This window comes from Mycobacterium sp. IS-1556, from assembly GCF_001499985.1.
Lineage (GTDB): Bacteria > Actinomycetota > Actinomycetes > Mycobacteriales > Mycobacteriaceae > Mycobacterium.
Map to the genome: position 1 here is coordinate 113598 of NZ_LQIM01000003.1, position 55978 is coordinate 169575.

General features: G+C 66.6%; 58 protein-coding genes and 1 pseudogene (2 of these 59 only partly in view). 26 read left to right on the forward strand and 33 right to left on the reverse strand.

Going from position 1 to position 55978, the window contains the following annotated elements; genetic code table 11:
• Positions 1-57, forward strand: partial view of a hypothetical protein gene (locus tag AU187_RS04500; RefSeq protein ID WP_059166264.1) — the 3' portion only. It extends 354 nt beyond the left edge of the window; only the last 57 of its 411 coding nucleotides appear in the window; the start codon falls outside the window, past its left edge; its stop codon occupies positions 55-57.
• Positions 58-61: 4 nt separating this feature from the next.
• On the opposite strand, the gene AU187_RS04505 is transcribed toward AU187_RS04500, so the two are convergent.
• Together AU187_RS04505 and AU187_RS04510 are read right to left on the reverse strand one after the other, a co-directional pair.
• Complete coding sequence (locus AU187_RS04505; RefSeq protein WP_059098577.1) at positions 62-496, reverse strand: SRPBCC family protein; 435 nt, start codon at positions 494-496, stop codon at positions 62-64.
• 94 nt (positions 497-590) lie between these two features.
• Positions 591-1436 carry a 1-acyl-sn-glycerol-3-phosphate acyltransferase gene (locus tag AU187_RS04510; RefSeq protein WP_059166265.1) on the reverse strand — a complete coding sequence of 282 codons (846 nt, stop codon included), beginning with the start codon at positions 1434-1436 and terminating at the stop codon, positions 591-593.
• Positions 1437-1530: 94 nt separating this feature from the next.
• Between AU187_RS04510 and AU187_RS04515 the strand changes: the two genes are divergently transcribed.
• The 5 genes and pseudogenes from AU187_RS04515 to AU187_RS04535 form a co-directional block, all read left to right on the forward strand.
• The gene (locus AU187_RS04515) at positions 1531-2430 is read left to right on the forward strand and encodes a metal-dependent hydrolase (RefSeq protein WP_059166266.1); all 900 of its coding nucleotides are present in this window, start codon (positions 1531-1533) and stop codon (positions 2428-2430) included.
• Positions 2430-3563 (forward strand): PDR/VanB family oxidoreductase, encoded by a 1134-nt coding sequence (locus AU187_RS04520; protein ID WP_059166267.1) that lies wholly within the window; start codon positions 2430-2432, stop codon positions 3561-3563. The genes AU187_RS04515 and AU187_RS04520 overlap by 1 nt, the downstream gene beginning before the upstream one ends.
• 23 nt (positions 3564-3586) lie before the next feature.
• A complete protein-coding gene (locus AU187_RS04525; RefSeq protein ID WP_059166268.1) occupies positions 3587-5026 on the forward strand; it encodes a serine/threonine-protein kinase in 1440 nt (479 codons plus the stop codon).
• On the forward strand, positions 5023-5898 hold the full coding sequence (locus AU187_RS04530) for an LLM class F420-dependent oxidoreductase (RefSeq protein ID WP_059166269.1): 876 nt from the start codon (positions 5023-5025) through the stop codon (positions 5896-5898). Before AU187_RS04525 ends, AU187_RS04530 begins: the two co-directional genes overlap by 4 nt.
• Positions 5898-6296 (forward strand): annotated as a pseudogene (locus tag AU187_RS04535) (nuclear transport factor 2 family protein); the annotation flags it as partial. The gene AU187_RS04530 and the pseudogene AU187_RS04535, both read left to right, overlap by 1 nt.
• Before the next feature lie 22 nt (positions 6297-6318).
• On the opposite strand, the gene AU187_RS24865 reads toward AU187_RS04535, so the two are convergent.
• The 3 genes from AU187_RS24865 to AU187_RS04545 are packed head-to-tail and all read right to left on the reverse strand — an operon-like array spanning position 6319 to position 8395.
• Positions 6319-6810: an NUDIX hydrolase gene (locus AU187_RS24865; protein ID WP_082691747.1), complete on the reverse strand. Its 492-nt coding sequence runs from the start codon at positions 6808-6810 to the stop codon at positions 6319-6321.
• A gap of 49 nt (positions 6811-6859) precedes the next feature.
• A complete protein-coding gene (locus AU187_RS04540) occupies positions 6860-7051 on the reverse strand; it encodes a hypothetical protein (RefSeq protein ID WP_059166271.1) in 192 nt (63 codons plus the stop codon).
• Between the two features lie 33 nt (positions 7052-7084).
• Entirely contained in the window at positions 7085-8395 is a 1311-nt protein-coding gene (locus tag AU187_RS04545) for an NAD(P)/FAD-dependent oxidoreductase (protein WP_059166272.1), read from the reverse strand.
• A gap of 45 nt (positions 8396-8440) precedes the next feature.
• Between AU187_RS04545 and AU187_RS04550 the strand changes: the two genes are divergently transcribed.
• Together AU187_RS04550 and AU187_RS04555 are read left to right on the forward strand one after the other, a co-directional pair.
• Complete coding sequence (locus AU187_RS04550; protein WP_059098586.1) at positions 8441-9226, forward strand: hypothetical protein; 786 nt, start codon at positions 8441-8443, stop codon at positions 9224-9226.
• A 9-nt stretch (positions 9227-9235) separates the two neighbouring features.
• Complete coding sequence (locus tag AU187_RS04555; protein WP_059098587.1) at positions 9236-10006, forward strand: SGNH/GDSL hydrolase family protein; 771 nt, start codon at positions 9236-9238, stop codon at positions 10004-10006.
• On the opposite strand, the gene AU187_RS04560 is transcribed toward AU187_RS04555, so the two are convergent.
• The 4 genes from AU187_RS04560 to AU187_RS04575 all read right to left on the reverse strand — a co-directional run bounded on the left by AU187_RS04560 (position 10003) and on the right by AU187_RS04575 (position 12090).
• Entirely contained in the window at positions 10003-10368 is a 366-nt protein-coding gene (locus AU187_RS04560; RefSeq protein WP_059098588.1) for a DUF732 domain-containing protein, read from the reverse strand. The two genes, AU187_RS04555 and AU187_RS04560, sit on opposite strands and share 4 nt — an antisense overlap.
• Before the next feature lie 24 nt (positions 10369-10392).
• The gene (locus tag AU187_RS04565; protein WP_082691748.1) at positions 10393-10977 is read right to left on the reverse strand and encodes a hypothetical protein; all 585 of its coding nucleotides are present in this window, start codon (positions 10975-10977) and stop codon (positions 10393-10395) included.
• A gap of 90 nt (positions 10978-11067) precedes the next feature.
• Positions 11068-11250, reverse strand: coding sequence for a hypothetical protein (locus AU187_RS04570; protein ID WP_059166273.1), 183 nt, complete (start codon positions 11248-11250; stop codon positions 11068-11070).
• Positions 11251-11283: 33 nt separating this feature from the next.
• Positions 11284-12090, reverse strand: a complete 807-nt coding sequence (locus AU187_RS04575) for a nuclear transport factor 2 family protein (protein WP_059098590.1) — start codon at positions 12088-12090, stop codon at positions 11284-11286.
• 106 nt (positions 12091-12196) lie between these two features.
• On the opposite strand from AU187_RS04575, the gene AU187_RS04580 reads away from it, so the two are divergent.
• Positions 12197-12604, forward strand: a complete 408-nt coding sequence (locus tag AU187_RS04580; RefSeq protein ID WP_059098591.1) for an Rv0313 family protein — start codon at positions 12197-12199, stop codon at positions 12602-12604.
• Here the strand turns inward: AU187_RS04580 and AU187_RS04585 are convergent.
• Both AU187_RS04585 and AU187_RS04590 read right to left on the reverse strand, forming a co-directional pair.
• Positions 12601-13047 (reverse strand): SRPBCC family protein, encoded by a 447-nt coding sequence (locus tag AU187_RS04585; RefSeq protein ID WP_059166305.1) that lies wholly within the window; start codon positions 13045-13047, stop codon positions 12601-12603. The genes AU187_RS04580 and AU187_RS04585 overlap by 4 nt on opposite strands.
• 31 nt (positions 13048-13078) lie before the next feature.
• Positions 13079-14074: an esterase family protein gene (locus AU187_RS04590; protein WP_059166274.1), complete on the reverse strand. Its 996-nt coding sequence runs from the start codon at positions 14072-14074 to the stop codon at positions 13079-13081.
• Positions 14075-14210: 136 nt separating this feature from the next.
• Between AU187_RS04590 and AU187_RS04595 the strand changes: the two genes are divergently transcribed.
• Complete coding sequence (locus AU187_RS04595; RefSeq protein ID WP_059166275.1) at positions 14211-15347, forward strand: aromatic ring-hydroxylating oxygenase subunit alpha; 1137 nt, start codon at positions 14211-14213, stop codon at positions 15345-15347.
• A gap of 4 nt (positions 15348-15351) precedes the next feature.
• On the opposite strand, the gene AU187_RS04600 is transcribed toward AU187_RS04595, so the two are convergent.
• Positions 15352-16668 (reverse strand): lipocalin-like domain-containing protein, encoded by a 1317-nt coding sequence (locus tag AU187_RS04600; protein ID WP_059166276.1) that lies wholly within the window; start codon positions 16666-16668, stop codon positions 15352-15354.
• Between the two features lie 93 nt (positions 16669-16761).
• On the opposite strand from AU187_RS04600, the gene AU187_RS04605 reads away from it, so the two are divergent.
• Positions 16762-18216 (forward strand): aldehyde dehydrogenase, encoded by a 1455-nt coding sequence (locus AU187_RS04605; protein WP_059166277.1) that lies wholly within the window; start codon positions 16762-16764, stop codon positions 18214-18216.
• On the opposite strand, the gene AU187_RS04610 is transcribed toward AU187_RS04605, so the two are convergent.
• Genes AU187_RS04610 through AU187_RS04630 form a run of 5 tightly spaced genes read right to left on the reverse strand, consistent with a single transcriptional unit; the run spans position 18213 to position 22284 of the window.
• Entirely contained in the window at positions 18213-18629 is a 417-nt protein-coding gene (locus AU187_RS04610) for a MaoC/PaaZ C-terminal domain-containing protein (RefSeq protein WP_059166278.1), read from the reverse strand. The two genes, AU187_RS04605 and AU187_RS04610, sit on opposite strands and share 4 nt — an antisense overlap.
• Positions 18626-19099 (reverse strand): FAS1-like dehydratase domain-containing protein, encoded by a 474-nt coding sequence (locus AU187_RS04615; protein ID WP_059166306.1) that lies wholly within the window; start codon positions 19097-19099, stop codon positions 18626-18628. Before AU187_RS04615 ends, AU187_RS04610 begins: the two co-directional genes overlap by 4 nt.
• Positions 19100-19152: 53 nt before the next feature.
• Positions 19153-19566 carry a nuclear transport factor 2 family protein gene (locus AU187_RS04620; protein ID WP_059166279.1) on the reverse strand — a complete coding sequence of 138 codons (414 nt, stop codon included), beginning with the start codon at positions 19564-19566 and terminating at the stop codon, positions 19153-19155.
• Positions 19567-19576: 10 nt separating this feature from the next.
• On the reverse strand, positions 19577-21154 hold the full coding sequence (locus AU187_RS04625) for an AMP-binding protein (protein WP_156442322.1): 1578 nt from the start codon (positions 21152-21154) through the stop codon (positions 19577-19579).
• Positions 21155-21168: 14 nt separating this feature from the next.
• A complete protein-coding gene (locus AU187_RS04630; RefSeq protein WP_059166281.1) occupies positions 21169-22284 on the reverse strand; it encodes a Rieske 2Fe-2S domain-containing protein in 1116 nt (371 codons plus the stop codon).
• A gap of 134 nt (positions 22285-22418) precedes the next feature.
• On the opposite strand from AU187_RS04630, the gene AU187_RS04635 reads away from it, so the two are divergent.
• A complete protein-coding gene (locus AU187_RS04635) occupies positions 22419-23657 on the forward strand; it encodes a cytochrome P450 (RefSeq protein ID WP_059166282.1) in 1239 nt (412 codons plus the stop codon).
• Position 23658: 1 nt separating this feature from the next.
• Here the strand turns inward: AU187_RS04635 and AU187_RS04640 are convergent, their stop codons facing one another.
• Positions 23659-25959, reverse strand: a complete 2301-nt coding sequence (locus tag AU187_RS04640; protein WP_059166283.1) for a CaiB/BaiF CoA-transferase family protein — start codon at positions 25957-25959, stop codon at positions 23659-23661.
• A gap of 118 nt (positions 25960-26077) precedes the next feature.
• Between AU187_RS04640 and AU187_RS04645 the strand changes: the two genes are divergently transcribed.
• On the forward strand, positions 26078-26887 hold the full coding sequence (locus AU187_RS04645) for a FadR/GntR family transcriptional regulator (RefSeq protein ID WP_059098602.1): 810 nt from the start codon (positions 26078-26080) through the stop codon (positions 26885-26887).
• A gap of 10 nt (positions 26888-26897) precedes the next feature.
• Positions 26898-27611 (forward strand): SDR family oxidoreductase, encoded by a 714-nt coding sequence (locus AU187_RS04650; protein WP_059166284.1) that lies wholly within the window; start codon positions 26898-26900, stop codon positions 27609-27611.
• Here the strand turns inward: AU187_RS04650 and AU187_RS04655 are convergent.
• Genes AU187_RS04655 through AU187_RS04665 form a run of 3 tightly spaced genes read right to left on the reverse strand, consistent with a single transcriptional unit; the run spans position 27604 to position 30166 of the window.
• Positions 27604-28740, reverse strand: coding sequence for an amidohydrolase family protein (locus tag AU187_RS04655; RefSeq protein WP_059166285.1), 1137 nt, complete (start codon positions 28738-28740; stop codon positions 27604-27606). The two genes, AU187_RS04650 and AU187_RS04655, sit on opposite strands and share 8 nt — an antisense overlap.
• A complete protein-coding gene (locus AU187_RS04660) occupies positions 28737-29813 on the reverse strand; it encodes an amidohydrolase family protein (protein ID WP_059166286.1) in 1077 nt (358 codons plus the stop codon). The genes AU187_RS04655 and AU187_RS04660 overlap by 4 nt, the downstream gene beginning before the upstream one ends.
• Entirely contained in the window at positions 29810-30166 is a 357-nt protein-coding gene (locus AU187_RS04665) for a Rieske (2Fe-2S) protein (RefSeq protein WP_059098606.1), read from the reverse strand. The genes AU187_RS04660 and AU187_RS04665 overlap by 4 nt, the downstream gene beginning before the upstream one ends.
• A gap of 86 nt (positions 30167-30252) precedes the next feature.
• On the opposite strand from AU187_RS04665, the gene AU187_RS04670 reads away from it, so the two are divergent.
• Complete coding sequence (locus AU187_RS04670) at positions 30253-31458, forward strand: cytochrome P450 (RefSeq protein ID WP_059166287.1); 1206 nt, start codon at positions 30253-30255, stop codon at positions 31456-31458.
• Complete coding sequence (locus tag AU187_RS04675; protein ID WP_059166288.1) at positions 31455-32612, forward strand: Zn-dependent alcohol dehydrogenase; 1158 nt, start codon at positions 31455-31457, stop codon at positions 32610-32612. The genes AU187_RS04670 and AU187_RS04675 overlap by 4 nt, the downstream gene beginning before the upstream one ends.
• Before the next feature lie 74 nt (positions 32613-32686).
• Here the strand turns inward: AU187_RS04675 and AU187_RS04680 are convergent, their stop codons facing one another.
• Genes AU187_RS04680 through AU187_RS04710 form a run of 7 tightly spaced genes read right to left on the reverse strand, consistent with a single transcriptional unit; the run spans position 32687 to position 38486 of the window.
• A complete protein-coding gene (locus tag AU187_RS04680; protein ID WP_059166289.1) occupies positions 32687-34195 on the reverse strand; it encodes an acyl-CoA synthetase in 1509 nt (502 codons plus the stop codon).
• Positions 34196-35059 carry an enoyl-CoA hydratase/isomerase family protein gene (locus tag AU187_RS04685; RefSeq protein ID WP_059165773.1) on the reverse strand — a complete coding sequence of 288 codons (864 nt, stop codon included), beginning with the start codon at positions 35057-35059 and terminating at the stop codon, positions 34196-34198.
• 13 nt (positions 35060-35072) lie between these two features.
• Positions 35073-35309, reverse strand: a complete 237-nt coding sequence (locus tag AU187_RS04690; protein ID WP_059166307.1) for a lipoyl domain-containing protein — start codon at positions 35307-35309, stop codon at positions 35073-35075.
• A complete protein-coding gene (locus AU187_RS04695) occupies positions 35302-36300 on the reverse strand; it encodes an alpha-ketoacid dehydrogenase subunit beta (protein WP_059166308.1) in 999 nt (332 codons plus the stop codon). Before AU187_RS04695 ends, AU187_RS04690 begins: the two co-directional genes overlap by 8 nt.
• An 11-nt stretch (positions 36301-36311) precedes the next feature.
• Entirely contained in the window at positions 36312-37292 is a 981-nt protein-coding gene (locus AU187_RS04700) for a thiamine pyrophosphate-dependent dehydrogenase E1 component subunit alpha (protein ID WP_059166290.1), read from the reverse strand.
• Positions 37289-37615: a hypothetical protein gene (locus AU187_RS04705; RefSeq protein WP_286131861.1), complete on the reverse strand. Its 327-nt coding sequence runs from the start codon at positions 37613-37615 to the stop codon at positions 37289-37291. The genes AU187_RS04700 and AU187_RS04705 overlap by 4 nt, the downstream gene beginning before the upstream one ends.
• Before the next feature lie 7 nt (positions 37616-37622).
• Positions 37623-38486 (reverse strand): mycofactocin-coupled SDR family oxidoreductase, encoded by an 864-nt coding sequence (locus AU187_RS04710; protein ID WP_059166291.1) that lies wholly within the window; start codon positions 38484-38486, stop codon positions 37623-37625.
• A gap of 93 nt (positions 38487-38579) precedes the next feature.
• On the opposite strand from AU187_RS04710, the gene AU187_RS04715 reads away from it, so the two are divergent.
• Genes AU187_RS04715 through AU187_RS04730 form a run of 4 tightly spaced genes read left to right on the forward strand, consistent with a single transcriptional unit; the run spans position 38580 to position 42917 of the window.
• Positions 38580-39734: an acyl-CoA dehydrogenase family protein gene (locus tag AU187_RS04715; RefSeq protein ID WP_059166292.1), complete on the forward strand. Its 1155-nt coding sequence runs from the start codon at positions 38580-38582 to the stop codon at positions 39732-39734.
• A gap of 16 nt (positions 39735-39750) precedes the next feature.
• Positions 39751-40854, forward strand: coding sequence for an acyl-CoA dehydrogenase family protein (locus tag AU187_RS04720; protein WP_059166293.1), 1104 nt, complete (start codon positions 39751-39753; stop codon positions 40852-40854).
• Positions 40851-42071: a CaiB/BaiF CoA transferase family protein gene (locus AU187_RS04725; protein ID WP_059166294.1), complete on the forward strand. Its 1221-nt coding sequence runs from the start codon at positions 40851-40853 to the stop codon at positions 42069-42071. Before AU187_RS04720 ends, AU187_RS04725 begins: the two co-directional genes overlap by 4 nt.
• A 9-nt stretch (positions 42072-42080) precedes the next feature.
• On the forward strand, positions 42081-42917 hold the full coding sequence (locus AU187_RS04730) for an enoyl-CoA hydratase/isomerase family protein (protein WP_059166295.1): 837 nt from the start codon (positions 42081-42083) through the stop codon (positions 42915-42917).
• On the opposite strand, the gene AU187_RS04735 is transcribed toward AU187_RS04730, so the two are convergent.
• The 5 genes from AU187_RS04735 to AU187_RS04755 form a co-directional block, all read right to left on the reverse strand.
• On the reverse strand, positions 42918-44579 hold the full coding sequence (locus tag AU187_RS04735) for an FAD-binding protein (RefSeq protein WP_059166296.1): 1662 nt from the start codon (positions 44577-44579) through the stop codon (positions 42918-42920).
• A complete protein-coding gene (locus tag AU187_RS04740; protein WP_059166297.1) occupies positions 44573-45925 on the reverse strand; it encodes an aromatic ring-hydroxylating oxygenase subunit alpha in 1353 nt (450 codons plus the stop codon). The genes AU187_RS04735 and AU187_RS04740 overlap by 7 nt, the downstream gene beginning before the upstream one ends.
• Positions 45926-46011: 86 nt before the next feature.
• Positions 46012-46248, reverse strand: a complete 237-nt coding sequence (locus tag AU187_RS04745; RefSeq protein WP_059166298.1) for a hypothetical protein — start codon at positions 46246-46248, stop codon at positions 46012-46014.
• 50 nt (positions 46249-46298) lie between these two features.
• Positions 46299-47504 (reverse strand): cytochrome P450, encoded by a 1206-nt coding sequence (locus tag AU187_RS04750; protein ID WP_059166299.1) that lies wholly within the window; start codon positions 47502-47504, stop codon positions 46299-46301.
• An 8-nt stretch (positions 47505-47512) separates the two neighbouring features.
• The gene (locus AU187_RS04755; protein WP_059166300.1) at positions 47513-48349 is read right to left on the reverse strand and encodes a mycofactocin-coupled SDR family oxidoreductase; all 837 of its coding nucleotides are present in this window, start codon (positions 48347-48349) and stop codon (positions 47513-47515) included.
• A gap of 54 nt (positions 48350-48403) precedes the next feature.
• Here AU187_RS04755 and AU187_RS04760 point away from each other — a divergent pair, with 54 nt between their 5' ends.
• The 6 genes from AU187_RS04760 to AU187_RS04785 all read left to right on the forward strand — a co-directional run.
• Positions 48404-49000 carry a TetR/AcrR family transcriptional regulator gene (locus AU187_RS04760; RefSeq protein ID WP_082683780.1) on the forward strand — a complete coding sequence of 199 codons (597 nt, stop codon included), beginning with the start codon at positions 48404-48406 and terminating at the stop codon, positions 48998-49000.
• A gap of 160 nt (positions 49001-49160) precedes the next feature.
• Complete coding sequence (locus AU187_RS04765) at positions 49161-49589, forward strand: MmpS family transport accessory protein (RefSeq protein WP_059098623.1); 429 nt, start codon at positions 49161-49163, stop codon at positions 49587-49589.
• Positions 49586-52492, forward strand: a complete 2907-nt coding sequence (locus AU187_RS04770; protein WP_059098624.1) for an MMPL/RND family transporter — start codon at positions 49586-49588, stop codon at positions 52490-52492. The genes AU187_RS04765 and AU187_RS04770 overlap by 4 nt, the downstream gene beginning before the upstream one ends.
• Positions 52489-52836, forward strand: coding sequence for a DUF732 domain-containing protein (locus tag AU187_RS04775; protein WP_059098625.1), 348 nt, complete (start codon positions 52489-52491; stop codon positions 52834-52836). The genes AU187_RS04770 and AU187_RS04775 overlap by 4 nt, the downstream gene beginning before the upstream one ends.
• Positions 52837-52880: 44 nt before the next feature.
• Entirely contained in the window at positions 52881-53273 is a 393-nt protein-coding gene (locus tag AU187_RS04780; protein ID WP_082683791.1) for a DUF5078 domain-containing protein, read from the forward strand.
• Between the two features lie 113 nt (positions 53274-53386).
• Positions 53387-55978, forward strand: the 5' portion of a protein-coding gene (locus tag AU187_RS04785) for an MMPL/RND family transporter (RefSeq protein ID WP_059098626.1). 276 nt of this gene lie beyond the right edge of the window; only the first 2592 of its 2868 coding nucleotides appear in the window; its start codon is at positions 53387-53389; its stop codon lies off the right edge, out of view.

Here is a 55978-nt window from a genome sequence, read left to right on the forward strand (position 1 = left end):
ACCCCGGTGGTACCGATCCAGGGCGCACCCGGCGCGGGTGCGCCGCCGCCAGCCTGACGCCTCAGGCCTCTACCATCTGCCGCAAGCTGGCCAACGTCTTACTCATATTGCGGCCGACCTGCCGCGCGGCAACCCGGTCCGCGATCAGTCCCAGTAGGTTCCCCGCCGACTCGTAGGACAGCCGGAAGATGACCTTCGTCCGGCCGTCCTCGGTCTCACGCAACCGGAACCGGCCGCGCTGCGACACCCCGGTGATCCCGATCCACGACAATTCGCGCGGCGGGTCGAACTCGACGACCTCGACGGTGCCGCCGATGGGCACCGAGCCCACCTTCCAGTGCACGGTGTAGCGGGCGCCGCGTCCGGCGGGATCGTCGGTCAGCGTCTCCCACCGCTCCAGGCTCGACATGAATTCCGGGTAGCAGCCGGGGTCGCTGACCACCTTCCACACCCGGTCCCGGTCGGCGTCGATGACGCACCGCCGCTGCACCCTCATCGAGCGGGCTCACTTTCGTGCGAACGTCGATTGCCCGCACGCATTTCCGGCGTACCGCTTGACTCGAGCCCACACTCGGCGACCGGAGGACGCATCAGCCCAACACCGGGAAGCGTCGTCGGGCCGCCAGCCGATCCACCCCGGCCTGCAGGCTGGTCAGCACCCTCTTGTCAATCACATCGTCGTCACTGGCCGCGATGTCGTCGGCCTCGATCGGATCCTGCACCTCGATGGCGATCTTGGTCGGCAGGGGCAGCCTCGGCACCATGTCGCTGACGGTCAGGCCCCACGGCGGCGCGACGAGGATCGGCACGCTCTTGAGGCGCGCGGTCTTGTCGACCATCAGCAGCTTGGCCAGCCACTGCCCGCGGTCGAGGAACAGCGCCGCTTCCTGGCCCCCGACGCTGGCCACCGGCACGATCGGCACACCGGCCTCGCGAGCGAGCTTCACGTACCCCTTGCGGCCGCCGAAGTCGACCTCGTGGCGCTTCCACGACGGCCGGAACACCTCGTAATCGCCGCCGGGATACACCAGCAGGGCCCCGCCCGACTTCAGCGCCAGCGTGGCGTTGTCGTGGTTGGCGGCGACGGTGCCGAACTTGCGCAGCGAGCCCAGCCCCGGCATCGACACAACCAGGTTGTGGGCGAGCTGATAGAACGGTCGCTCGACACCGAAATACGAGCAGAACGCCAGCGTGAAGACGAAGGTGTCTGGGGGCAGGTTGCCGCCGCTGTGGTTGCCCACCAGCAGCACCGGCCCGTCGGCGGGTATGCGGTCCAAGCCGCGGACGTCGGCGCGGAAGTACAGCGACGCCAACAACCACAGACCCGGGAGCTGCTCCCGGATGTAGTCGGCGTCGCGTTGATCCAGATCGGCTTTCGGAACCCGGGCCGCCACTTGCTGCTTGGCCCACTCGAGAACACTCTCGATCCCCGCCATGAACGAACATATTGACAGCGCGAGCGAACCTGAAACCTGCGTTCCCAGTTACCTCTTTTAGACTGCGTACACAGGGCTTCGACAGGAGGCTGACATGCTGCGACCGCACCGCTTCGCCCGGGAGATCGATCCGGGGCCAGTCCAGATTCAAGCCCGCAAGGTGCATTTCGACCTATCGGACATCCCGCTGGAGTGGATCCCGGGTCATCCGGTTGCCTCCACCATGATCAACCTTTTCAACGTGGTGCTGCCGGCCGCCGAGCACTGGTTCGTCCGCACGTACAACGAAGCGCTGCCGCTGGTGCGCGATCCCAAGCTCGCCGACGACATCCGAGGCTTCATCGGCCAGGAAGCGACGCACGCCGCCGCCCACGACGACGTAATCCGAGAGTTCCTCGTCGGCAACGGCGTAGACCCCGCGCCGGTGCTCGACCTCGTCGAGTACATGTTCGAAAAAGTCTTGGCGCCAACACAATCCGATGATCCCGACCGGCGACTGAACGACCTGTGTGAGCGGCTGTGGCTGATCGCGGCGATCGAGCACTACACCGCGGTGCTCGGCGATTTCGCGCTCAACTCGTCCTGGGACGACCATGACGCCCACCCGACGTTGGTCGACCTGTTCCGCTGGCACGGCAGCGAGGAAGTCGAGCACCGCTGCGTCGCCCACGACGTCGCGGTCTATTTCCACAACAGCTATCCCGACCGGATCCGGGCCATGATGCTTGCGGCGACGGCGATGTTCGCGTTCTTCCAGCGCGGCACCTGGTATCTGCTCAAATCCGATCCGAACAACGACATCGGTTGGTGGACGATGCAGCGAATGCGGATGCGCGACTCCGAACTCGGTCTGCTGCCCAAGTTCCGGACCCTGTTCGGCGTCAACACGCTGGCCTACTTCCGACCCGGCTACTCACCCGAAGAGATGGGCTCGACCGCCCGGGCCGTGGCCTACCTGGCCACCTCACCCGCCGCGCGCGCCGCGCACCTTTGATGGGTCTGCGGGAACGCTACCGGCAACTGCCGGCCAACCCCCTGCGGCAGGGTCGCCGCAGCCTGATGGTGGGGTTCGCCGACGCGGTGATCTCCGGAATGGCCACGGTGGCAGCCGCCACCCGGCGGGTCACGCCGCCGCCCGAACTGGATCGGACGCGTGTGCTGCGGGTCTGCGACCGGCGGGTGGTGGCGCGCGACGAGAACGTGGTCGCGTTGACGTTGACCGCCGCCGACGGCGGACCGCTACCGCGGTGGCGTCCCGGCTCGCACATCGACATCACCCTGCCCAGCGGTCTGGTGCGCCAGTACTCGCTGTGCGGCGACCCCGCGCGCCGCGACGCCTACCGCATCGCGGTGCGGCGCATCCCCGACGGAGGCGGCGGGTCGATCGAGGTGCACGACGCGCTGCGGCCCGGGACGACCGTCACCTCGCACGGACCCCGTAACGCGTTCCCGCTCACCGTCCCCGGCTACGGTTCCCCTACCCAGCGGCTGCTGTTCGTGGCGGGCGGTATCGGGATCACCCCGATCCTGCCGATGCTCGGCCTGGCGCAGCGCCTCGGCGTCGACTGGTCGATGGTGTACACCGGCCGCAGTCGCGACAGCCTCCCGTTCGTCGACGAGGTCGCGGCCTTCGGCGACTCTAGTGACTCCTGCTCCTCGCGTGCGCGGGTCCGCATCCGCACCGACGACGTCAGCGGCCTGCCCACCGCCGACGATTTGCTCGGCGACTGCCCACCCGGCACCGCGGTCTACGCCTGCGGGCCGGCGCCGATGTTGACCGCGATCCGCGGGCGGCTGGCCGGCCGCGACGACGTCGAACTGCACTTCGAGCGGTTCGCCGCCCCGCCGGTCGTCGACGGCAAGGCGTTCTCGGTGACTGTGGCCTCGAGCGGCGAGTCCGTCGACGTCGGCGCCGACGAGACCCTGCTCACCGCGTTGCGCCGGTCGGGGCTGGCTGCGCCGTATTCGTGTCAGCAGGGTTTCTGTGGCACCTGTCGAACCCGCGTGCTCGCGGGCGCCGTCGACCACCGCGACGTGCTGCTCACCGATCCCGAACGCGACGACGGGCTGATGTTGATCTGCATCTCGCGCGCGGCCGAGGGTGGCCATCTGACGCTCGATCTGTAGCTGCGTCTCGTACTATTTCGCCCATGCCGTTGGCCGATGGTGCGACGTTCGCCGGATACACCATCGTGCGACTACTCGGTGCCGGTGGCATGGGCGAGGTCTATCTGGCCCAGCATCCGCGCCTGCCTCGCCGCGACGCGCTCAAGGTGCTTCCCACCTCGGTGTCGGCCGACGACGAGTACCGCCGGCGCTTCCAGCGCGAGGCCGACATCGCTGCGACGCTGTGGCATCCGCACATCGTCGGCGTGCACGACCGCGGTGAATCGGACGGCCAGATCTGGATCTCGATGGACTACGTCGACGGCACCGATGCGGCGCGCCTGCTGCAGGAGCGGTACCCCGATGGAATGCCGCCGCGGGAAGTCGTCTCGATCATCAGTGCCATCGCCGACGCCCTCGACTACGCCCACCAGGGCGGACTGTTGCACCGCGACGTCAAGCCGGCGAATATCCTGCTCGCCCACCCCGACTCCGGGGGCGAACGAATCCTGTTGGCCGACTTCGGGATCGCGCGCTGGGAGAACGACATCAGCGGGCTGACCGCGACGAACATGACCGTGGGCACCGTCTCCTACGCCGCGCCCGAGCAGCTGATGGGCGAGAAACTGGACGGCCGGGCCGACCAGTATGCGTTGGCCGCCACCGCATTTCATCTGCTGACCGGATCGCCGCCGTTTCACCACTCCAACCCGGCGGTCGTCATCAGCCAGCACCTCTCGTCGGCCCCACCGGCGATCGGCGCCGACCGCCCCGACCTCGCGGGCCTGGATCCCGTGCTGGCCAAGGCCCTGGCCAAGGACCCCAAGGACCGCTTCACGCGCTGCGCGGATTTCGCGAGGGCGCTCGGCCACCACCTGGGCGCCGCCCCGCCGGACGCCGACGCCACCCGGCTCGCCGGAGCGGCCACCCGGCCCAAGCGGTCCAAACGGCCCGACCGGCCGCTGCGGCGGGCGAGCGTGATCGTGCCGGCGATCCTCGCCGTGCTGCTGGTCGTGGCGATCGCGGTTGCGGCCTTCGAGTACGGTCGCGCCGACGAAGAGGAAGCCGCGCGCGCCGGCCTCGCCCCGACCACCACGGCAAAGCCCACTCCGACGGCGCCCACTCCGACGGCGCCCGCTCCCACGACTCCCCAGACCACCACGGCTCCTCCGACCACCACGGCGACGCCGGCCGCTGCACCGGGCGCCGTGATCGGTGCCGACTGCTCGCCCGTCGGGAGCACCGGAACCACAGCGGACGGCTCGACGGCGTACTGCTCGACGCTGCAGACCACCGGCGCCTCGATCTGGTCGCTGACCGAAGGCGACATCCCGAGCCCGACGGTGACCAATGAGCCGACCGACGAACCCCTGCCGGCCGCCGAGGAATCGCCCGTGCGGGTGTGCATGCAGCAGACCGGTCAGACCCGGCGCGAATGCCGCAGGGACATCCGCGAAAGCAACGGCCTGCCCCCGCTGCCATGAAATACGCCGTCATCGCGCCCGTCGCCGCGGGAGTCACTGCCGACCCCGCGTTCATGGCCGCCTTCGCCAAGCACCTGGAGCAGTGCGGGTTCGAGTCGATCGTCGTCGTCGAGCACACCGTGCTCATGTCGCAGTACGACAGCGTCTACCCCTACGACGCGTCCGGTCGCGTCGAGTTGCCTGCCGACTGTGCGGTTCCGGACCCGCTTGAGCTGCTGGCCTTCCTGGCCGGGCAGACCCGTGGGCTGGGCCTCGCCACAGGCGTGCTCGTGCTGCCCAACCACCACCCCGTGGTGCTGGCCAAACGGGTTGCCACGGTCGACGCGCTCTCCGGTGGACGGCTGCGGCTGTGTGTGGGGATGGGCTGGCTCAAAGAGGAGATCGAGGCCTGCGGGACCGACTTCGCCAGCCGGGGCCGACGCGCCGACGAGCAGCTGGCGGTGCTGCGGCTGCTGTGGCAGGACCGCTCCGAGGGAGCCGACTTCCACGGTGAGTTCTTCGATTTCGACCACGCGATGTGCTATCCGAAACCGCTCGCGCACATACCGATTCACATCGGCGGGCACAGCAGGGCAGCGGCTCGGCGGGCCGGCCGGCTCGGCGACGGGTTCCAGCCGCTCGGTGTCGGTGGCGCCGAACTGGCCGAGCTCGTCTCGCTGATGCGCGATGAGGCCGTGCGCTGTGGGCGCGACCCCGGTGCGCTCGAACTCTCGCTCGGCCACCTGGTCACCAAGATCGACGGCGAGCGGGCGGCCAAACTCTCCGAGCGCGGCGCGGACCGCCTGATCCTGGCGATGCCGCCGACGGCCGACATCGACGAAGCGCGCGACATGCTGTCGGAGTGCGCGCAGCGATTGGGGCTTGTCTCATGATGCTGAGCACCGCCGACCGGTTGGCACTGGCCGATCTGGTGCACATCTACGCCTCTGCTGTCGACGACCGCCGATTCGACGATGTCGTCGAGCTGTTCACCGACAACGCCGAACTGCGCCTGCCGGACCCGCCGCGGACGCTGGAGCCGGTGCGCCGCCACCACGGCCGCGACGGTGTGCGAGCGGCCATGGCGTCGCTGGCATCCGTCTCCAACGTGGCCCGGACCGAGCATGCGATCGTCGGAGAGGTGTACGCCAAGGGCGACGAACCCGACTACGCCCTGGGCCGGATCACCTGCATCGCCCACCACTGGACGCTCCGCGGCGAGCACGTCTCCGATCTGGTGTGGCATCTGCGCTACGACGACGAATACCTGCGCACGCGGGCCGGCTGGCGCATCCACGGCCGCGCGTTGACGATCAACGCGATCGAGACCCGAGACGTTCGTCGTCTTCGATTGCCGCCAGCAGAAACTCCAGCAGCGGCCGCTGACCCTTCAACAGCTTCGACCGAGCCTCAGCCACGGAAAACCAAGCTACCCGGTCGATTTCGGGAAATTCCCTGATTCTGCCCGACCCCTTCGGCCATTCCAGCGTGAACGTGTTGGAGAAGGTGCCGGCCAGGTCGAGGTCGCCGCGCACGGCGAACGCCGTGATCACCTTTCCGCTCGGCTGCTTGACGGGCGGGAAGTCGATTCGCGGGCCGGACGGCGGCTGCTTGCCGAGTTCCTCTTCGAATTCGCGGCACGCGACGGTCCAGGGGTCTTCGCCCTGGGTGTACTCGCCTTTGGGGATCGACCAGGCGCCGTCGTCCTTGCGTGCCCAGAACGGCCCACCCGGATGGCCGATGAGTACCTCGACCGTGCCGTCGCCGACCCGGTACAGCAGCAGTCCGGCGCTCAGCTTCGGCACACGTCACCCTCCGGTTGAAAGCAGCACTTCGCCCGCTTCACAACGCGCGTCAGTATTTGCGGTCGCCCTCGCTGCTGTCGAAGAAGTCCCAGTCCCCGTCGTCGGTCTTGACCTCCATGCGCCAGCCGAGTTCGGGGTCGGCCTTCTGGTCGACGAACCAGGCGTGGGCGTTGTCGGCGCTCTCGATGTCCTTGGTGTCGACGACCTCGCCCTTGGGGTTCAGCACGCGATACGTAGCCATGCCGACACAGTTCCCCGGTTCACCGGGTTTGAATCACTCGGCTTTCGGCATGGGTATGCCCTCGCTGGCCGAGAACCGGGCGTCTTCCCGCGACGACAGTCCGAACGACACCACGGAGCGGTCCCAGAACAGGTCGGTCAGATATGCCAGTGTCACCGCCCAGCGGTTGACGCCGCGCGGGATGGCATACACGTGGTAGGCCCGTGTGACGAGCTTGGCGGGGAAGCCGGACAACTGGATGTTGAGCGGGTTGGCCACCGCGGAGTGCGGGCCCAAGTCGACGACGAGACCCATGTTGCGGTGCTTGTACTGTTTGGCCTTGCCGACGCCCAGACTGGCAGCGACGTTGCGCGCCAACACCTTTCCCTGCCGGGTGGCATGTTGAGCGGTCGGCGGGGTGATCTTGCCCGGGTCGGTGACATCGGGCACGGCGGCGGCGTCTCCCGCCGCGAACACGTCCGGACGCCCCGGCACCTGCAGTTCGGTGGTGACCTTCAGCCGGCCCCGCTCGGTGGGCAGCCCGAGCTTTTCGATCAGCGGCGCACCCGTGACGCCGGTTACCCAGGCGACGGTATGCGTGCGGATCAGCGAATCATCGCTGAGTACAACATGTTCGGCGTGCACCTCCTTCAGCGTGACCCCGAGCCGCACGTCGATGCCGCGCGAGCGCAGCACTCGCTGTGCGGCCGCGCCCAGCTTCTCGCCGACCTCCGGCATCACCTGTTCGGCCAGGTCGAGCAGGACGAATTTCACCTCGCCGGGGTCGAAGCCCATCTGGTTGGCCGCGGCGTCGGCGAGCGCGCGCAACTGCACGGCGAGCTCGGTACCCGAATACGATGCGCCGACCACGACGATCGTCCGCCGGGCCGCCGCCCGGCCCGGATCGTCGTCGACATCGGCGAGTTCGAGTTGTTCGAGCACGTGGTCGCGCAGGTAGAGCGCTTCGGCCGTCGACTTGAGGCCGCGGGCGTGCTCGGCGAGCCCGGGCACGTCGAAAAGCCGGGTCACCGAGCCCGGTGTCAGCACGAGGCGGTCCCAGTTGAGAACGCGAGACCGTTCTTCGGGGTCGGTGAAAGTGACCGTGCGCCCGTCGAAGTCCACCTCGTCCACCCGGCCGCGGATCGCCTGCACCCCGCGCAGCGCATTGGCCAACGGGATAGCGACGAACCGGGCGTCGACCAGGCCTCCCGCGACATCCGGCAGCAACGGCGTGTAGAGCATGTAGTCGACCGGCGAGATGATCGAGATCTCCACATCGGCACGCTGTCTGCGGAACTTGCGGGCCAACGCCCGCGCACATTCGAATCCGGTGAACCCGCTGCCGACGATTACCACGGAGGTCATGCGCCCGACTGTACGGAACGGCGTCGCAACGGGAATGCTGGAGCCATGACGCGTCCGGGATCGCTGCGCCGATTCGACCCGTTCCGCCCCATCGACATGTTGACCGCGCTGTGGTCTTCGGCGGCAGTGGCGCCGGTCAGCAGCGGAGCAGCCGCGGCCTACCGCACCCTGTTCATGACCGTGCGTCGGCTGGTGGTAGGCAGGCGGGTGGCAGTCAGGCTCGACAACGGGGATCTGACGTTGACGGTCACCGAGTTCGACTCGCGGCTCGACGTTCGGGGGCTGTCGGTCGGCCAACTCAACGACGTTCGGCTGGCCGCCCGCGACATCCGGTGGAACGAGGCGGAGTTCACCCATGCGACGGCGGTGCTGCACAACGTGCACATGCGGCCGACCGCACCACCGGTGCTGGTCGCGGCGCCGGTCGAGCTGACGCTGGAGGTGCCGGCGGCGGCGCTCGACGATTTGTTCCGGTGGGTGGCGCCCCGGCTGTCCGGAGCGGTCGGCGCCGACGGGGTCGCCCGGCTGCGGCTGGCGCGGCGGCCGGCGGCCGGCCACCTGGAGGTCGACGCGCGATTGGACGGTTCGACACTCTGGCTCAAGCCACGCGGACTGGCGTTCGGCCGGTCGCGCTGGCCGCTACCGGGCCGTACTCCCGCCTATCCCGTGCGCCTGCCCGAACTGCCGCACGGCGTACAACTGACCGCCATCAGCTTCGCGCCGGGGGTGGTGCTTCTGTCGGCCTCGGCGGCCCAATGGCGCATGGAGCTGCCTCGGACCCGGCTCGAGGACATACTGCGCCAGCTGAGCGCCGTCGGGCGCACGCTTTAGAGTGCGGGTGTGGTTCGGTACTCCCGCTATGTCGCCGTCGGCGACAGCCAGACCGAAGGACTTTGGGACGGTGACGAATTCGTCGGGCTGGTCGGCTTCGCCGACCGGCTCGCGGCGATCCTCGACTCCCACTACCCCGGCCTGGCGTACGCCAACCTCGCGGTGCGGGGTCGCCGGATCCGCGACGTGCTGGACGAGCAGCTGCCGCACGCGCTGGCCATGGAACCGGATCTGATCACCGTGTGCATCGGGATGAACGACGTCACCCGGCCGGGGCTGCGCTTCCGGCAGGCGCTGGCCGAGTTGGACGAACTGCACAGCCGGCTGGCTGTCTGCGATGCCACGGTGGTGACGACGACGTTTCCGGACCTGGCGCGGATACTGCCTATCGGCCGGGTGATCGCCGGTCGGGTCGAACGGATCAACCACGTGATCAGGATGGCCGCCGAACGGCACGGCTTCAGGCTCGTCGACCTGTATTACGCGCCGTCGATGACGGACCTGGACACCTGGAGCACCGACCGCGTGCACGGCTCCACCAAGGGACACATCCTGTTCGCCGCCGCGGCCGCGGAAGCGCTCGGCTTGCCGGGCAGCAATCACGATTGGGCACGGGCCTCGGAACGACCACGGCGGCCTCCGCTGCGGTCACAGGCCTATTCCCAGCTGCTGTGGACCCGCAATCTGCTGATGCCGTGGCTCTGGAGCCACCTGCGCGGCCGCTCGAGCGGAGAGGGCCGCGGACCGAGACGCCCTCGGCTGGAGGTCCTGGCGGCTTAGATCCCGAGGAACGGCAGCGGGATCGGCGACTGGCCGTTGCCGATCGACGACATCATCGCCGGGCAGAACATCGAGACCGCGATGCCGGTGAACATCGTCGCCGGTCCCAGCGACATGCCACCCATGTCGGCGACCTTGGCGGCGACGTCGGCCGCGTTCTGGCTCGGATCGGCCAACATGGGGCACACCTGCTGGCCGACGGCCACGGCGCTGCCCGGATCACTCATGACGACCCCGGCCTCGGTCACTGCGTTCAGGAACGCATCGTCGACGGGATCGGCCTGCGCGGGCGCGGTCACGACGGCCGTCGCGCCGAGAAGCCCGGCGGTCAGCGCCAGCGTCGTCAGGGATTTGCGAAGCACCCGCGAATCGTACGCTGTCCGCCGCTAGATTCCCGTCCAGGCGGTGTCGATGGTGGCTCCCACGTCGATGACCTTGGCTTTCTTCGACGCGGGGCTGTCGATCTCGCCCGCCACGTGCGCGGCGATGAACCGCCTGATCTCGGCGTCGATGCCCCCGAGTATGCGCACCACCTCGCCGCGCAGCGACTTCGACGTGACATGGATGGAAATGTCGGAGGCCCGCGGCTTCTCCACGTCGAGGATCAGCAGCAGAGGGTCGGCCGCACGTGCGGTGGCGCGTAGGGCGATCTCGCCGAAGACCATGAACTTGGGTTTGTCGATCCGCAGGTCGACAACCATGTCGATCTCCAACGGGATGCGGATCGCGAACGTGATCAGCGCGCCGACCTCGCGGGTCAGCCGTGGCTCCTGGATCCGGACATTCGCCGTGACCTTGGCGATCTTGCCCGGCCCCTGAGCGATCGGGCCCATCTCGAACTCGTCGCCGGCGATCTCGGCGATCGCGTTGCCGACGCGCTCCTCGGTCACCGCGACCTCGAAGAATTTGCGGCCGAATTCCTCGTAGGTGATCTCGTCGGTGATCTCGTCGTCGGCAGCCATGGTGCTCATACCGTCTCACGTCCGGCGCGCCGACCGCGTCCGACGCGACCGAATCGATACTTCACCTGCCGCGAACCCTGTTTGTGCCTGATGTCAATGTCAACGACCGTCGTCGCTGCGTGCCTCGGCCCCGGTCTCGCCCGCGTCGATCGCGTCGTCGGAGAACGTGCGGCCCACGTAGCTGCCGTCGTCGTCGCCTTCCTTGCCGACGCGTGAGGCTGCGACGTGGTCGTCGTCGGCGACGTCCTGTTCGCTGTTGTCGTCGTCTTCACGCGGAGTCATGCGGCGGGGTTACCCGTCGCCGAGGCGATCGAATCAGGTCACGCTGCCGGCGGAGTAATAGCGGATCCGCCTGATCGCGAACGGCTTGGCCGCCACATCGGCGATCATCACGTCGCGGCCGGTGGCGCCGTCGATGCCGCAGACCAGGCTGTAACCGGAGCCGATCACCTTGCGGGGCCGGACGCCGGTCAAGCGGGTCAACAGTTCGGTGCCGCTCATCGGCGTATGGTCACCCGCGGTGATCTGCGTGCCACCGCCCAACCAGCGTCGCACCCCGACCTCGTCACCGGCCCGCGCGGCCGCGAGGAACTCGCCGAACCGCCGCTTGCCAGGCGGGCCGGTGCCGCGGAATCCACCGAGAAATCCGAGTGTCCCGACGACGCCCTGGTTGGTCAGCAGCCCCTTGGTCAGCGCAACTGTGGCGGGCACCGAGCGGACTCCGCTGCGAAGGAACTGCCCCACCATCGCGGGTAGCTCCCAAAAAGCTGACAGCTCAGCTATTTTCAGTTCTCCACCGGTGTCTTCCAGGTGGTAGCGCAGATAGGCGGGTATTCGCATCGTCAGCCCGCCCGACATCTGGACCTCGAGTTCCAGGTCCCGGATGACGGTGGCGCCGGCCACGATGTCGACGTCGCGGTGAAAGGTGATGTCACGCGGACCGATGAAGGTGTTGTAGAAGCGGGTGATCGCCATGGTGCCGCGATGTGGTTGCGAGCCCACTGGGTCTTCGATGAGTCCGTCGAAGGTGAACGCGGCTACCCACGCGTCGCGGTCGTGGACGGTGACCGCTGCCGGGGATCGCTCGACGGCGGCCAAGGCGTCCTCCGGTGAGATTGCCATAAGGTTGCCTACCACCTGAGGATCGCTTCAGTCGACTACTCGCACACCTGCGGGCACACTGGGGCTTATCGCCGCGCAGTGGTGCGGGGCGGCAGGAGGAAGCACGATGAGCAGCAACGGCCCGTTCGGGTTCGATCCCGAAGAGTTCGACCGCGTTGTCCGCGAGGCGGGTGAAGGGCTGCGCGATGCGCTCGACGGCCTCGGCAGGTTCTTCAGCACCTCCGGGGAACGCGCCGGCTGGGCGAACCTGGTCGACGAGTTCACCCGCTCCTCTCGGCCACGGCGCCAGCCGGAGACGACCGGTGAGACCGGTGACGGGGTGTGGGCGATCTACACCGTCGACGCGGACGGCGGGGCCCACATCGAGCAGGTGTATCCCACCGAGCTGGACGCGTTGCGGGCGAACAAGAACAACACCGACCCCGCCCGCAAGGTGCGGTTCCTTCCTTACGGAATCGCGGTCAGTGTGTTGGACGCATCCGAGACCGACCCCACGCCGACCGACGAGGACTAACGCTCGAAGCTCCGGCGGATGCCGAGCAGCATCTCGCGGTGCGCATTCACCGCCTGCCGGGTGACGAACGAGGCCAGTGGTCGAGGCGCTTGGATGCAGATGCGCTCGGTCACGCGGGTACCGCAGGGCGTCGGATCGAAGCCGACGCGGCTGCGCAGCCGTACGCCGGGGAACTGCCGAGCTTCCGCGGTCACCTCACCGGTCACCGGAACGGTCAACCGCGCCCGGTAGGTGGTGCGCAGCGTGGCCGGTCCCAACCGGATACGGTCGGTGACCCGATAGCTCTGTTGGTAGCCGTGCTCCACCTGAATGTGGGCGGTCGAGCGCACCGCAACGACGAGCGGATGGACCGTCGCGATGTTGTCGAGGTCGACATAGAACGCGCGGACATCGGCGGGCGGGGCAGGCACCTCCTCGGTGAGCACCCGCTGCGCGCGGGTCATCAGCCAGCTCAGCGAATTCGCCTGCGGCACCTCAGCGTTGCGCGCCAGGGCTGGCTCCCAGGACCCGCTGAATGTCGGGTTTCATCTGCTGCAGCTGCTGGCCCGCGTACCCCCAGCTGTGGATGCCGTCGGGGAAGTTGAATACGCCGTTGTTGCCGCCTGCGGCGATGTAGGCGTCGACGAATGCGCGGTTGGAGTCGATCGCGAAGCCCTCGAGGAAGCCCAGGCCGGCGATGGGCGCATCGGGACTGGCCAGCGCGGGGTCGGTGGCTGTGCCGTTGCCGCAGTAGATCCAGACGCGGGTGCCGTTGGCGGCCAGCCGGCCCGCCTGCACCGTCGGATCGTTGCGGGCCCAGGCCGGATCGCCCGGCGGCCCCCACATCGCGGCCGGGTCGAAGCCGCCGTTCCACATCTGGGCGATCCTGACCTGGCCCGGCCCGTTCGGCGCGGACAGGTTCAAGAACCCCGACAGCGATCCGGCATAGCTGAACAGCTGTGGGTGGTATGCCGCCAGGACCAGCGCAGCCGACCCGCCCATGGAGAATCCGACGACGGCGTTGCGGCTCGGCCGTACCTGCTTGTTGGCGGCCAGCCAGGTCGGGAGTTCGCGGGTGAGAAACGTTTCCCACTTGTACGTGTAAGTTCCGGCGTTGCCCTTCGCCGGTCCGTACCAGTCGCTGTAGAAGCTCGACTTCCCGCCCACGGGCATCACCACCGAGATGCCGGAGCCGTCATACCAGTCGAAGGCCTGCGTGTTGATGTCCCAGCCGTTGAAATCCTCACCGGCCTCCATGCTGTCCAGAAGGTACAGCGCAGGCGAATCCGGTCCAGCGGAGAGGAATTCGACGCGTATGGTGCGGCCCATCGCCGTCGAGGGCACCTCGAGTTGTTCGACGGGCAGGTCCGGATTCGAAAACGCCGCTGCGGTCGGGGCTGTGCCCGGCGCGGCGACGAGACCCAGCACCATGAGCCCCGCCGTGGCCACGGCCCAGCACCGGCCGACCGCCGATCGCACTCTGCGCGTCATCGGTGCCTCCCTGTGTCGTCTCCCGACCTGTTGCGCACGATAGGCCGACCCCGCCGGTCACCAGCGGTTTTTGACAAAGAAGCACCATCATTATAAAAATAACGAAATAGCCCCCGGCCCCTTCCGAGGATCAGTGATGGACCGCGACCTGCTCATCGACCTCACCCGGCGCGCGGTCAAACTTGCTCGCGACAACACCACCGATCTTCTGCCGGCCGAGTGCAGGGTGAGCGCGGACAGCTATACCTCGGTACACCGCCATGACCAGGATGTCGAGCTGCTGAGCCGGTCCCCCCAACTGGTGGGCTATTCGTCGGAACTCCCGCGGCCCGGCACCTACTGCACCAAGACCGTCATGGGACGCTCGGTGCTCCTCACCAGGGCGGCCGATGGGCTGGTGCGCGCGTTCGACAACGTATGTCTGCACCGGCAATCGCGGATCGCCGACGGCTGCGGCGCGGCCCGGCGACTGGCCTGTCCGTACCATTCGTGGACCTACGACCTCAACGGCGCACTGACCGCGGTGCCGGGCAAAGAGGGCTTTCCCGAAGCAGCATCGGGCACAACGACGCTGACCGAACTGCCGGCCGCCGAATGCGCGGGATTCCTGTGGCTCTCGCTGGACCGGGGTGCGACGTTGGACATCCCGGCCTTCCTCGGCCCGTTGGCCGACGAACTGGACTCCTGGGGTATTGGCCGCTGGTCGCCGCTGGGTGAGAAGGTGCTCGACTGCCCGATCAACTGGAAGCTGGCGATCGACACGTTCGCCGAGAACTACCACTTCGCGACCGTGCACAGGACCACATTTGCGACCATCGCCCGCAGCAACTGCACGGTCTTCGATTCGTTCGGCCCGCATCATCGACTCGTGTTTCCGCTCAACGGGATCCGTGATCTCGAGGAAGTCCCCGAGGAGCAGTGGGACCCGCTGCACCACATGGTGGTGATCTACGCGCTGTTCCCGAACATCGTGTTGTCCTGCACCATCGCCAACGGCGAGCTGTTTCGCGTCTATCCGGGGCAGGGTCCCGGGCGCTCGATCACCGTGCACCAGAACTCGACCCCGCTGGACCTCACCGACGAATCCGTCGCCGCCGGCGCGGCCGCGGTCTTCGACTATGCGCACGCGACCGTCCGTGACGAGGACTACGCGTTGGTCACCGCACTTCAGGCCAACCTGGAATCCGGTGTGCGCGAGAACCTGGTGTTCGGCCGCAACGAGCCAGGCCTGCAGCACCGGCACGCCAGTTGGGCCCGGGCGCTGGGAGCCTGACAACTCAGGGTGACAGCGCCTCGACGAGGTCGTCGACGATCTGCGCGGTCCGCGGGTCAGCCCCGGGACGTATCCGGCCGGTGAGATAGTCGATCGCCTCACCGCCCAGTCCGGAGTCGATCAATTCGCGAAGCGGCGCGACCGCGGGCCGCCCGACCGCAGTAGCCAGCACGTCGATCAACTCCCAGTCGCGGTAGAGCGCGAGCGAGCGCTCGTAGAACGCGAATCCGCTCACCGGTTCGCCGCGCAGCGTCCCGGTATACCGATACGGACCCTCCATGTATTCCAGCGGTAGCGCATGAGCCGGTGCGGGAATCAGCGGTTCGCCGGTCAGGTCGAGGTCGAGCGCGCGCGACGTCAGGCGGTGCCGGTCCGGCAGGTACCGAGCCGTGCGCGGTGGCGGCACCAGCGTCCGCACCGACTCCGGCCAGCGCACGTAACCGTGCACTGCGACCTCGATGTCGTCCGCGTACTCGGGTGCGGCAGTGCCGTCGGGGAAACTGACCGTCGCACCCGAGAACGGTTGCAGCGCATTGTGTTCGGCGCGGTCGAACTGGTGCCAGATGCTGAGGTCCACGCCGTTGTCGAGGTTGATGGTGCGCCACTCGTGCGCGCGCCAGCGGATGTCACCGTCGGGGCCGCCGGCGTTTGCCACCAACGGGAACCACTGCCGGTCGACGTGGCCTGACGTACCCGATACGCGTTCGGAGACTGCGCCCCAGGTCAACGTGCCTGTCATCGACATGCCGGTCTGGAAGTACGAATACGTGCCCGCTTGGCCGAAGCAGTCGATCCGGCCGTTGTGCGCGGCGGCACCCAGTGGCACCGGCGCCCGCGATGGCGTCACATTGAGGGCCACGCGCAGCGAATGACCGGTCACCGGATCGGTGCCGACAAAATCGACATCGTAGGTGTAGGGCAACAACTCGCCGCGAGCGTCGCGGCAGGTCTGCCACGACGCAATGCCGGAGCTGCTGTCGTAGGCGATTCCGAGATGCCCCTCGGCCAGTGTGAGTTTGGGCCTCGCGCCCGGCGCCATGTTCGCAGGCGGCATGTCGTAGTCGGTATAGCTTGCGTAGACACCGGTGTCGAGGTCGAACACCGCCAGGGTGTAGAAGTCCGCGACGATCGACTCGCCAGGCCGGTTCTTGTTGACGATCGAGAGAAACGCATATCGCCGGCCGGACTCCGCGGTCAGCTCGCCGGCGAGAAACCAGGTGTCGGACTGGAAGTCAGGGTGGACGGCCTCGGCGGCCGGGAAATCAAGCTGCGGGTCATCGGCGACCAGCGAGAACGGATACCGACGCCAGTCCTCGCCCACGTGTCCACTCCTCGGCGTTTTTTTGCTATGTTTGCATTAATAGCGACCTTAGTGGGCAGGCGGTCGCGCCGTGCCGGAACGGGAGGCGCAAAGATGAGATCTCTTGTCTACGAGCGGCTTTTCCTCGGCGGTCGGTGGACGGAACCGTCGACCGGCCGGCGGCTCCAGGTCGTCTCCCCGCACACCGAGGAGCACATCGGCGAAACGCCCGAGGCGGGTCCCGACGACGTCGACCGGGCGGTGACCGCGGCACGAACCGCGTTCGACGAGGGGCCGTGGCCGCGGATGACCGTCGACGACCGCATGGCGGTGATCGACAAGCTTGCGACGGTCTACACCGCCCACACCGACGAGATGGCCGACCTCATCACCGCCGAGATGGGCTCACCACGCAGCTTCAGCAGGCTCGGTCAGGCGGTGGGAGCCGTCGCGCAGATGCATCTGAACCTCGCCACCGCCCGCGACTATCCGTGGCTCGAGCGGCGGCGTGGCTTGTTCGGCGACGTGCAGATCCGCCGTGCGCCCGTCGGTGTCGTCGGCGCGATCGTGCCGTGGAACGTGCCGCAGTTCCTGATCATGCCGAAGATGATCCCGGCGCTCATCGCGGGCTGCACGGTCGTGGTGAAGCCCGCCCCCGAAACCCCGATCGACGCGATGTGGCTGGCTGAGATGCTCGACGAGGTCGACCTGCCCGAAGGCGTGGTGTCGATCGTCCCGGGCGGCCGCGCGACCGGCGAGAGCCTGATCCGCCATCCCGGCGTCGACAAAATCTCCTTCACCGGTTCGTCGGCGACCGGCAGGCACATCGCCGCGGTCTGCGGTGAACAGCTCAAGCGGGTCAGCCTGGAACTGGGCGGCAAATCGGCGGCGATCATCCTCGACGACGCCGACATCGGCCGCACCGTCAGCCATTTGAAGATGGCGAGCCTGATGAACAACGGGCAGGCCTGCGTCGCGCAGACCCGAATCCTGGTCAGCGAACGACGCCACGACGAGTTGGTCGACGCGCTCGCCGACATGATGTCGGGTCTGAACGTGGGTGACCCGGCAGACGAGGCCACCGATGTCGGCCCCCTGGTCGCGCAGCGGCAACAGCAACGGGTACAGGGCTACATCGAGTCGGGCATCGCCGAGGGCGCGCGAATGGTGTTGGGCGGCATCGACTCTCCCTTCGACCGGGGCTGGTACGTCCGGCCGACGCTGTTCGCCGACGCGACCAACGACATGCGGATCGCCCGCGAGGAGATCTTCGGCCCGGTGCTGACGGTGCTGAAGTATTCCGACGAAAGTGACGCGGTGCGGATCGCCAACGACACCGACTACGGGTTGGCGGGTTCGGTGTGGACCGACGACGTCGCGCGCGGACTGGAGATCGCCGCCCAGATCCGGACGGGCACATATGGAATCAACATGTACACCTTGGACACCACGATGCCCTTCGGCGGGTTCAAACAGTCCGGCATCGGTCGCGAATTCGGCGCCGAGGGACTGAGTGAGTACGTCGAACTCCAGACCACGGTGAGCGCCGACCCGCTGCCGCAGCTTTAGGACGAGAACTCCAGCGTCACCTCGGCTGGACAGCACAACTCTCCGCGCTGATTGGAGACGGTGATCTCCAGGTCGACCAGTCGGCGCTCCCGCTTCGCGACGACGCGGCCGCGGCCCACCATCGAGTCACCCGCGTAGATCGAACCGAGCAGCGTGACTTTGCGCCGCACCACCCTGCTGCAGGGCCCGGCCCAGTCCGTGGCGATCCTGTCGACGAAGCCGGCGATGTGCATGGTGTTGACGAAGATCGTGGGGTGGCCGTGCTGCCCGGCGTAGACCGGATCGTAATGCGCCGGAAAGTAATCCCATGTCGCGCCGGGGTTCATGACGACCCGCTGGTAGTCGATCGGATCGATCACCTCGGGTAACTCCGTGGGCACCGCGACGTCCGCCCAGGCGACACCGCACGTCACCGGTCGCCCCCGGGGGTGAAGCGGAACAGCGTGTTGCGGTTGACCGCGACCAGTGTGCCGTCCTGCCGATGGAATTCGTCGCGGGTCTCGACGAAATGGCCTGCGCCAAGGCGAGTGCGCTTCTCCTCGGACACCGCCACGACCTCCTCGACTATGTGTAGGCGGTCACCCTCGACGATCGTGCAGGGGAACTCGACCTCGTTGGAGGCGTTGATGAACGTCGTGCCCGGCAGGGGGACGCGAATCGCGATCGACGACGTCGGTGGTTCGTCCGTCGGCAGCCACGGCGGCGGGATCAGCCATCCCATCAGCAGCGCCGGCGGTGCGATCAGCCCACCCCACTGCCGCAGCGCGAATTCCTCATCCCAGTAGGACGGATTGCGGTCGCGAACCATCGCGGCGAAATGCTGGATGCGCGCGCCGCTGACCGCCGTTCCGGCGTACCTGGGTGCGGTGCGGGTGCCGACCATTCGCAACGCGTCCTGGTAGGAGCCGAAGGCGAGGTCGTATCGGATTTGTCGCGTCACACCGGTAATGCGCTCTCGCGGGGCGCCGGGTCCCAGTCCAGGGCGCGCGACGTGAAATACCAACCGCCGCGTTCATAGACCAGCCGATCGGTATAGCCACCGGTGGCCTGTATGCCGTTGCCGTACAACAGCAGCGCGACGCATCTCTGCGTCGCCTCCACGCCGTCGACCGTGATCTCGTGGTCGAGCGTGATCAACCGCCGTCCGTCGCCGCCGTCGAACGCCTCCCGCAGATCGGCGAACGACCGGCCGTCGCGGGTGTACGTCGCACCCGAATGCCGGAAGGTGGCGAGCCAACCGGCGACATCACCGGCCGTGAACAGCCGGTTGTATCGGGCATTCAGGTTGAGGATCGCCGCCCTTCCGGCCAACCCGTCCAGCACGAACTGTTGTTGGTAGGTCAGTGACACGCGGTTCTCCTCACCTGCTCAGCGTGTAGCCGTTGGTCTCGCGGTCCCACGTGCCGGCGCCCGCTCCCCTGGCGCGCAGCAAGTCCTTACGCACCCGGCCGATCACGTTCTTCGGGATCTCGGGCAGCACCTCGAGATAGCGCGGCACGCAGAAGTACGGCATCCGGTCGGCGCAGAAGTCGAGGAGCTCGGCGAAATCGACTGTCGCGCCCGGCTTCAGCGTCATCACCACGAGGATGTCTTCTTCGCCCAGCTCGCTGGGCACCCCGACAGCCGCCGCCTCGGCCACAGCCGGGTGGCCGAGCACCGTCTGTTCCACCTCGACCGACGACACGTTCTCGCCTCGCCGGCGCAGCGAATCCTTGGCGCGATCGACGAACATCAGCTGCCCGTCTACCAGCCGTCCGAGGTCACCGGTATGAAACCAGTCGGGGTGAGGAGCCACGGTCACGTGGGTTCCGCCGGGCGCGGACACCACATACCCCTCGCTCATCACATGCGCAGTCCGCGTCCGGCAGGTGATCTCACCCACGGCGCCTTCGGGCACCGTACGCCCGTCGCGGTCGACGAGGCGCACCTCGAATGCCGGATTGACCGTTCCCGATGTACCCGGAACGCCCTCAGCCGAAACACTCTTGTAGGCAAGCGGAAACGCCTCGGTCAGGCCGTACATCGTCACGACGCGGCAGCGATATCTGGTCTCGATGGCGCGATAGGATTCGGCGGATATCGGAGCTGCCGAGATGAACCGCAGGCCCGTCTCGGCGTCGCGTGGATCCGGAGGCAGGTTCCACAGCATCGCCACCATCGCCCCGGCGCCCGCAAAACCGACCGCGCCGCAGTCCCGGATCTGGTCCCATACCTCGGTCGGATGGAAGGCGTCGGCCAGCACGCTGGTGCCGCCCACCAGCATGGGTGCCAGCACGGTCGGCGCGGCGCTGAGATGGAACAGCGGCATCGCCGTCCAGATCACCTCTCCCGCGCTGAATTCCCATGCCGCGGCCACCGTCGCGGCGGCGATGAACAGGTAATGCCAGGTCGTGGCGACCGCCTTCGACGGTCCGGTGGTACCGGAGGTGAAGAACAGCGCGCCGACGTCGTGCGGAGCAGCGGCGGCCGCCGCGGGCGCGGTGGTGCGGGCGCTTGCCAGCTCGCTCGACAGCGAGTCACCAACGGTGGCAATGGATGCGAGCGAGTCGATGTCGTCGGCCACGTCGGTGAGCCGGTCCGCTCGGTCGGGATCGGTGAGCACGAACACGGCGCGGGACACCGCGAGGGCGTGGGCCAGGTAGTCGCCCTTGCTCGCGCCGTTGACGGCCGCGACGACCGCGCCGATGCGGGCGGCCCCCAGCCAGAAGTACACCCACTCCGGGCATGTCCCGGTGAACAGTGCAATGGTCTGGCCTGGCGCGACGCCCCGGTCGAGAAGTACGTTCGCTGCCGCGCACGACCGGTCGCGCATCTGCGCGAAAGTCACGGGCTCCCCGGCGATCGACATCATCACCCGGTCACCGAACTGCTCGGCCCGGCGATCGAGCACCTCGGGCACTGTAAAACGCTCGACGCCGAACATCGCCGGGCCGGCCACCGGGGCGCTGGGCATCACGCCCCTGCTGCGGCCGGATCGGGTTGACCGTCAGCGGTGTAGCCGAAGTCCGTCGCCGCCGGCTGCGTGCCGGGATAGAACCTGTGCGCCCACCGCCGTAGCGCGGCGTAGTCATGCGCCTCTTCCGGCGCCAAGTTCGGCTTCTCCAGGTACTTCATGTTCTCCCACGTGAAGAAGTCCTGTTTGATGACCTCTTGCTGCAATTGCAGGAACTTCGCGGCCCGTCCCGACGGCACGTCACCGCTGTCGCCCGGTTCGCGGATCGACGCCTGTGTGTAGAAGTAGTCGGTGTAGTCCTCGTCGACCGGCGTCTGTCCGGTCACTTGCACGGTCGCCACCAGTTCCGAGGGGAAGCGGACGACGCCGAGGCCCAGCGAGTAGTTGTCGTAGACGATCTTGGCGTCCACCGGCCCGTTCGGCGTCAGCCACGTCTTGGCCCGTCCCCCACCGAAATTCGCGTTCACCGTCGCGTGCAGGTGGTAGCCGGAGACCTCGAACGACGCGGTGTTGGCCGGATTGGCGGCCTTGTGCACGTATTGCACGTGGTAGGGGTCCGCCGCGTTCTCGATGATCATCTGCGCGTGCACCTTGACGCGGTTCACCATCCTGGTGTGCGGATGCAGCGGGTAATACTCACCGGTCTCGAGTTCCGGCAGCACGGGCGGCTGCCAATACGGCGCGCGGCCGTGCCGCTCGTGCCACACCAGAATGAAGCCGTACCACTCTGCACACGGGTAGGTCCTGATGCGCACGTTCTGCTTGCAGCCGATCTTGCTGTACGGGATGAGTGCATTGGTGCCGTCACCGCGCCACTGCCATCCGTGCCACGGGCAGACGATGTGCTCGCCCTCGACGGTGCCGCCCACGCCCATGTTGGCCCCCAGATGCAGGCAGTACGCGTCGAGTACGTGCACGCGTCCGGCTGCGGTTCGGAAGATCACCAACTCCTCGCCGAAGTAATGGGCACGCTTGACCTGCCCGGGCGCCAGGTCGGAGGCGAAGCCGACGATGAACCATCCGGTCGGGAACCGGTAGGTCGACAGGCTGATGCCGCTGGGGCCGAATTCGCGTTCGGACGGATCGAGGGTGGGGTCTTCGACCGTTTCCGTCATACCAACTCCGTCCACGCTCGCAACAGCCCAGGTCAGCGGGCCCGCCCGTTGCCTATTTTTACTATTTTAGGCATTCTAGGTCAAGCAAGCCCAGCGGGGATCGCACGTGGGCAGACGAGGAGCACCGAAAACCCATGCCGATGACAGCTTCGGTCGATCTGTCGGATCCGACGTTGTGGCAGAACGGATTTCCCGACGACCTCTTCGCCGAATTACGCCGGGAGCGGCCCATCTTCCACCACGACCTCACCGACAGTGTGCTGGCGACGGTCAAGCGGGACTTCTGGGTGACGACCAAGTTGCGGCACGCGCAACGCATTCACCGCGACACCGATTCGTTCACCGCGACCGACGGGCCGCTCATTCAGGGCGTCGGCCCTGTCGGCTCGTTTCCGACGATCATCAACATGGATCCGCCGGAGCTGCTGAAGCGGCGACGGGTGATGTCGCACGCCTTCACTCCCAAGGCGATCGGCAAGCTCGAGGACGGAATCCGCACGCGCGCGACCGCATTGATCGACGATCTGCTGGCGGCCGGGGGCGGCGACTGGATCGGCGACGTCGCCGACGTGCTGCCGATGTCGGTGATCGGCGACATCATCGGCATCCCCGAGGACGACCGCCCGGAGATCTTCGACACCTTCGACCGGATCCTGGCGGCCAATTCGCCCGGGTCGACGATGACCGAACCGGAGCAACTCGCCCTGTTCGGCCAGATCTTCACCTATGCGCTCGAGCTGACCGCCGACAAGCGACGCGATCCGGCCGACGACATCTGGAGCACGCTGGCGTCCGCCGTTGTCACCGACGAGAACGGCGAGCAGCTGTCCATCCCCGCCAACGAACTGGAGATCTTCTTCTTCGTCATCGCGTTCGCCGGCAGCGACACGACGAAGAACGCGCTGGCGTACGGATTGCGTGCGTTCGTCGACAATCCCGACCAGATACGTCGCTACCGGACCGACGAATCGGTGCGCCGGGCGGCGGTCGAAGAAGTGTTGCGGTGGGCGACACCGGTGGCGTTCTGGACCCGCACCACCACGACCGACGTGGAGATGGACGGTGTCACGATCCCCTCCGGCGAACGGGTGGTGTCGATGCTCAGATCGGCCAACCGCGACGAGGAGGTGTTCGACGATCCGTTCACCTTCGACATCGGCCGACCGGAGATCCCACACGTGGCGTTCGGAGGGGGCGGTCCGCACCACTGTTTGGGCGCGATGCTTGCCCGCGCCGAGATCCGCGCGGTGCTCGACGAGTTGTTGTGCCGCGCCGACGACATCACTCTGGGCCCCGCCACGGTGACCTATCCGAACCTGACCAACAACATGACGATCTTCGACGCGATGCCGATCTCACTGCGGGCGCGCTGATTCAAAGCCCCTTCGGGCGGGTGCCGATCACGCCTTGGGCGGACAGCCGCTGCAGGTCGGCGTCGGTGAGTCCGCAGATCTCGGTCAGCACCTCGGTGTTGTGCTCGCCGAGCGTCGGCGGCGTGCGCAGCAGCCAGCCGTCGGCGCCGTCGAACCGGGTGAACGGCGGACAGGGATAGTGATTCACGCCGGTGCGGCGGTGCTCGAGCGGTTCGAAGAAACCGCGGTGCCGCAGTTGCGGGTTCTCGGTCACCAGGGTCGGAGAGATCACCGTCGCCGCGGGGATGCCGCGCGCGGCAAGCTGTTCGACGGCGCCGGGCGCGTCCTGGGTGGCCAACCAAGCCTCGAGATCGGAACCGCCAGTGATCTCGGCGATCGCAGCGCGGTGCGCGTCGCTGCAGAGGGCCACGGCGATCCACTGGTCTTCGCCCGCGCACCGGTAGACGTCCTGCTGCGCCGAGCCGTGGCCCCGGTTGCCGCGGCGCTGCATCAGCCGCCCGTACACTTCGAATTCGATTGTCTGCACGGCGGTCACGTTGAGCACCGTCTCGATCATCGGCACCTCGAGAAGCTGCCCGCGGCCCGTGCGGCCGGTGAACTCCAACGCGGCGAGCAACGCGAACGCGGCATGCGCACCGGCCAGGGGATCACACGCACCGCGCGGTGCGACGGGCGGACCGTCGGGCAGTCCCGTCGCCCACGCCAGCCCCGCGATCTGCTCCATGGTCGGCGCGAACCCAACTCGGTCCCGCCACGGCCCAGTCAGCCCGAAGGCCGGCATCCGCAGCATCACCAGGCGGGGGTTGAGGTCGAGCAGCACCTGCGCGCCGAGGCCGAACTGCTCCATCACGCGCGGTGAGAAGTTCTCGACCACAGCGTCGGCGTCGCTGATCAGCTGCTTGACCAGCTGCAGGCCCTCGGCAGACTGCAAATCGAGGGTGACGGAACGCTTGTTGGTGTTCATCGCGTGAAATACCCACCCGTACTCCCACCAGTCGTCGACATCCTTGCGCATGCCACCCGAGTATCGGATGCCGTCGGGGCGCTGGATCGACTCGATCTTGATCACGTCGGCGCCGAACGCGGCCAGCGCGTGCGTCGCCGCCGGTCCCGCCCAGAACGCGGTGAAGTCGATGATGCGCAGGCCACTGAGCGGCAGACCGACATCCCGCGGTTCGACGTGATCCCTTGGCGCCCATAATGACTCACCGTCGGCTTCGCCGATTCCCGGTGCCGGGCGAATCGGCGCCGCAGCTGTCTGCGACATCAACCAGGGTGGCCGCGGTTGGCGGAAGCCGGCCGGGTTGTCGATGTACACCCCGCGCTGCACGAAGTGGTCCATATGCGGGATGGTCGCGCCGTCGCCGATCGGCGCGAGCGGGATCCGGAACAGCTGGCCGAGCTCGACGATCTCGTCCACGGTTCGGGCGCGCAGCCAGGGGTCGATACGCTCGCGGATCCAGTCGCGGTAGTCCCATCGGCCGATCTGGAACTGCAGCTGGTCGATCTCGGTGAGCTCCGGGCATTCCACCATCGCGGCGAAGTCCAGCCACTGCTGGCCGGTGACCATGCTGATCCCGACATAGCCGTCCTTGGCGGGTTCGATCGACGGCACCTCGACTGAGCGCCGGATCGGCGGGACCCGCAACAGCGCGGAATGCAACCACTCGCCGCTCTGCATCAGTGTCACCGCCTCGAGCATCGACATGTCGAGGTGGCCGCCCACGCCGCCGCCGTGCACCCGTCGCGACAGCGCCAGCACCCCGAACGCCGCCCACGCCCCGCCCATGTACTCCCCCACGTCGCCACCGATCGAGATCGGCGGCCCTGCAGGATCTCCGCGGAATCCGGTGAGACCCGAGGCGGCCTGCAGCGTGAACTCCGTCGCAGGACGCGCCGACCAGGGTCCGGTCCAGCCGAAATCGGAGATCGTCACGACGACGCAGCCCGGCGACGCCTGGACCAGGCTGTCCGGGTGGATACCTCGCCGGTTCGCTTCTCCGCGGTCCGCCGTCAGCAACAGCACGTCTGCGCCCATCAGCAGGTCTTCGGAAAGCTCCGTGACACTGCGCTTTCCGGCGTTCAGGTAACCGAACAGCGGCGAATCGGCCCCGTCCGGGTTCGGGCCCGTCACCGAGACGCGACGCAGCGGATCGCCGTCGGCGGGTTCTACCTTGACGACCTCGGCGCCCGCATCGATGAGGAGCTTGCCGCAGTACGCGCCGGCGATCCGGTCGCTGATCTCGACGACACGTAGCCCGTCCAGCGGGGTGGGTGCTGCCTGGCCCACGCACTCCTCCATCCCACTTCCATCCCACAAAAGGCGGACCCGCGTTTCTTTGTCATCTTAGTAACTATTGGCAGTTAGCGATCCGGTACGCCCCAGGTGACGGGCTTGTCACTGTTAACATTGCCAAGTCATGACAACACTGGGAATCGGGCCCGAGGCGCGGCGGCGGCTGGGATCGCGCAGAACCGCAGAGATCGTCGCCGACGAACTCCGCCGCCAGATCATCGAGGGTGAACTCGCCGACGGTGATCTGCTGCCACGCCAGGAGATCCTCGTCGAGCAGTTCAATGTCAGCCTGGTGTCACTGCGAGAAGCGTTGCGAATCCTGGAGACCGAGGGGCTGGTCTCGGTCCGGCGAGGTAACCGCGGCGGTGCGGTCGTCCATGCTCCGGCAAAGGCCAGCGCGGCCTACATGCTGGGACTGTTGTTGCAGAGCGACTACGTGCCGCTCGCCGACCTCGGCACGGCGCTTCAGGAACTCGACCCGATGTGTGCGGCGCTCGCGGCGCGCCATCCCGACCGCGGTAAGTCGTTGATTCCGAAACTCAAGGAACTCAACGACGCCATGGCCGAGCACATCGAGGACGGTGCACGCTTCACCGAGATCGGTGGGCAGTTCCACGACGAGATCGTGCGCGGCTGCGGCAATCACACGATGATCGCGGTGGTGGGCAGCCTCGAAACACTGTGGACCGGTCACCTGAACTGGTGGGCCGAGGAGACCGCCGCCAAGGGCGAGTACCCGTCGATGGGCAAGCGCCGCATTGCGTTGACCGTGCACACCAAGATCACCGACGCCATCGAGTCGGGCGACGCGGAGCGGGCCCGCAAGCTGGCCGCACGGCACGTCGCCGACACCCAGACCTATCTGCTGGAGGGCGACCCCGAACAGCGGATCGTGGCACTGTCGCCGCAGGCGCTCGCGCAGCGCCAGCGCTGAAAGGTGCGGTGTGCGAACGGCACTCATCACCGGCGGTAGCGGCGGCATCGGCAAAGCCTGCGGCCGAACCTTGGTCGAGCGCGGCTACGATGTCGTCCTGACGGCCAGACGCGAGGGGCCGTTGCGCGCAGCCGCCGAGGAGATGGGCGCGCGATACGTCGTCGCCGATGCCAGCCAGCCGGCGACGTTCGAGCCCGCCGTCGAGGCGGCCGGCGCCATCGATCTTCTGGTGCACGCATCGGGCATCCTGGGCGGCACCTACGCCCGCAAGCAGACTTTCGACCAGTGGCGGGCAACGATTTCGGCCAACCTCGACTCGTGTTTCGTGGTGAGCTCCGCTGCCCTGCCCCGGATGAGGGCGGGCTCGCGGTTCGTGTTCGTCTCGTCGTCGGCGGCGCACGAGCCGATGCGTGCCCGCACCGCCTACTCGGCGGCGAAGGCGGGGATGAACGCGTTCGCGGGTGCACTCGCCCAAGAGGTCGATCGCGACGGCATCAACGTGCACATCGTCACGCCGGGCCCGGTCGAGACCGAGATGCTGCAGGACGTGCCGTTCGAGATGTATGCGATCCGGGCCGCGGACGTGGCGAACGCGGTCGCCTGGCTCGACACGCTCGACCCGTCGGTCGACGTGCCCGAGATCCGTCTGAACGCGATCACCCGCGGGCCGTCGGCGCGACCTCCGGTGGTGCCGCTGGAGGTACAGCGCCGCGCCGTCAGGTGATTTCGGCGGGCAGCGCCTTGACCGTCGACGGCAGGTCATAGAGCGCCGTCGCATTGCCGCGCATGATCCGCTCGCGCTGGTCGGCAGGGAACCTTTTGATCGCCCAGTCCGGTGAGTCGTAACTCCAGTGCGGGTAGTCGGTCGAGAACATCAGATTGTCACCGAGATCCGTCATCTCCAGGTACTCGCGGTAGACCTTGGTGTTGACCTCCTCGAGCGGTTGCGTGGTGAACCGGACGTGCTCGCGGACATACTCCGACGGCCTGCGTTTGACGTGTGGCAGGTCGGCCTTGCGCTGCTGCCAGATCCGGTCCATCCGCCACATCGCCGGTAGCGCCCAGGTGAATCCGCCTTCGACGAACACCACCCGCAGGTCAGGATGCCGGTCGAACGCGCCGTCGAAGACCAGGCTCATCAGATGCGACACGTACAGCAGCGGCCACGACGCGAAGAAGTCGTGCCAGTGCGCCGGGTTTCCCACGGGATAGATCGGGATCAGTTCGAACGGTGTCTGCCCCATCAGGTGGGTGGCGACCGGTAGCCCGTGGCGCGTGGCGGCCTCGTACAGCGGATCAAAATGCTCGACGCCGAAGGGGATTCCGCGGGTCTGCGGAGTCATCAGCACCTCGGCCATGTACGGATGACCCGCCCATCGCTCGATCTCTCGGGCCGCGGCGTGCGGATCTTGCGCGGTGACACTGATGGCGCCCCGCCACCGGCCGTGCCAGTTGTTGTCCGACAGCCACACATCGGCCAGCCAATCGTTGTGTGCGGCCTTGAGCACGTGTTCGGCCTGTGGCAGCTGCGCATCGCACATCGGTTCCAGCACGGCGATGCTCACCCCGGCGTCGACCAACAACTGCTGGGCGGCGAAATCGGGATCGCTGCCGGCGACGCCGCCGGGCGGGTTCGCATCGACGCGTAGCGACATCGTCTTGTACGAGTCGGGTGTGTCGTAGAAATGGGCAAGCGGGGTTACGGCGTTTCCCGTCGGCCACAACGTGTCCCGCCACCGCGGTGGCGCATAGGTCTTCAGCACGTCGGCGGAGACGGGAAGCGGATGCACGTCGGTGTCGACGATGCTCACCGCGATGTCCTGGGTGAGGGGTGGTCGCTCGATCGTCGTCATTGCAGGCTTCCCTTCACCTGGGGTTCGAGCGCATACAGGTCAGTGGCGTTGCGCCACAGCACTTTCTTGCGCTGCTGCTCGCTGAGGCCGGCCACCGCCTCGTTCGGCCCGACCGCCGACCAGTGTGGGTAGCTCGACCCGTACATCAGCAGGTCCGCCTTGTCGGTGAAGTCCAGCCAGCGCTCGGCGTGCCCCGCCTCGGTGGGCCCGTCGAACGCCGACGAGCAGAACCGCACGTGCCCGGGCAGGTATTCGCTGGGATAGCGGTCCACCCACGGTGTCTGGTCGCGCATCGACATCCAGAACGTGTCGAGGCGCCACATCAACGGCGTGAGGATGTCGTAGCCGCCGTCGGTGAACACGAATTTCAGCCCGGGGTGGCGACCGAACATCCCCTCGACGATCAGCGTCGCGAGGTGGACGAAATAGTTCAGCGGCATGAACGCCGCATATCCGGGATAGGTGTGGGCGTGGCCGGCGAACGTCGGGGCGTGGTCGACGCCGTTGCCGCCGTTGATGTGCACCGCCACTGGCAGGCCGTGTGCGGCCGCGGCCTCCCAGATCGGCTCGAACATCGGCTTGCCGTACGGTTCGCGCGACTGCAGCGGGACCCCGACCTGGACCATCTTCGGATGCTCCGCCAACCGTTCGATCTCGGTGACGGCGCCCTTGACGTCCTCGGGGTTGACGCGGATGGTGCCACGGAACCGACCTGCGGCATCGGGTTCGAGCCAGCGGTCGAGCAGCCAGTCGTTGACCGCCGCGCAGATGCGGCTGTTGAACAGATAGTCGGCGATGTTGCCGCGGGTCAGCGGGTTCAAGATGGCGACATCGACGCCCCCCTCGTCGAACAGGTGCCGAGAGACGGCCTCGGGGTCCGAGCCCGGATATCCGTTGCCGTACAGGTCTGTTCGATAGTCTCCGCCGGGGGCCTGGTACCACTGCTGCTCGACGTCGGGGATGGCGCGCAGCTTGTGCGGAGCCGCCAGATACTGCCGGATCTCGGCGTTGTACCGGAAATGCGGCTGTACGGAAGCGTCGACAACGGGAGTGTCGATGACCGGTGTGCTCATGCGGTGAGATACACCTGCCCGTCGTCGACGTCGACCTGATACGTGCGGACCCGCTTGCTGGGATCGGCGACATTGACGCCGGTGGTGATGTCGAACTCCCACTGATGCCAGGGGCAGCGGGCGATCCGACCCTCGCGGACATGCCGTATGCCGTCGGGCATCTCCGGCGCGTATTCGGTGGTACCGCTGACGTATCCCTCGCACAGCGGGGCGCCCTCGTGCGAGCAGTAGTTCGCGATCGCATACAGCGAACCGCCGATGTTGTAGACGCCCACGCCGAACTGGCCCGCAGGCACCAACTTCATGCTTCCGGGCGGCAGGTCCTCGATCGCACACACCGCGCGGCGCCGCATCACGTCCCCTCGGTCTCCTTGACCTAGAATACCTAAAATAGTAAAGATAGCCGAAGAGAGCCGCTACCTGCTGCCTGGGAGGCACGGTGACGATCAGCACCGATTCGAACGACCAGCTCGCCCCCGACGTGGCCATCGACCCCTACGGCTTCTTCGAGTACATGCGCAACACGGCGCCGGTGTGGCGCGGAACGCTCATGGAGAGCGATCTGATGCCGCCCGAACTCAAGGTCTCCGAGAACTGGGTGCTGTTCGACTTCGAGAGCGTCTTCACAGCTTTCCGCGAGGACACCGTGTTCGCCTCCGAGATGTACAACAACACGATCGGGCTGGTCTTCGGGCCGACGATTCTCGGCATGCACGGCAAACAGCATCACGACCACCGCAGCCTGGTGTCGAAGGCCTTCCGGCAGAGCGCGCTCGCGCAATGGGAACCCGAAGTGATCGATCCGATCTGCGATCAACTGGTCGACGAGTTCGCCGACGACGGCGAGGCCGACCTGATCAAGGCGGTGACGTTCGAGTTCCCCACCCGCGTCACGGCCGCACTGCTCGGGCTGCCGCAGGACGACCTGGACATGTTCCGCCGGCTCTCGCTGGACTTGATCTCGATCACCGAGGACATCGAGGCCGGGCTGAACGCCTCGGCCGAACTGGGCACCTACTTCCAGGACCAGGTCGACCAGCGCCGCCGCAAGATGACCGACGACGTGATCGGTGACCTCGTCGGCGCCGAGATCGACGGCGAGAAGCTGACCGACGAGGCGATCATCTCCTTCCTACGGCTGCTGTTGCCCGCCGGACTGGAGACCACCTATCGCTCGTCGAGCAACCTGTTGGCGCTACTGCTCACCCACCCCGATCAACTCGAGGCGCTCCAGCGGAATCGCGATCTGATCCCGGCGGCCATCGAGGAGGGCATCCGGTACGAGACGCCGCTTGTGCTGGTGGCACGCAACACCACTCGCGACGTCGAGATGCACGGCCTGACCATTCCCGAGGGCGCGCAGGTCAACCTGTGCATGGGTTCGGCGAACCGCGACGCGAAGCGATGGGACAACCCCGACGTGTTCGACATCCATCGGCCCCGCCGCGCGCACATCTCGTTCGCCGGTGGCATCCACAGTTGCCTGGGCATGCACCTCGCGCGCGTGGAAACCCGTGCGATGCTCAACAGCCTCTTCGACCGCGTGACCGACCTTGCGCTACTCGAAGACGAGGACACGAAGATCACCGGCATGCCGTTCCGTTCCCCCAAGCATCTGCCGGTGACATTCCGCCGAGCCTCATGAGAAGTCGCGCGGCGATCCTGCACGACGTGGGTCAGCAGTGGTCCGTCGAGGACTTCGAACTCGACCCGCCGAAGGCCGGTGAGGTGCTCGTGGAAATGGCCGCCGCAGGGCTGTGTCATTCTGATGAACACATCCGCAACGGCGACCTGTCGGCGTCCAACGAAGTCATGGCGGCCTACGGCCTGCCGTCGATGTTCCCGGTGATCGGCGGTCACGAGGGCGCCGGCATCATCCTCGAAGCCGGCGAGGAGGTCAGCGGATTCGCGCCGGGAGACCACGTCGTGACGTCGTTCGTCGCGGTGTGCGGTCGCTGTCGGTGGTGCAACTCCGGCATGGAGTACATCTGTGACATGGGCGCACAGGTGATGGTTCCCGGTATGCCGACCGACGGCACCTTCCGCCATCACACCGCCGACGGCCGCCAACTCGGGCATTTGTCGAAGGTCGGTGCCTTCTCGAAACACACTGTGGTGTCGACGGATTCGATCGTCAAGATCCCGAAGCAGCTGCCGTTGTTGCCGATGTCGTTGCTGTCCTGCGGGATTCCGACCGGATACGGCTCAGCCGAGAACCGTGCGAACGTGCGGACCGGCGATACCGTCGTGATCATCGGCGTCGGGGGTATCGGAACCGGTGCGATCCAGGGCGCTCGACTCAACGGCGCCGCACAGATCATCGCCGTGGACCCGGTCGAGTTCAAGCAGAAGTCGGCGCTGAGATTCGGCGCGACACACAGTGCAGCGACGACTGAAGAGGCCGCCGACCTGCTCAGTGAACTGACAAGCGGAGTCATGGCCGACAGCGTCATCGTCTCGCCCTCCCTGATCACCAAACACGATGTGCAGACCGCGCTCAGCTTGACCCGTAAGGGCGGCACCTGCGTGTTGACGGGGATGACCAAGCAGACCACCGGCTCCATCGCGATCAACCTGCAGGAGTTCATCCTCTGGAACAAGAACCTCGTCGGCACGGTGTTCGGGTCCTGTAACCCGAGGGTGGACATCCCCCGATTTGCGCGGCTCTACGAGGCCGGTCTCTTGCAGCTCGACGAGATGATCACCCGCCGCTACCGGCTCGACGACATCAACGACGGCTACCGCGACCAGCGCAACGGCGAGATCATCCGCGGCGTCATCGACTTCAGCCTGAGCTGAGATTCGCGAGACCGACGAAATGGCGGGTTCGACGCGGAATTTTCAACCGAAACGTCGGTTTCGGCGGGAGGCGCTCACACGATGCGCGACGTTCGGCCCTGCCAGTAGCGGTCGCGGATCCGCCGCTTGTAGAGCTTGCCGTTCGGGTCGCGCGGCAGCGCGGCATCGAAATCGACTGTGCGCGGGCATTTGTAGCCGGCGAGGTGAGCCCGGCAGTAGTCGATTAGCTCGTCGGCGAGTGCCGGTCCCGGCGGCACACCGTCGCGCGGTTGCACGACCGCCTTGACCTCCTCGCCGAACTCGTCGTTGGGTACGCCGAAGACCGCCGCGTCGAGAAGCTTGGGATGCATGACCAGAAGGTTCTCCACCTCCTGCGGGTAGATGTTCACCCCGCCGGAGACGATCATGAACGTCGACCGGTCGGTGAGGTAGAGGTAGCCGTCCTCGTCGAGATATCCCATGTCGCCCAAGGATCGCCACCCCTGCGCATTGGTAACCGATGCCGTCTTCTCCGGATCCTTGAAGTACTCGAATTCCGGTCCGCCCTCGAAGAACAACTCGCCTGCTTGCCCGGCGGGCAGTTCGGCGCCGTCTTCGCCGATGACGTGCACGGGGGTGTACGGCCGGCCCACCGACCCCTGATGTGCCAGCCATTCCTGCGGCCCGATCGTCGATCCGGCGAATCCCTCGGTGCCGCCGTAGTACTCGTGGACGATCGGACCGAACCAGTCCATGATGAGGTGCTTGACGTCGACGGGGCACGGCGCCGCGGCGTGAATCACGCACTGCAGGCTCGAGACGTCGTACGACGCCCGCACCTCCTCCGGCAGCTTCAGCATGCGCACGAACATGGTGGGCACGAACTGGGCGTGGGTGACGCGGTGAGTTTCGATCAATCGAAGCACGGCCTCGGCGTCGAACCTTCGCATCAGCACAGTCGCCGCTCCGACGCGCTGCACCGCCATCGTGTAGTTCACGCCCGCAGCGTGATACAGCGGGGCCGGTGACAGGTACACGCTGTCGGGCGTCATCGCATACCGCCGACGCAAGGCGTTCTCGAGAACGTTCTGCCCCCATGACCCTTGGCCGTCCGTCGGCAGCGGCCGCCGCACCGCTTTCGGCCGGCCCGTCGTTCCCGACGAGTACAGCATCTCTGAACCGTCGCTGCGCGGTGGCGGCGCCCCCGCCGCTGCGAGCGCGTCGTCGTACCTACGCCAGCCGTCGATGTCGCCGCCGACGCAGATGCGGAGGTCGACGTCGCCGATCCGCTCGCCCAACCCCGTTAGCGAGGTGTCGACGAACACCGCCTTGACCTCGGAGTCACCGACGACATAAGCCACCTCGTCCGCGGTGAAGTGCGTGTTGACCGCCGAGTAGTACAGCCCCGACAGCTGGCAGCCCCAAGTGATCTCGAGGAACTCGCGGCGGTTCGGCAGCACCAGCGCGACACCGTCACCGCGACGCAGTCCCGCGTCGTGCAGCACCGCGGCCACCCGCCGAGCCCGCTCGGACAGCTCGCCGTAGGTGACGATGCCGCCGTCGGCCACGATCAGCGCCGGTGCCGCCGGATCGGAGGTCTGCACCTACGAGGCGGCGCCGTCGGTCGATGCGGCGGCCTGACGCTGCGCCATCTCCGACGGCAGAATCTTGTCCCGGAACACGGTCTGGATCAGCTCCTGGACGTCCTTGCTGATCGAGGCGAGCGCGACGAGGTCGTTCGAGCTCTGCCAGTGCACCCGCATGCCCATCAGCTCCCAGGCGCGTTTGAGGTTCGCCTTCGTCGCCAGCAGCGTCGTCATCGGTGCGCGGGCGATGTGCCGGGCGATCGCCTCCACCCGGTCGTCGAGGTCTTCGCGCTTGACCACCTCGTTGACTAGGCCGATCTCCAACGCCTTCTTCGCGTCGATCACCTCGGCCAGATACAGGTAGTACGCCGCCCGCCGCCAGTTCATGAAAACCCAGGGCTCGATGGAGCATTCGCCCGACGGCATCCCGAACCCCTGCAGCGGCGGGTACGAGAAGTACGCGTCCTCGGAGGCGATCACGATGTCGGTGGTCAGCCCCATGTGGGTGCCGCCGCCCACGCAGTAGCCGTGCACCTGCGCGATCGTCGGCTTGGAGAACTCCCACAGGTTCAGGGTCGGCTTGACGAACAGGTCCGACTGCGGTTTCCACGGGTGACCCATCTTCATGGCGCCCTCGACGAACGCCGGATAGTCGACGGCGTTGTTGCCGATCGCGTGCCCGGAGCAGAAGCCCTTGCCGTTGGCCTTGAGCACCAGCACCTTGATGTCGTAGTCGCGGTCCGCATCGAGCAGAGCGGCGTCGACCTCTTCGGCAAGCTTCTGGTCCTGCGCGTTGGCCTTCTCCGGCCAGTTGAGGATGATGCGCGCGACCGGACCGTCCTTTTGATAGATGATCCGCTCGCGAGTCTCGTTCAGCTCCACTGGTTCTCCTTCGTTATGAGGTGATCACGCCGATCTGGGCGCCGATGTCGTAGGTCGTGCCGATCTCGCCGGTCCAGTGCACCGTGCCCGCGGCGCCCGCCTCGATCTCCTGTTCCACCTTTTCGGTGGCGATCGTGTAGATCGGGGTGCCCTCGTCGACGTGTTGGCCGGAGTCGACGAGGAATTCGGTGAGCTCTGCCTCCGATACGGCCACCGACACGCGAGGGATGCGAATGAGGAAGTCAGGCACGCACATCCGCCCTCTCGAACGTGCGCTGTGCGGCGGCAACGATCCGCGCCGCCGTCGGATAGATCTGCGCTTCGAGTCCTGGTGCCGCCGGTGTCGGCACGAAGCGGGCCGCGACGCGTTCGATGGGAGCGACGAGTTCGGCGAAGCATTCGGCCTGCAGAATCGCCACGATCTCGGCGCCCGATCCGGCGAACTGCACCGCGTCGTGGATCACCACGGCACGCCGGGTGCGCTGCACCGAGTCGACGATCGTGTCGACGTCGAGTGGGACGAGTGTGCGCAGATCGACGACCTCGGCGCTGACGCCCCGCTCGTCCAACGACGCTGCGGCCGCGAGCGCCTCATGCACGCTGCGCCCGTGGCTGATCAGCGTGACGTCCGAACCGGCCCGCTTGATGTCGGCGGCCCCAAGCGGAACCCTGAAGCCCGGATCCGTTGGCACCAAACCTTTCTGCGCCTGCAGCCGGATCGTCTCGACGAACAGGCAGGGGTCCTCGTCGAAGATCGCCGACGTCAGCAACCCCTTGCCGTCGCGCGGAGTCGACGGCACGATCACCTTCATCCCGGGCATGTGCATGAACCATGCTTCGAGACTCTGAGAATGCGTCGCGCCGGTGGCCAGGCCGCCGTACACCTGGGTGCGCACGGTGATGGGTGCGCTGGTTCGTCCGGCCGTCATGAACCGCAGCTTGGCCGCATTGTTGACCAGTTGGTCCGCGGCGATGCCGATGAAGTCCATGATCATGATCTCGGCGACGGGCAGCAGACCGTCGATCGCCGCCCCGATCGCGGCGCCCACGATCGCGGCTTCGGAGATCGGGGTGTCGAGCACCCGCTGGCGGCCGTACTTCGTGGAGAGCCCGGTGGTCGGGCCGGACGCGCCTGGGTCGGCGATGTCCTCGCCCAGCAGGAACACCCGCTCGTCGGCGGCCATCGCCTGGTCGAGCGCGAGGTGTAACGCCTCACGCATCGACATCTCTTTTTCGTCCATCGGCGTCATCCTCAGACCGGGTACCGGATCGCGGTGGCATAGACGTCGCGGTCGAGTTCGTCGGCCGAGGGCGCGTCGGCCGCCAACACCACCGCGAGCGCGCGCTCGACCTCGGTCAGCGCGTCCTGCTCGACGCGGTCGAGTTCCTCAGCCGTGCATACTCCCGTCTCGAGGAGCCGGGACCGAAAGCGCGGCACGGGATCGACCGCCATGGCCGCCTCGAGCTGCTCGACGGGAATGTAGGGCATCCGGTCGCCGAAGTAATGGCCGCGGAACCGGAACGTCATGCACTCGAGCAGCGTGGGACCGTCACCGCCCCTTGCCCGTTCGACTGCGGTCTGCAGTGCCGCCGTGACGGCGAGCGGGTCGTTGCCGTCGACACGCACACCCGGCATACCGTAACCGGCCGCCCGGTCGGCCACCCGGTCGAGCTTCATGGTGTCGCTGGTGGGCGTCATCTCCGCGTACTGATTGTTCTGGCAGACGAACACCGTGGGAAGGTTCCACAGCGCCGCCATGTTCGCGGCCTCGTGAAACGACCCGGTGTTGGTGGCGCCATCACCGAAGCTGACGACGGTTACGCGGTCGAGGCCCTTGCGCTGAGCGGCCATCGCCAACCCGACCGCGACCGGCGGCCCCGCGCCGACGATCCCCGTGCACAACATCACGCCGCGCTCGGGCTTGGCGATGTGCATGGTCCCACCTTTGCCGCGGGCGGCACCGACAGTGCGCCCCATCATCTCGCCGTAGATATCCTCGAGCGGAACGCCTTTGCCGATGAGGTCGTGCAGCCCCCGGTAGGTCGTCACCAACTGGTCGTCGTCGCGCAGGGCGACACCCATGGCGGCCGCGATGGCCTCCTGCCCGCGGGACGGCCAGTACACGCACATGAACTCGCCGGTGCCGATGCCCTTGCTCAACCGATCGTCTGCGGCCTTCATCAACGTCATCAGCGCATAGAGCCGACGCTGAACGTCGCCCGGTTGAGTCATGTTCCGAGAGAACCGATCTCGCGGTACACCCGCGGCACCGGAGGCGGGTCCATGCTGAGGTTCTCCATGCCGGTCAGGCCGCCCCGCGCACCGAGTTCACCGAGCCTGGTCACCGCCGCGTCGAGGTCGTCGCAGTCGAGTTCGTAGATCGCGACGAACGGACCGTTACCGTCCGTCGGCGCGAACCGCCGCGCCGACACCACACCCTCGACCGAGAGGATCTGCGCGAGATGCGTGTCGTTGTACCAGGTGTGGTACTCCGCTTCGCGGTCCGGCGATGCCGGCATGGTTTCGACGTACATGATCCCTCGCGGCACGGTCATCGCCTCCCTACGCGCCGGCCCACGGCTTGACCTTGAGGAACCCGCCGGCGTCGACACGTAACTGCTGACCCGTGATGTAGCGCGCCGCGTCCGAAGCGAGAAACAGCACTGCCTCGCTGATGTCCTCGGGTTCGACGTACGGGATGGGCATACCCTGGATCACCGGGAAGACGACCTCGGCGTCCTCGCGGGTGGGCTCGGCCAGGTCCGGCCGGAACGCGCGGTACATCGGCGGGCTGTGCAGCATGTCGGTGTTGCAGTTGGTCGGATGGATCGCGTTGACACGAATCTTGTTCGGCGCCAGCGCGAGCGCGAGATCGTTGACATAATGCGCGACGACCTGCTTGGCGAACGCGTAACCGGCACCGCCGGGGCCGCCGTCGATGCCGCCGGTGTTCATCGACGCCATGAACGCGGCCACCGATCCGGTCGCGATGATCGAGGCCCCCTCGTGCAGATGCTTCATGCTGGCGTGCACCAGGTTGAGTACTCCGACCAGGTCGACGTCGACCGCGTCGACGAACGCCTGCGGGGCCAGGCCGGCGGTCAGCGGACAGATGCCGGCGTTGGCGACCACGACGTCGAGATGCCCGAACTCCGCCACCCCACGGTCGATGGCGGCTGTCAGCGCCGCCCGGTCGCGGACGTCGGCGATCTCGGTGTAGGCGCGTTGCCCCTCCTTCTCGACGAGGCGCGCGGTCTCATCGAGGTCTTCTGGACGCGCCAGCGGATATTCGTTGGTCTCGATGTCGGCGCAGATGTCGACGGCGATGATGTCGGCGCCTTCCGCGGCCAATGTCTTGGCGTGCGACCGGCCCTGCCCGCGCGCGGCGCCGCTGACCAGCGCGACCTTGCCCGCGACCCTGCCCACTGTGGCCTCCCTCGGTTCACGCCAACTGTAAGCCCTCGACTAGCTATACTCATAAAAATAGATAAAACAGCTGTCTGACGCGACAGGACGCCGGTGGACTTCTCCTACCCTCCCGACGTGGAGCAGTTCCGCAAGGAATTGCGGACGTGGTTGGCCGCGAACCTCACCGACGAGGTCGTGGCCGCCCACCGTCGACGTGCCCGCGATGACGCCGCATTCGACGTCCTGCGCGGGTGGGATGCCACCGTCGCGGATGCGGGCTGGGGGGCGGTGTCCTGGCCGGTCGAGTACCGCGGGCGCGGCGCCACTGTCCTCGAGCAGTTGGTCTACGCGGAGGAGACGATCCGCGCGCGAGCGCCGGTGCCGCTCAACGTGATCGGGATGAACAACATCGCACCGGCGATCATGCAGTACGGCAGCGAGACGCAGAAGCGCGACCTGCTCCCCCGGATGGTCCGCGCCGACGACATCTGGTGTCAGGGTATGTCGGAGCCGGAGGCCGGATCAGACCTCGCCGCCCTGCGCACCCGCGCGGTGCGCGAGGGCGAGGATTTCGTGGTCAACGGCCAGAAGGTCTGGACGTCATTGGGCCACCGCGCCGACTGGTGTCAGCTGTATGTGCGCACCGATCCCGACGCGCCCAGGCACAAGGGCATCTCCTGCCTGATCGTCGACATGACACTCGCGGGGATCGAGGCGCACCCGCTCGTCACCCTCAACGGCGCATCCGACTTCGCCGAAGTGTTCTTCCACGATGTCCGCGTACCCGCGGACGCCCTTCTCGGCCCGCTGAACGGCGGATGGGCGGTGGCGACCACCACACTGAGCCACGAACGGGCCGGCGCGGCCCGCCTGTATGCCCAACTCCAGATGCAGCTCCGGGACCTCGTGACAGACCTGGCCGCCGAGACGTCCGACGGTCGTCCGTTGCTCGAGGATCCATGGGTATTGCGACGCCTCGGTGAGCTGTCGGTGCGCATCGACTACCTCGAGATGCTCTGCAAGCGCGCGATTTCGGCGTCGCTGCACGGTGGTGACGGGCTGAGCTCTGCCAGCCTCGCGAAGAGTGTGTGGGCCGAAGCCGGTCAGGAATTGGCCGAGCTGGCGTTCGAGCTGCTTGGATCGCGGTGCGCCGACGATCGGTGGACCGATCAGCGGTTGGCGTCGCGCTCGCTGACCATCGCGGGCGGAACCACGCAGATCAACAAGGGCATCATCGCCACGCGCGTGTTGGGGTTGCCGCGGTGATGAACGGATCACCCCGATGAACCTGGAGCTCACCGACGAGCAACTCGGCCTGCAGGACACCGTGCGCCGCTTTCTGGCTGAGAAGGCTTCCATCGCAACGCATGTGCGGCCGATGCTCGACGAGGCGACCGGCACGACGGCCGGGGTGTGGACCGGGCTCGCCGACCTCGGTGCCACCGGCCTGCTGGTCCCACAGGAGCACGGCGGCGCGGGAGCGACGATGGTCGAGGCCGGGATCGTCGCCGAACAACTCGGTGCCGCGGTGAACCCCGGGCCGTGGCTTTCCTCGGCGGTCGCGGCGCCGCGTGCATTGCTTCGCGTCGGCGCCGAGCCCGCCGACCTGCTACAGGCCGTCGCCAACGGTTCGATCGCGACGGTCGCGGCCCTCCGGGGCCCGCGCCCGCATGCGATCAACGGGACGACATTGCGCGGCTCGGCGGAGGCGGTACCCGACGCCACAGCGGCCGACGTGCTGCTGGTGGTGGCCGAAGAAGACCATGGCGCGGCGCTTTTCGCGGTCGACGCCACTGCCGACACCGTGGTCCGCACGCCTCGCGGCCACGTCGACCCGACGCGGAAGCTGTTCGACGTCACTTTCGACGACACCCCCGCCCGGCGACTGGCCGGAGCACCTCGCGACACGGTGCTGGCCATCCTCGACGACGTCCTGATCGCCTCCGCGGCCGACGCGGTCGGCGCCGCGCGCGCCGTCTCGAACCTTGCCGTCGACTACGCGAAGGTGCGCAGGCAATTCGACAAGCCGATCGGCAGCTTCCAGGCGGTCCAGCATCTGTGCGTCGACATGTACGAGACCGTGGAACTTGCGCGCAGCGGCGTTCTGCACGCGCTCTGGGCCGCCGACGCGGCAGGTCCCGCCGAACGGCATCTGGCCGCCATCCGCGCCAAAGGCTATGCGGCTCGATTGGTCACCGTCGGCGACACCGCGGTCCAAGTGTTCGGCGGCATCGGGTTCACCTGGGAACACGACGCGCATCTGTACCTGAAACGGTTGCTGAGCTTCGCCGCCATGGCCGGCGGCACCGGCCGCTACCTCGAGGAAGCGGGCCGTCGACTGGTTTCGTCGGTCACCGGACGCCGCGGAACAGGAGACGCGCTATGACCGAAGTCCTCAACGGCGTTCGCGTGGTCGAACTGGCGTCCTGGACGTATGTGCCGTCGGCCGGTGCCGCGCTTGCCGATTGGGGCGCCGACGTCATCAAGGTCGAAGACGTCAAGGCCGGCGATCCGGGCCGGGCCCTGGTGATCGGCGGCTTCACCAAGGACGCCGCGCGTGCCAAGGTCGACTTCATCCTCGAGATCGGCAACCGCGGTAAGCGCAGCATCGCCCTCGACCTCAAGTCCGACACCGGACGCCAGTACTTCGGTCGGCTGCTCGCGACGGCCGATGTGTTCCTGACGAACTGGCTGCCCGGCCCACTGGAACGCGCGCGGCTGACCGTCGAGGACATCCGGTTGTTCAACCCGAACATCATCATCGCGCGCGGCACGGGTACGGGCGTCCGTGGCCCCGACCGCAACAAGGGCGGCTTCGACGCCGCGACCTACCTGTCGCGCGGTGGTGTGTCGTACACCATGACGCCGTTCGGGACCGAGACCCCCGCGGTGCAGGGGCCCGGCTTCGGCGACCTGCAGGGCGGCATCACGCTGGCCGGCGGCGTCTGCGCCGCGTTGTTTCACCGCGAACGGACGGGTGAGCCGTCGATCGTCGACTCATCGCTTCTGGCGCAGGCGATGTGGACGATCGCGCCGTCGATCTCGGTGGCCGACTTATTCGACATCGACGGCATCCCCGGTGCACCACCGGGATTGGCGATCAACCCGCTGGTCAACCGCTACAAGACCCGCGACGAGCGGTGGATCCAACTGGTCTTCCTCCAACCGGACCGCTACTGGGCCGGCTTCTGCGGACGAATAGGGCTGCCCGAACTGGCGACCGACGAGCGATTCGTGCCGTCGAGCAACCTGATCGCCAACGCGGAACTGGCGTGCAAGCTGGTCGGTGACCGCATCGCCGCCGAAGACCTCGGATACTGGAAGGAGGCGCTCGCCGACGAGCCCGGCGTGTGGGCGGCGCTCGCGACGCCGATGGAAACGCTCAACGACCCGCAGGTCCGGCCCAACGGATACGTCGTCACCAACATCGACGACCACGGCAATAACTATCAGATCGTCGCTGCGCCAGTGCAATTCGACGAAACACCGCCCGCGTCCGCGCGGGCCCCCGAGCACGGCCAGCACACCGAGGAGATCCTGCTGGAGCTCGATCTCGACTGGGACGACATCACGGCGGCCAAAGACAGTGGCGCGATTCTCTAGGAGACGACGATGGAACAGCGCACGCTCGCATCGGTGATCTACGAGCGCGAGCCGCCGATCGCGCGCATCATCCTGAACCGGCCCGATAAAGCCAACACCAAGGACGCCAGCCTGGTTCAGGACGTCGACCAGTGCCTGCGGGAGGCTGATCGGGACAGGGACATCAAAGTCGTCATCCTCAAAGCCAACGGCAAGGGTTTCTGCGGCGGGCATGTCGCGCGGTGGGGCCCAGACGAGAACCCTTACCCCGACTTCGGCGAGACGTTCGAAGATCTCTACAAAGGCACCGCGGACCTGTTTCTGTGGCCGACGCTGTACCTGTGGGAGTTCCCGAAACCCACGATCTCGCAGATTCACGGCTACTGCATGGGCGGCGGCATCTATCTCGGCTTGCTGACCGACTTCTGCGTCGCCTCCGACGACGCGTACTTCCAGATGCCGTTGGCGCAGAGCCTGGGCGAACCGGGCGGGCACACCATGATCGAACCGTGGCTGCTGATGAACTGGCACCGCACGATGGATTGGCTGCTGCTGGCCCCGACGCTGTCCGCGCAGGAGGCGCTCGAGTGGGGACTCCTCAACAAGGTGGTACCGCGCGACGACCTCGAGCACACCGTCGAGGAGATGGCTCGCAGGATCGGGCGAATTCCGCTCACTACGCTGATGGCGGTGAAGAACAACGTCAAGCGTGCCTACGAGCTGATGGGCATGCGGGTGCACCTTCAGGTCAGCCACATCTTGACGAACATGGTCGGCGCGGCGACCGATGTCCAGGACCGCCGTGCTCAGCTGATCGAGTCTGGCCGTACCCCAAGGGATTTCACCCAGGACCGGGATGGCGATTGATCAGCCCGCGGCGTGCTTGGCGGCAACGTAGCCGAACACCATCGAGTTCGCAATGCTGGCGCCCGCACCGGGATACGTGCGGCCCATCACCGTGGCGGTCGTGTTGCCAGTCGCGTACAACCCTTCGATGACGCGGTCCTGCTCGTCGAGAACCTGGGCGTGCTCGTTGGTGATCAGGCCGCCACACGTGCCGACGTCAGCCGGAAAGACACGGGTGGCGTAGTACGGGGCGCGGTCCAGGGGGCCCAGCGCGGCGTTGGGCCGAAAGCCGGGGTCACCGAGGCAGTCGTTGTAGGCCGACTGGCCGCGGCCGAAGTCCGGGTCGAGACCCTTGGCGGCGAATCGATTGAACCGGACGATCGTGGCCTCGAGTTCGGCAGGAGCAACGTCGATTTCGCGGGCCAAACCAGTGATCGTGTCGGCCCGCTTGATGGCGCCCTGTTGCATCAACGCCGCGGGTAGGGTGCGCTTCCGGAACGGGTTGGCGCCCGAGACGTACCTGCTGACATAGCCTTCGTCGAAGACCTGCCAGCACGGCACCGCCTTGTTGGCGTACATCGCCTTGCCGACCTCCACGTAGGAATTCGACTCGTTGCAGAACCGCCTTCCGGCCGAATCGACGTAGATGGCACCGGGCCGCTGTCTGGCGACACCGAGCGATGCGGCGGCGGGGTCGGCGATGAAGACCATCGGCAGCCACCAGGCCTCGTCGAGCAGGTCGGTTTTCGCGCCCAGGCGCATCGCGGCCTGCAGCACCTCGCCGGTGTCGCCGGCATTGGCGATGGACCACGAACCGTCGTTCGGCTGGTCGCCGCTGTAGCGGCGGCGCATGTCGGCGTTGTGGCCGAATCCGCCCGCCGCCAACAACACTCCCCTGCGGGCCTCGACGTTCACGGTGACCCCGTCGCGGGTCACGCGAGCCCCGACGACGCGGCCGTCCTCGACGATGAGGTCATCCATCGCGGTGTTGAGCCACACCGCGGGGTTACCGTCGCCGAGGCCGATCATGATCTCGAGCATCTGGCCGATCAACGACGACCCGTTGGTGAGGATGTCGCGTCGCCGTAACCGGGCGCCCATCGTCCTGGCGAACACCCGCGCGGCCGTGGCGAACGCCCGCGGCGCGCGGTTGAAGTACTGCACCGCGCGCAGTTCGTTGGTCTTGACCACGAACCCGTAATTCCTCGCGAGCGGCGGCTGCACCTTGTCGCGCCACTCCCCGAGGGCGGCGGCGTTGAACGGCGCTCCTTCCACAGCGCGCCCGGCTGCGTTGCCGCCCTTGTGATTCGGGTAGTAGTCGCTCCAGCCCGCGCACCGCACGAGCCGTACGCCCTTGCGGACCAGAAAGCCGATCATCTCGTAGCCGGCGGTCAGGAACATCTCGCGGCGGTCGGGGGACGAGGCTGGCCCGATGTCGCCGACGACGTCGGCCAGATACGCCAGGCCGTCCTCGTGTGAGTCCAGGATGCCGTCGGCGCGCATCAACGGGTTGTTCGGCAGCCACACGATGCCGCCGGACAGGCCCGTCGAGCCGCCGACAAGGCCCTGCTTCTCGACGACCAGTGGCTCGATGCCCGCGTCGAGCGCGGTCAGCGCCGCCACCATTCCGCCGCCGCCGCTACCCGCGATGAGCAGGTCGACGGACTTGTCCCATGTCACCATGCCGGAACGCGATCGCTGAGCCCGAGATTGGCGACCGGCACGTCGATCGTGGTGTTGGTCCTCTGAATTGCGGGCACCAGCCGGTCGGTGGGCAGGCCGGCGAGGAAGCCGTCGATGACCCGCTCGAAATTGGAGATCAGCCCCTCGATCTGGTGCGAGAGCCGCATGTAGGTGAATCCCCTGGCGTGCAGCCCTTTTTGTTGACGTGGCAGGTTCGCGAAGTCCTGTCCGGGAATGGTCGGCCAGCTGGGGTCGTCCGGCGGCAACGGCTCGGGCGGCGTCGGCCTGCCCGGCGACCGGTCGTTCGGATACCGGGTGAGCGACCAGAGCTCGAACAGCGTCTCCTCTGGCCCCAGCGGACGGATCCGGTACGACGAAGCGCTGCTGTACTGCGGCAGTAGGAAGTAGTGGGGGAAGCAGAAACCGATCGGGTCGATGACACCGCGCCGGTCGAGATCGTTGAGGTCCGGGAAGTCGCATCCGCGCGCCCGGTGCCAGCGGGTGACGCCGTCGTTGACGGCGCTGCGCCAGGCGGCCATCGCCTCGGCCGGATCGGCGGGCAGCGGAATGTCCTGCAGTCCCTCGGCGACCCGTAGGTCGTTCTCGTGCGTCATGCCGCCCATACCGGAGCCCAGTGCGCGCATGAAATACAGGCTCGCCTGCACGACGGGATGGACCGACCCGGAGTCGGGGTGAAACGAGGACGGCAGCAGTTGCGGATGGGTCTGCGGAACGTGGTAGCCCTCCATGAACGCCGCGGTTGCGAGCTTCCAATTCACCGGCAGCAAGCACGACTTCCACCACTCGGTATGCAGCGCAGCCACGTTCCACTCGTCGTGCCGGGACGCGAAGGGCTCGATGCAGTCCCGCAGCGGCGGGGCGTTGTCGTCGAGGTTGATCCACGCACAGCCGCCCCACGACTCGCACCGGACCGGGACAAGTGCGAGATCGCCTGCGCACAGGTTGTTTTCGCTGAACTCCTCGGAACGAAGGACGAAGGTGCTGGCGCCGTCGAGGCTCCAGCACCAGCCGTGGAACGGACAGACGAAGCTGCGCCGCGAACCGTGGCCCTCGACGAGTTTCATGCCGCGATGACGGCAGGAGTTGTGGTAAGCGCGGACGGTACCGGCGTCGACCCGGACCACGATGACCGACTGGTCGAGGATTTCGTACTCGACGAAGTCCCCCGGCGTGGGAATCTCTTCCAACCGGCATGCCATCTGCCACACACGGGGCCAGAACATCTCGGCCTCGAGCGCGTAGAACTCCGGATCGTAGTACCGCTGCTTGGGAATCCGGTCGACAGTCTGTACCGCCCAGGGCACCGGGAGCGGCGTCCAGTCCACAGGCCCCGATCGAGGCGTCACCGATCTAAAATAGCAAAAATAGCAAGTAAGCCAAGCGGTCCAGCGGGCTCAGTCCGGACCGGCCGCTAGTACTGGCCGAGCGGGCGGCAGACGTTGGTGATCGGATTCCAATATTCTCCGGGGGCGCATGCCAGCGGCGCCGTCGCCACCGGCCCTCGACACGTATTCGCGACGGGATCCCACCACCCGTCCGGGCAGTTGAGCGGTTGCGCCGAAGCCGACGCCGGCATCACGAGCGACAACGCCGCGAGAGGGGCAGCAGCGGCGGTCATGACCATCGAACGCCGAATGATCGTGTTCATGCGTCGAGCTTGCCCCGATCCGCGTCGTTCCAAACCGCCGGGACCGACCTTCACGGCAGCACCACCTCCAGTCTCTCCCAGCCGCGAACCGTGGACGTCGGCGCGAGTTCGGCGGTGCCGTAGTCGATGTCCCATTCGGGCCAGCGGTTGAGCAACTCGTCGAGTGCGACGCGTCCCTCCAGCCGGGCGAGGTTGGCACCCAGGCAGTAGTGCACGCCCTTGCCGAACGTGATGTGGCTGATGTTGTCGCGGTGGATGTCGAAGACGTCCGCGCGGCCGTAGCGGCGCGGATCACGGTTGGCCGACCCGAACATGAGAAGTATCGCGCTGCCCGTAGGCACGACGCGTCCGTGAGCCTCGAAATCCCGTGTCACCAAACGTGCGACGTTGTGACCGGTCGGCTCGAAGCGCAACGTCTCGTCGACCACCCGTGGCAGCAGCGACCGATCCTGCACCACTTCCCGACGCTGATCGGGATGCTCGGCGAGTACCTTCGCGAGCCAGCCGATGAGCCGCCCGGTGGTCTCGTTGCCCGCGCCCGCGACCACCTGGGTGTAGTGCAGGACCTCCCTGCGGGTGAGCTTGCGCGTCACACCGTTCTCGTCGGTGAACTCGACGTTGAGAAGTGCGGTCATCAAATCGTCGGAGGGATTGTTGGCCCGCCAGTCGACGTAGTCGGCGTAGATGCTGCCGTCGGCGATCTTGTCGGCCCGCACCACCTTCATGGGCGAGCCGGGCTTGGTGCGCAGGCTGGCGTCGTTGGCATCGCGCACCGACACCTGATCCGACTCGGGAATGCCGAGCAGCATCCCGATGACACGCATGGGCATCATCGACGCCAGCTCGGCGATGATGTCGAACCGGTCGGCACCCACCAGCGGGTTCAAGCAGTTGACGCAGTACCGCCGGATCTGGTCCTCGATTTCGGCCATCCGCCGCGGAGTGAACACCCGCGACATGAGGCCGCGCAGCATCGTGTGGACCGGCGGATCCTCCATCATCATCACGCCTTTGGGCATGTCGAACTCCGACTGGATGAGTTCGAGGATGTCGCCTCGGCTGTTGGAGAAGGTCTGCCAGTCGAGCAGCGCCCGCTCGACGTCCCCGTGCCGTGACAGCGCCCAGAAGTCGTATTGCTCGTTGTAGTAGAGCGGCGCTTCCTCCCGCAGCCGCGCGTACGTGGGGTACGGGTCGGCCACGATGTCCACCCGATACGGGTCGTAATAGACAGCGGGGTCGGTGCTGATGACTGTCATGGCCTTCTCTACTTCAGACAGCTGCCCGCGTCCACGGGCAGCGGAACGCCTGTGATGTAACGGGATTCGTCCGAGGCGAGGAACAACACCGCGTTGCTGATGTCCTCCGCCTCGACCCACGGGATCGGCAGCATGTGGAATGTCTGACAGATCGGCGCGAGGTCGTCGGGACCGGGCTTGTCCAAGTCGGGGCGAAACATCCGATACGTCTGCTCGTTCATCAGCAGCGGCGTGTTGACGTGGGTGGGATGAACCGAGTTGACCCGGATCGAGTGCTGGCCGAGCTCGACGGCGAACGTCCGCATCAGACCGACCACACCGTGTTTGGCCGCGGTGTAGTGCCCGGTGTGCGGATAGGCCTTCAGACCGGCAACCGAGCTCGTCAACACGATCGATCCGCCGCGCCCGCCGGCCAGCAGGTGCGGGACGCCGGCCTTCACCGACTTCCACACCCCGGCGAGGTTCACGTCGATCATCTCCCGCCAGGTCTCTTCGGTGAGCTTGTGCAGTTTCGTCCCGACCGTTCCGATACCGGCGTTGGCGACGACGATGTCGAGACGGCCCAGCTGCTCGACGCCGTCGTCGACGACCGCCGCCAGTGCGTCGAAGTCACAAACGTCTACCTGCGCGGTGACGATCCGCCGGTCGAGGTTCTTGACCATGTCGGCGGTTTCGGCGAGGTCTGCGGGAGTGGACCCTTCCGCGGGTGAACCCTCGAACGCCCGGCACACGTCGACCGCGATGATGTCGGCACCCTCCTGCGCCAACCGCACCGCGTGGCTGCGGCCCTGACCCCGTGCCGCACCGGTGACGAACGCGACCTTGCCCGCTACCCGACCAGCCATCGCCGCCGCTCCCCTCACTTGTTTGGGCGATCGCCCAACATTTAGGCTGGCGCCATGTCTAGCAGCCCGGTCGGCGACCGGTCAAGGGGTGGCCGCGAGTCGGCGACTCGATCGGCACTGATCGAGGCGACCGCCCAGGTCATGCTCGACGAGGGTTATGCCGCGGCCACCTCGCGGCGGGTGGCGGCCAAGGCGGGCGTGAAGCCGGCGCTCGTGCACTACTACTTCCCGAGCATGGACGACCTGTTCCTCGCGGTGCTGCGGGAAGGCGCTGAGGCCAACCTGGCGCGCCAGCGCGAGGCGGCGGCCGCCGAGGAACCCCTTCACGCGCTGTGGCGGCTCAACAGCACTCATGGCGCGAGGCTGTTCATGGAGTTCATGGCCCTGGCCAACCATCGCAAGGCGATTCGCAGCGAGATCGCCGCATACGCTGAGCGTTTCGGTGGGGTCGAAGAGAACGTCGTGGCGACGGCGATGAAGGCGCACGGCGCGGACGTGGAGGCGTTCCCGCCGATAGTCATGTCTATGATCGTCACGAGCCTCGCCCGCATCGTGCTGCTCGAACGGGGGCTCGGCATAACCCGGGGGCATGCCGAGGCCGAAGCATTCATCGAGCGCTACCTGGATCGCTTCGAGAGCCAGTCATTGTGAGCTGGACCACAGCGTCGACGCGGTGGTGACCAGCAGCACGATGACTTGAGTTAACCTGGGGCTCAGTGAGAACTTATACGGGCTAAGTTACGCACAGGGCATGCACAGCGATGAATACGACTTGAGGGCGGATATGGGTTGCACCGGGCGGGGACGGTAGATGTTCCGACTTGCGAGAAAGGTCTGGCTCCCGATCGTCATCATCGTCGTGGTGACCATTGCCGGGTTCACGGTCAGCCGCATCCGCACCTTCTTCGGTGCCGAGGGCATCCTCGTCACCCCCCGGGTGTTCGCCGACGATCCCGAGCCGTTCGACCCGAAAGTCATCAAGTACGAGATATTCGGCAATGGGTCGTATGCGGACATCAACTATCTGGACCTCGACGCGAGACCGCAACGAATCGACGGCGCGTCGCTGCCGTGGTCGCTGACGTTGCAGACCACGGCGCCCTCGGCGGCCCCCAACATCGTCGCCCAGGGCGACGGCACCAGCATCACCTGCCGGATCACCGTCGATGACGAAGTCAAGGACGAAAGAACCTCCACCGGCGTGAGCGCCCAAACCTTCTGCTTTGTGAAGTCCGCATGAGCACCCCGACGAACGAGATCCCCACGGACGCGTTCCCGCCCGTCCGGCACGCCAAGCGACCGTTCATCCCGCGCACCATCCGGCTGTTCGCGATCCCGATCATCATCGGCTGGGTGGTGCTGATCGCGGTGCTCAATGTGACTGTGCCGCAGCTGGAAACGGTCGGTCAGATGCGCGCGGTCTCGATGAGCCCCGACTCGGCGCCGTCGATGATCGCGATGAAGCGCGTCGGCAAGGTCTTCCAGGAGTACGACTCCGACAGCTCGGCGATGATCGTGCTCGAGGGCGAGCAGCCCCTCGGCGAGGACACCCGCGCCTTCTACGACCAGATGATCGACAAGCTCGAGGCCGACACGAAGCACGTCCAGAGCGTCCAGGACTTCTGGAGTGATCCGCTGACCGCCTCCGGCGCGCAGAGCAGCGACGGCAAGGCCGCCTACGTTCAGGTCTACCTGTCGGGTAACCAGGGTGAGGCGCTGGCCAACGAGTCGGTCGAAGCGGTGCAGGACATGGTCGCCGAGATGCAGCCACCGCCGGGCGTGAAGGCCTACGTGACCGGTCCGGCGGCACTCGCGGCCGACCAGCACATTGCCGGCGACCGCAGCATGCGGATGATCGAAGCGCTCACGTTCACCGTGATCATCGTGATGCTGCTGCTGGTCTACCGGTCGATCATCACGGTGGTGCTGACGCTCGTGATGGTCGTGCTGCAGTTGTCCGCGGCCCGCGGCGTGGTGGCGTTCCTCGGATACCACGAGATCATCGGGCTATCGACGTTCGCGACCAACCTGCTCGTCACCTTGGCGATCGCCGCGGGGACCGACTACGCGATCTTCTTGACGGGCCGCTATCAGGAGGCCCGCGGCACCGGGGAGGACCGCGAGTCCTCCTACTACACGATGTTCCACGGCACCGCGCACGTGGTGCTCGGCTCGGGCCTGACGATCGCGGGCGCGTTGTTCTGCCTGAGCTTCACCCGGCTGCCCTACTTCCAGACCATGGGCGTGCCGCTGGCCATCGGCATGGTCACATCGGTTCTGGCCGCGCTGACGCTCGGGCCGGCGATCATCAGCATCGCAAGCAGATTCGGCAAGGTGCTCGAGCCGAAGCGGGCGATGCGCGTGCGGGGCTGGCGCAAGGTCGGGGCGGCGGTCGTGCGCTGGCCCGGACCGATCCTGGTCGCGACGATCGCGCTGTCTCTGGTGGGGCTGCTGGCCCTGCCCGGCTATCGCACCAACTACAACGACCGGAACTACCTGCCCGCCGACCTGCCGGCCAACCAGGGTTACGCGGCCGCGGACCGGCACTTCTCACCGGCCCGGATGAACCCGGAACTGCTGATGATCGAAAGCGACCATGATCTGCGCAATTCCGCGGACTTCCTGGTGATCGACAAGATCGCCAAGCAGGTGTTCCGGGTACCGGGAATCTCCCGGGTGCAGGCCATCACCCGGCCCGACGGCAAACCGATCGAGCACACCTCGATTCCGTTCCAGATCAGCATGCAGGGCACCACCCAGCAGATGAACCAGAAGTACCTGCAGGACCGGATGGCCGACATGCTCGTGCAGGCCGAGGAGATGTCCAAGACCATCAAGAACATGGAGCGGATGTCGGCGCTCACCGAGGAGATGGCGGCCACCACGCACAGCATGGTCACCAAGATGAAGGACATGACCGTCGACGTGGCCGAATTGCGGGACAGCATCGCCAATTTCGACGATTTCTTCCGGCCGATCCGCAACTACTTCTACTGGGAACCGCACTGCTTCAACATCCCGATCTGCTGGGCGTTCCGGTCGGTGTTCGACACCCTCGACGGCATCAACACGATGACCGACGACATCCAGAACCTCCTGCCCGACATGGAGCGGCTGGACAAGTTGATGCCGCAGATGGTGACGCTGATGCCGCCGATGATCGACACCATGAAGACGATGCGCACCATGATGTTGACCATGTACTCCTCGCAGAAGGGGCTGCAGGATCAGATGGCCGCGATGCAGGAGAACTCGACCGCCATGGGCGACGCGTTCGACGCATCGATGAACGACGACTCCTTCTATCTGCCGCCGGAAGTCTTCGACAACGAAGAGTTCAAGAAGGGCATGGAGAACTTCATCTCACCGGACGGCAAGTCGGTGCGCTTCATCATCGCCCACGACGGCGATCCGATGACCCCCGAAGGCATTGCGAGGATCGACGCGATCAAACAGGCCGCCAAGGAAGCCATCAAGGGCACGCCGCTGGAGGGCTCCAAGATCTACCTCGCCGGCACCGCCGCCGTCTACAAGGACATGTCCGACGGCAACAACTACGACCTGATGATCGCGGCGATCCTGGCGCTGGCGTTGATCTTCACGATCATGCTCATCCTGACCCGGGCCGTGGTCGCTGCTGCGGTGATCGTCGGCACCGTCGTGATCTCGCTGGCAGCTTCGTTCGGCTTGTCGATCCTGATCTGGCAGCACATCCTCGGTATCGAGCTGCACTGGATGGTGATGGCGATGGCGGTCATCATCCTGTTGGCCGTCGGCGCCGACTACAACCTGCTACTGGTGTCGCGGCTCAAAGAGGAACTCCATGCGGGCATCAAGACCGGGATCATCCGCGCGATGGGCGGCAGCGGTTCCGTCGTGACGTCGGCCGGCCTGGTATTCGCGTTCACCATGATGTCGATGGCGGTCAGCGAACTCACCGTCATCGGACAAGTCGGAACCACCATCGGACTGGGCCTGTTGTTCGATACTCTTGTCATCCGGGCATTCATGACGCCGTCCATCGCGGCGCTCATGGGTAAGTGGTTCTGGTGGCCACAGCGGGTAAGGGAACGACCGGTACCCGTACCGTGGCCCAGACCCAGAGAATTGACGCCGTCCGGTCCAGAAGGAGCCCAGTCATGAAGAGACTGATCGTCGCAGTTGCCACCGCCGCCGCGGCGTTGATGTTGGCGGTGCCCGCACAGGCGCAGGACATCGACACCGACTTCACCAACGAGCTGCACACCTACGGCATCTACGGCCAGAAGGACTACAACGCCTGGATCGGCAAGATCACCTGTAAGCGGCAACGCAAGGGCATCGATAAGGACGCCTTCGCGTCGGCAAACTTCGTCCGCGACCAACTGCCGCGGAGTCAGAACAGCACGGAGCAGACCTGGAAGTTCCTGGCGGGGGCGCTGCGCTTCTACTGCCCCGACCTGCTGCCGATCCTGGACCAAGCACGCGATCAAGGAGTTTTGCAGTGATTCGTAAGGCGACCATCGCGTTGGCCACCATCGGCTGCGCGGCGATGATCTTCCCGGGCACAGCGGCCGCGGACGCCACCGATGACTACCCGATCCCGAACCGGATGCTGAGGACCACCTGCACGGTCGACCAGTACATGGCCGCAGTTCGCGACAAGGACCCGTTCTATTTCGAGCGGTACATGATCGATTACAAGAACAGGCCGCTCGATGTCCAAAAGGGCGCGCGCGACCGGATCTACTGGTTCTTCTCGTTGGATTACGCGGGCCGTCGTCAGTACTCGGAAAACACCGCGACGAATGTTTACTACGAGCAGATGGCGACCCGGTGGGGCAACTGGGCCAAGCTGTTCTTCAACAACAAGGGCGTCGTCGCGCATGCAACCGAGGTGTGCATGAACTACCCGCCGAGCCAGCCCGAAATCTGGAACTGGTAGCCGCGTTCAACACACACTCAGGGCAGCCCGCCGAACCGCCGGGCTCTGTCCGCCTGGATTGATCAACCAAGCCCTGACAACCATGGGAGGAGCTCCGCCGAGGTGAATTCCTGGTGAGCGCTCCGACCACGGAATTGAGTGAACAGCGCGGACATTCCCTACGGTCCCCGCTGGCCAAGTGGATCCGGCGATTGGCCATTCCGATCATCGTCGGCTGGGTCGCGCTGATCGCGGTGCTGAACGTGACCGTGCCGCAACTGGAAGTCGTCGGCCAGATGCGCTCGGTCTCCATGAGCCCGTCGGATGCGCCGTCGGTGATCGCGATGAAGCGCGTCGGCCAGGTGTTCGAGGAGTTCAAGTCCGACAGCGCGGCGATGATCGTCCTCGAGGGCCAGCAGCCGCTGGGCGATGATGCGCGCCGGTACTACAACGAGCTCATCGACAGGCTCGAGGCCGACGACGCGCACGTCGAGCACATTCAGGATTTCTGGGGCGACCCGCTGACCGAAGCCGCGGCGGTGAGCGCAGACGGCAAGGCGGTCTACGTCCAGGCGTATCTGGCCGGCAACATGGGCGAGGCGCTGGCCAACGAGTCGGTGGAGGCCGTCCAGAAGATCGTCGACGGTCTTCCGCCGCCGCCCGGTGTGAAGGTTTACGTGACCGGCGGGTCGGCGCTGCTGGCCGACCAGCAGATCGCCAGCGACCGCAGCGTACGGATCATCGAATTCGTCACGTTCGCCGTCATCATCACGATGCTGCTGCTGGTCTACCGGTCGATCGCCACGATGCTCATCACGCTGGTGATGGTCTTTCTAGCGCTCGCGGCCACCCGCGGTGTGGTGGCGTTCCTGGGCTATCACGAGTTGATCGGCCTATCGACGTTCGCGACCAACCTTCTCGTCACGCTCGCGATAGCCGCATCGACCGACTACGCGATCTTCCTCATCGGGCGTTATCAGGAGGCGCGCACGATAGGCGAAGACCGCGAGCAGGCCTTCCACACGATGTTCCGCGGCACCGCTCACGTGGTGCTGGGCTCGGGCATGACGATTGCCGGCGCGACGTTCTGTCTCTCGTTCACCCGACTGCCCTACTTCCAGTCTCTGGGTATTCCGCTGGCGGTCGGGATGACGATCGCGGTGCTGGTCGCGTTGACATTGGGGCCGGCGATCATCACCGTCGCGAGCCGGTTCGGGTTGGTGGAGCCCAAGCGCGCCATGCGCATTCGCGGCTGGCGGAAGATCGGTGCCGCCATTGTCCGCTGGCCGGGACCGGTCCTGCTGGCGACGGTCGCGCTGTCCCTCGTCGGACTGCTGGCGCTGCCCGGCTACCAGCCGAACTACAACGACCGTCTGTATCTACCTGCGGACCTGCCCGCGAACCAGGGCTTCGCAGCGGCCGAACGGCATTTCTCCCCCGCCACGATGAACCCCGAATTGCTGCTCATCGAAACCGATCACGACCTGCGCAATTCGGCGGACTTCCTGGTGATCGACAAGATCGCGAAGGCGATTTTCCGGGTGCCGGGCATTTCCCGGGTCCAGGCGATCACCCGCCCGAACGGCAAACCCATTGAGTTCAGCACGATCCCGGCGCAACTCAGCCTCGGCGGCGTCAACCAGGACCTGAACCGCAAGTACTCGCAGGACCGGATGGCCGACATGCTGGTGCAGGCCGACGAGATGCAGACCAACATCGACACGATGACCAGAATGATGGCGTTGATGGGCGAGATGAACGCCACGACGCACAGCATGGTCGAAAAGACCCGAACCATGACCGCCCATGTCGTCGAGTTGCGGGACTACATCGCCGATCTCGACGACTTCTTGCGCCCGATCCGCAATTACTTCTACTGGGAACCGCACTGCTTCAACATCCCGGTCTGCTCCTCGATGCGGTCGATCTTCGACACGATCGACGGCATGAACCTGATGACCGACAACATCCAGGCACTGCTGCCGGATTTGGAGCGTCTCGATGCGCTGATGCCGCAACTGCGGGCGCTGCTGCCCGAGCAGATCGAGTCGATGAAGACGATGCGCACCATGATGCTGACCATGCATTCCAGCCAGTCCGGGTTCCAGGACCAGCAGGCTGCGTTGGGCGAGAACCAGGCCGAGATGGGTGACGCGTTCAACGAGGCGTGGAATGACGACACGTTCTATCTGCCGCCGGAGATCTTCGACAACGAAGAGTTCAAGAAGGGGATGGAGAACTTCATCTCGCCCGACGGTCACGCGGTGCGGATGATCATCCAGCACGAGGGCGACCCGCTCAGCGCCGACGGCATCAAACGCATCGACGCGATCAAACTCGCCGCCAAGGAGGCCATCAAAGGCACGCCCTGGGAAGGGTCGACGATCTACCTCGGCGGAACCGCTGCGTCGTTCAAGGACATGGAGGAAGGCAACAGCTACGACCTGATGATCGCGGCGATCCTCGCGCTCGCGCTGATCTTCACGATCATGCTGATCATCACGCGCAGCCTCGTCGCGGCCGCGGTCATCGTCGGCACCGTGGTGCTGTCCCTCGGCGCGTCGTTCGGCCTGTCGATCCTGGTGTGGCAGCACATCCTCGGCATCGAACTGCAGTTCATGGTCATGGCCATGGCCGTGATCATCCTGTTGGCGGTCGGCGCGGACTACAACCTGCTGTTGGTCGCACGATTGAAAGAAGAGCTGCCGGCCGGCATCAACACGGCG

What these genes read in the sequence shown, in the direction of transcription:
- AU187_RS04505 (WP_059098577.1), bottom strand. Translation starts at nt 496, where the DNA reads ATGAGGGTGCAGCGGCGGTGCGTCATCGACGCCGACCGGGACCGGGTG.
- AU187_RS04510 (WP_059166265.1), bottom strand. Translation starts at nt 1,436, where the DNA reads ATGGCGGGGATCGAGAGTGTTCTCGAGTGGGCCAAGCAGCAAGTGGCG.
- AU187_RS04515 (WP_059166266.1), top strand. Translation starts at nt 1,531, where the DNA reads ATGCTGCGACCGCACCGCTTCGCCCGGGAGATCGATCCGGGGCCAGTC.
- AU187_RS04520 (WP_059166267.1), top strand. Translation starts at nt 2,430, where the DNA reads ATGGGTCTGCGGGAACGCTACCGGCAACTGCCGGCCAACCCCCTGCGG.
- AU187_RS04525 (WP_059166268.1), top strand. Translation starts at nt 3,587, where the DNA reads ATGCCGTTGGCCGATGGTGCGACGTTCGCCGGATACACCATCGTGCGA.
- AU187_RS04530 (WP_059166269.1), top strand. Translation starts at nt 5,023, where the DNA reads ATGAAATACGCCGTCATCGCGCCCGTCGCCGCGGGAGTCACTGCCGAC.
- AU187_RS04540 (WP_059166271.1), bottom strand. Translation starts at nt 7,051, where the DNA reads ATGGCTACGTATCGCGTGCTGAACCCCAAGGGCGAGGTCGTCGACACC.
- AU187_RS04545 (WP_059166272.1), bottom strand. Translation starts at nt 8,395, where the DNA reads ATGACCTCCGTGGTAATCGTCGGCAGCGGGTTCACCGGATTCGAATGT.
- AU187_RS04550 (WP_059098586.1), top strand. Translation starts at nt 8,441, where the DNA reads ATGACGCGTCCGGGATCGCTGCGCCGATTCGACCCGTTCCGCCCCATC.
- AU187_RS04565 (WP_082691748.1), bottom strand. Translation starts at nt 10,977, where the DNA reads ATGAGCACCATGGCTGCCGACGACGAGATCACCGACGAGATCACCTAC.
- AU187_RS04570 (WP_059166273.1), bottom strand. Translation starts at nt 11,250, where the DNA reads ATGACTCCGCGTGAAGACGACGACAACAGCGAACAGGACGTCGCCGAC.
- AU187_RS04575 (WP_059098590.1), bottom strand. Translation starts at nt 12,090, where the DNA reads ATGGCAATCTCACCGGAGGACGCCTTGGCCGCCGTCGAGCGATCCCCG.
- AU187_RS04580 (WP_059098591.1), top strand. Translation starts at nt 12,197, where the DNA reads ATGAGCAGCAACGGCCCGTTCGGGTTCGATCCCGAAGAGTTCGACCGC.
- AU187_RS04585 (WP_059166305.1), bottom strand. Translation starts at nt 13,047, where the DNA reads ATGACCCGCGCGCAGCGGGTGCTCACCGAGGAGGTGCCTGCCCCGCCC.
- AU187_RS04590 (WP_059166274.1), bottom strand. Translation starts at nt 14,074, where the DNA reads ATGACGCGCAGAGTGCGATCGGCGGTCGGCCGGTGCTGGGCCGTGGCC.
- AU187_RS04595 (WP_059166275.1), top strand. Translation starts at nt 14,211, where the DNA reads ATGGACCGCGACCTGCTCATCGACCTCACCCGGCGCGCGGTCAAACTT.
- AU187_RS04605 (WP_059166277.1), top strand. Translation starts at nt 16,762, where the DNA reads ATGAGATCTCTTGTCTACGAGCGGCTTTTCCTCGGCGGTCGGTGGACG.
- AU187_RS04615 (WP_059166306.1), bottom strand. Translation starts at nt 19,099, where the DNA reads ATGGTCGGCACCCGCACCGCACCCAGGTACGCCGGAACGGCGGTCAGC.
- AU187_RS04630 (WP_059166281.1), bottom strand. Translation starts at nt 22,284, where the DNA reads ATGACGGAAACGGTCGAAGACCCCACCCTCGATCCGTCCGAACGCGAA.
- AU187_RS04635 (WP_059166282.1), top strand. Translation starts at nt 22,419, where the DNA reads ATGCCGATGACAGCTTCGGTCGATCTGTCGGATCCGACGTTGTGGCAG.
- AU187_RS04640 (WP_059166283.1), bottom strand. Translation starts at nt 25,959, where the DNA reads ATGGAGGAGTGCGTGGGCCAGGCAGCACCCACCCCGCTGGACGGGCTA.
- AU187_RS04645 (WP_059098602.1), top strand. Translation starts at nt 26,078, where the DNA reads ATGACAACACTGGGAATCGGGCCCGAGGCGCGGCGGCGGCTGGGATCG.
- AU187_RS04655 (WP_059166285.1), bottom strand. Translation starts at nt 28,740, where the DNA reads ATGACGACGATCGAGCGACCACCCCTCACCCAGGACATCGCGGTGAGC.
- AU187_RS04660 (WP_059166286.1), bottom strand. Translation starts at nt 29,813, where the DNA reads ATGAGCACACCGGTCATCGACACTCCCGTTGTCGACGCTTCCGTACAG.
- AU187_RS04665 (WP_059098606.1), bottom strand. Translation starts at nt 30,166, where the DNA reads ATGCGGCGCCGCGCGGTGTGTGCGATCGAGGACCTGCCGCCCGGAAGC.
- AU187_RS04675 (WP_059166288.1), top strand. Translation starts at nt 31,455, where the DNA reads ATGAGAAGTCGCGCGGCGATCCTGCACGACGTGGGTCAGCAGTGGTCC.
- AU187_RS04695 (WP_059166308.1), bottom strand. Translation starts at nt 36,300, where the DNA reads ATGGACGAAAAAGAGATGTCGATGCGTGAGGCGTTACACCTCGCGCTC.
- AU187_RS04700 (WP_059166290.1), bottom strand. Translation starts at nt 37,292, where the DNA reads ATGACTCAACCGGGCGACGTTCAGCGTCGGCTCTATGCGCTGATGACG.
- AU187_RS04705 (WP_286131861.1), bottom strand. Translation starts at nt 37,615, where the DNA reads ATGACCGTGCCGCGAGGGATCATGTACGTCGAAACCATGCCGGCATCG.
- AU187_RS04720 (WP_059166293.1), top strand. Translation starts at nt 39,751, where the DNA reads ATGAACCTGGAGCTCACCGACGAGCAACTCGGCCTGCAGGACACCGTG.
- AU187_RS04725 (WP_059166294.1), top strand. Translation starts at nt 40,851, where the DNA reads ATGACCGAAGTCCTCAACGGCGTTCGCGTGGTCGAACTGGCGTCCTGG.
- AU187_RS04730 (WP_059166295.1), top strand. Translation starts at nt 42,081, where the DNA reads ATGGAACAGCGCACGCTCGCATCGGTGATCTACGAGCGCGAGCCGCCG.
- AU187_RS04735 (WP_059166296.1), bottom strand. Translation starts at nt 44,579, where the DNA reads ATGGTGACATGGGACAAGTCCGTCGACCTGCTCATCGCGGGTAGCGGC.
- AU187_RS04745 (WP_059166298.1), bottom strand. Translation starts at nt 46,248, where the DNA reads ATGAACACGATCATTCGGCGTTCGATGGTCATGACCGCCGCTGCTGCC.
- AU187_RS04750 (WP_059166299.1), bottom strand. Translation starts at nt 47,504, where the DNA reads ATGACAGTCATCAGCACCGACCCCGCTGTCTATTACGACCCGTATCGG.
- AU187_RS04755 (WP_059166300.1), bottom strand. Translation starts at nt 48,349, where the DNA reads ATGGCTGGTCGGGTAGCGGGCAAGGTCGCGTTCGTCACCGGTGCGGCA.
- AU187_RS04760 (WP_082683780.1), top strand. Translation starts at nt 48,404, where the DNA reads ATGTCTAGCAGCCCGGTCGGCGACCGGTCAAGGGGTGGCCGCGAGTCG.
- AU187_RS04765 (WP_059098623.1), top strand. Translation starts at nt 49,161, where the DNA reads ATGTTCCGACTTGCGAGAAAGGTCTGGCTCCCGATCGTCATCATCGTC.
- AU187_RS04770 (WP_059098624.1), top strand. Translation starts at nt 49,586, where the DNA reads ATGAGCACCCCGACGAACGAGATCCCCACGGACGCGTTCCCGCCCGTC.
- AU187_RS04775 (WP_059098625.1), top strand. Translation starts at nt 52,489, where the DNA reads ATGAAGAGACTGATCGTCGCAGTTGCCACCGCCGCCGCGGCGTTGATG.
- AU187_RS04780 (WP_082683791.1), top strand. Translation starts at nt 52,881, where the DNA reads ATGATCTTCCCGGGCACAGCGGCCGCGGACGCCACCGATGACTACCCG.